The organism is Hydrogenophaga sp. OTU3427, from assembly GCF_038440225.1.
In the GTDB taxonomy this organism is placed as follows: Bacteria; Pseudomonadota; Gammaproteobacteria; order Burkholderiales; family Burkholderiaceae_C; genus Hydrogenophaga.
This window is the reverse complement of sequence record NZ_JASATI010000042.1, coordinates 1-41,028: the sequence shown is the minus strand read 5'-3', so window position 1 is coordinate 41,028 and position 41,028 is coordinate 1. Positions and strand designations below refer to the sequence as shown.

39 protein-coding genes are annotated in these 41,028 nt (G+C 68.2%); 19 read left to right on the top strand and 20 right to left on the bottom strand.

Annotation, left to right across the window (positions count from 1 at the left end; translation table 11 throughout):
* A partial coding sequence (locus AAHB17_RS19540; RefSeq protein WP_342132507.1) for a hypothetical protein occupies positions 1 to 462 on the top strand: 462 nt, incomplete at its 5' end.
* A gap of 12 nt (positions 463 to 474) precedes the next feature.
* On the opposite strand, the gene AAHB17_RS19535 is transcribed toward AAHB17_RS19540, so the two are convergent.
* The 5 genes from AAHB17_RS19535 to AAHB17_RS19515 all read right to left on the bottom strand — a co-directional run bounded on the left by AAHB17_RS19535 (position 475) and on the right by AAHB17_RS19515 (position 4,590).
* Positions 475 to 699, bottom strand: coding sequence for a cysteine-rich CWC family protein (locus AAHB17_RS19535; protein WP_342132505.1), 225 nt, complete (start codon positions 697 to 699; stop codon positions 475 to 477).
* A gap of 37 nt (positions 700 to 736) precedes the next feature.
* A complete protein-coding gene (locus AAHB17_RS19530) occupies positions 737 to 1,036 on the bottom strand; it encodes a hypothetical protein (protein ID WP_342132502.1) in 300 nt (99 codons plus the stop codon).
* Positions 1,033 to 1,560 carry a chorismate--pyruvate lyase family protein gene (locus AAHB17_RS19525; protein ID WP_342132500.1) on the bottom strand — a complete coding sequence of 176 codons (528 nt, stop codon included), beginning with the start codon at positions 1,558 to 1,560 and terminating at the stop codon, positions 1,033 to 1,035. The genes AAHB17_RS19530 and AAHB17_RS19525 overlap by 4 nt, the downstream gene beginning before the upstream one ends.
* A 79-nt stretch (positions 1,561 to 1,639) precedes the next feature.
* Positions 1,640 to 3,856 carry a malate synthase G gene (locus tag AAHB17_RS19520; RefSeq protein WP_342132498.1) on the bottom strand — a complete coding sequence of 739 codons (2,217 nt, stop codon included), beginning with the start codon at positions 3,854 to 3,856 and terminating at the stop codon, positions 1,640 to 1,642.
* A gap of 35 nt (positions 3,857 to 3,891) precedes the next feature.
* Positions 3,892 to 4,590: a haloacid dehalogenase type II gene (locus AAHB17_RS19515; protein ID WP_342132496.1), complete on the bottom strand. Its 699-nt coding sequence runs from the start codon at positions 4,588 to 4,590 to the stop codon at positions 3,892 to 3,894.
* A 177-nt stretch (positions 4,591 to 4,767) separates the two neighbouring features.
* Here AAHB17_RS19515 and AAHB17_RS19510 point away from each other — a divergent pair, with 177 nt between their 5' ends.
* On the top strand, positions 4,768 to 5,067 hold the full coding sequence (locus AAHB17_RS19510) for a flagellar basal body protein (protein WP_342132494.1): 300 nt from the start codon (positions 4,768 to 4,770) through the stop codon (positions 5,065 to 5,067).
* Positions 5,067 to 5,924 carry a DUF6671 family protein gene (locus tag AAHB17_RS19505; protein WP_342132493.1) on the top strand — a complete coding sequence of 286 codons (858 nt, stop codon included), beginning with the start codon at positions 5,067 to 5,069 and terminating at the stop codon, positions 5,922 to 5,924. Before AAHB17_RS19510 ends, AAHB17_RS19505 begins: the two co-directional genes overlap by 1 nt.
* Before the next feature lie 27 nt (positions 5,925 to 5,951).
* Here the strand turns inward: AAHB17_RS19505 and AAHB17_RS19500 are convergent, their stop codons facing one another.
* The 3 genes from AAHB17_RS19500 to AAHB17_RS19490 form a co-directional block, all read right to left on the bottom strand.
* Complete coding sequence (locus AAHB17_RS19500) at positions 5,952 to 8,222, bottom strand: ATP-dependent DNA helicase (protein ID WP_342132491.1); 2,271 nt, start codon at positions 8,220 to 8,222, stop codon at positions 5,952 to 5,954.
* Positions 8,223 to 8,494: 272 nt separating this feature from the next.
* On the bottom strand, positions 8,495 to 10,171 hold the full coding sequence (locus tag AAHB17_RS19495; protein WP_342132489.1) for a GMC family oxidoreductase: 1,677 nt from the start codon (positions 10,169 to 10,171) through the stop codon (positions 8,495 to 8,497).
* A 120-nt stretch (positions 10,172 to 10,291) separates the two neighbouring features.
* Positions 10,292 to 11,803: a CoA-acylating methylmalonate-semialdehyde dehydrogenase gene (locus AAHB17_RS19490; RefSeq protein WP_342132487.1), complete on the bottom strand. Its 1,512-nt coding sequence runs from the start codon at positions 11,801 to 11,803 to the stop codon at positions 10,292 to 10,294.
* Positions 11,804 to 11,919: 116 nt separating this feature from the next.
* Here AAHB17_RS19490 and AAHB17_RS19485 point away from each other — a divergent pair, with 116 nt between their 5' ends.
* The gene (locus AAHB17_RS19485) at positions 11,920 to 12,813 is read left to right on the top strand and encodes a LysR family transcriptional regulator (protein ID WP_342132513.1); all 894 of its coding nucleotides are present in this window, start codon (positions 11,920 to 11,922) and stop codon (positions 12,811 to 12,813) included.
* Between the two features lie 17 nt (positions 12,814 to 12,830).
* Here AAHB17_RS19485 and AAHB17_RS19480 read toward each other — a convergent pair whose 3' ends face one another.
* On the bottom strand, positions 12,831 to 13,712 hold the full coding sequence (locus AAHB17_RS19480) for a LysR family transcriptional regulator (protein WP_342132485.1): 882 nt from the start codon (positions 13,710 to 13,712) through the stop codon (positions 12,831 to 12,833).
* Between the two features lie 95 nt (positions 13,713 to 13,807).
* Here AAHB17_RS19480 and AAHB17_RS19475 point away from each other — a divergent pair, with 95 nt between their 5' ends.
* On the top strand, positions 13,808 to 14,185 hold the full coding sequence (locus tag AAHB17_RS19475) for a hypothetical protein (protein WP_342132482.1): 378 nt from the start codon (positions 13,808 to 13,810) through the stop codon (positions 14,183 to 14,185).
* Positions 14,186 to 14,187: 2 nt separating this feature from the next.
* On the opposite strand, the gene AAHB17_RS19470 is transcribed toward AAHB17_RS19475, so the two are convergent.
* The gene (locus AAHB17_RS19470; RefSeq protein ID WP_446719623.1) at positions 14,188 to 14,940 is read right to left on the bottom strand and encodes a sulfite exporter TauE/SafE family protein; all 753 of its coding nucleotides are present in this window, start codon (positions 14,938 to 14,940) and stop codon (positions 14,188 to 14,190) included.
* A 9-nt stretch (positions 14,941 to 14,949) separates the two neighbouring features.
* Entirely contained in the window at positions 14,950 to 16,233 is a 1,284-nt protein-coding gene (lplT, locus tag AAHB17_RS19465) for a lysophospholipid transporter LplT (RefSeq protein ID WP_342132480.1), read from the bottom strand.
* Positions 16,234 to 16,417: 184 nt separating this feature from the next.
* Here lplT and alr point away from each other — a divergent pair, with 184 nt between their 5' ends.
* Complete coding sequence (gene alr / locus AAHB17_RS19460; protein ID WP_342132479.1) at positions 16,418 to 17,569, top strand: alanine racemase; 1,152 nt, start codon at positions 16,418 to 16,420, stop codon at positions 17,567 to 17,569.
* A gap of 69 nt (positions 17,570 to 17,638) precedes the next feature.
* Complete coding sequence (locus AAHB17_RS19455; RefSeq protein ID WP_342132476.1) at positions 17,639 to 18,124, top strand: glutathione peroxidase; 486 nt, start codon at positions 17,639 to 17,641, stop codon at positions 18,122 to 18,124.
* Between the two features lie 7 nt (positions 18,125 to 18,131).
* Here AAHB17_RS19455 and AAHB17_RS19450 read toward each other — a convergent pair whose 3' ends face one another.
* Positions 18,132 to 19,043 (bottom strand): LysR family transcriptional regulator, encoded by a 912-nt coding sequence (locus tag AAHB17_RS19450; RefSeq protein WP_342132474.1) that lies wholly within the window; start codon positions 19,041 to 19,043, stop codon positions 18,132 to 18,134.
* A 129-nt stretch (positions 19,044 to 19,172) separates the two neighbouring features.
* Between AAHB17_RS19450 and AAHB17_RS19445 the strand changes: the two genes are divergently transcribed.
* Together AAHB17_RS19445 and AAHB17_RS19440 are read left to right on the top strand one after the other, a co-directional pair.
* Positions 19,173 to 20,369, top strand: a complete 1,197-nt coding sequence (locus AAHB17_RS19445) for an acyl-CoA dehydrogenase (RefSeq protein ID WP_342132471.1) — start codon at positions 19,173 to 19,175, stop codon at positions 20,367 to 20,369.
* 80 nt (positions 20,370 to 20,449) lie between these two features.
* The gene (locus tag AAHB17_RS19440) at positions 20,450 to 21,679 is read left to right on the top strand and encodes a CaiB/BaiF CoA transferase family protein (protein WP_342132470.1); all 1,230 of its coding nucleotides are present in this window, start codon (positions 20,450 to 20,452) and stop codon (positions 21,677 to 21,679) included.
* 16 nt (positions 21,680 to 21,695) lie between these two features.
* Here the strand turns inward: AAHB17_RS19440 and AAHB17_RS19435 are convergent, their stop codons facing one another.
* Positions 21,696 to 22,223 (bottom strand): hypothetical protein, encoded by a 528-nt coding sequence (locus AAHB17_RS19435; protein ID WP_342132469.1) that lies wholly within the window; start codon positions 22,221 to 22,223, stop codon positions 21,696 to 21,698.
* 161 nt (positions 22,224 to 22,384) lie between these two features.
* Here AAHB17_RS19435 and AAHB17_RS19430 point away from each other — a divergent pair, with 161 nt between their 5' ends.
* A complete protein-coding gene (locus AAHB17_RS19430; protein WP_342132468.1) occupies positions 22,385 to 23,503 on the top strand; it encodes an S-(hydroxymethyl)glutathione dehydrogenase/class III alcohol dehydrogenase in 1,119 nt (372 codons plus the stop codon).
* A gap of 136 nt (positions 23,504 to 23,639) precedes the next feature.
* Positions 23,640 to 24,500, top strand: a complete 861-nt coding sequence (gene fghA / locus AAHB17_RS19425; RefSeq protein ID WP_342132466.1) for an S-formylglutathione hydrolase — start codon at positions 23,640 to 23,642, stop codon at positions 24,498 to 24,500.
* A gap of 3 nt (positions 24,501 to 24,503) precedes the next feature.
* On the opposite strand, the gene glcF is transcribed toward fghA, so the two are convergent.
* From glcF to AAHB17_RS19390, 7 genes are all read right to left on the bottom strand, one after another.
* Positions 24,504 to 25,721, bottom strand: a complete 1,218-nt coding sequence (glcF, locus tag AAHB17_RS19420) for a glycolate oxidase subunit GlcF (RefSeq protein ID WP_342132465.1) — start codon at positions 25,719 to 25,721, stop codon at positions 24,504 to 24,506.
* A gap of 3 nt (positions 25,722 to 25,724) precedes the next feature.
* A complete protein-coding gene (glcE, locus tag AAHB17_RS19415; RefSeq protein WP_342132464.1) occupies positions 25,725 to 26,858 on the bottom strand; it encodes a glycolate oxidase subunit GlcE in 1,134 nt (377 codons plus the stop codon).
* A gap of 68 nt (positions 26,859 to 26,926) precedes the next feature.
* Entirely contained in the window at positions 26,927 to 27,160 is a 234-nt protein-coding gene (locus tag AAHB17_RS19410) for a hypothetical protein (protein WP_342132463.1), read from the bottom strand.
* Between the two features lie 119 nt (positions 27,161 to 27,279).
* On the bottom strand, positions 27,280 to 27,783 hold the full coding sequence (locus AAHB17_RS19405; RefSeq protein WP_342132462.1) for a hypothetical protein: 504 nt from the start codon (positions 27,781 to 27,783) through the stop codon (positions 27,280 to 27,282).
* A complete protein-coding gene (gene pgaC, locus AAHB17_RS19400; protein ID WP_342132461.1) occupies positions 27,773 to 29,041 on the bottom strand; it encodes a poly-beta-1,6-N-acetyl-D-glucosamine synthase in 1,269 nt (422 codons plus the stop codon). Before pgaC ends, AAHB17_RS19405 begins: the two co-directional genes overlap by 11 nt.
* On the bottom strand, positions 29,038 to 31,059 hold the full coding sequence (pgaB, locus tag AAHB17_RS19395; protein ID WP_342132460.1) for a poly-beta-1,6-N-acetyl-D-glucosamine N-deacetylase PgaB: 2,022 nt from the start codon (positions 31,057 to 31,059) through the stop codon (positions 29,038 to 29,040). Before pgaB ends, pgaC begins: the two co-directional genes overlap by 4 nt.
* Complete coding sequence (locus AAHB17_RS19390) at positions 31,056 to 33,281, bottom strand: tetratricopeptide repeat protein (protein WP_342132459.1); 2,226 nt, start codon at positions 33,279 to 33,281, stop codon at positions 31,056 to 31,058. The genes pgaB and AAHB17_RS19390 overlap by 4 nt, the downstream gene beginning before the upstream one ends.
* A gap of 391 nt (positions 33,282 to 33,672) precedes the next feature.
* Between AAHB17_RS19390 and AAHB17_RS19385 the strand changes: the two genes are divergently transcribed.
* From AAHB17_RS19385 to fusA, 8 genes are all read left to right on the top strand, one after another.
* The gene (locus AAHB17_RS19385; protein ID WP_342132458.1) at positions 33,673 to 34,101 is read left to right on the top strand and encodes a CopD family protein; all 429 of its coding nucleotides are present in this window, start codon (positions 33,673 to 33,675) and stop codon (positions 34,099 to 34,101) included.
* A gap of 4 nt (positions 34,102 to 34,105) precedes the next feature.
* Entirely contained in the window at positions 34,106 to 35,221 is a 1,116-nt protein-coding gene (locus tag AAHB17_RS19380) for a VanZ family protein (RefSeq protein WP_342132456.1), read from the top strand.
* 9 nt (positions 35,222 to 35,230) lie between these two features.
* Positions 35,231 to 35,584, top strand: a complete 354-nt coding sequence (locus AAHB17_RS19375) for a (2Fe-2S) ferredoxin domain-containing protein (RefSeq protein ID WP_342132455.1) — start codon at positions 35,231 to 35,233, stop codon at positions 35,582 to 35,584.
* The gene (locus tag AAHB17_RS19370) at positions 35,581 to 36,201 is read left to right on the top strand and encodes an alpha/beta hydrolase (RefSeq protein ID WP_342132454.1); all 621 of its coding nucleotides are present in this window, start codon (positions 35,581 to 35,583) and stop codon (positions 36,199 to 36,201) included. Before AAHB17_RS19375 ends, AAHB17_RS19370 begins: the two co-directional genes overlap by 4 nt.
* A 95-nt stretch (positions 36,202 to 36,296) precedes the next feature.
* The gene (locus tag AAHB17_RS19365; protein ID WP_446719624.1) at positions 36,297 to 37,463 is read left to right on the top strand and encodes a D-alanyl-D-alanine carboxypeptidase family protein; all 1,167 of its coding nucleotides are present in this window, start codon (positions 36,297 to 36,299) and stop codon (positions 37,461 to 37,463) included.
* A 135-nt stretch (positions 37,464 to 37,598) separates the two neighbouring features.
* A complete protein-coding gene (rpsL, locus tag AAHB17_RS19360) occupies positions 37,599 to 37,976 on the top strand; it encodes a 30S ribosomal protein S12 (RefSeq protein WP_305334118.1) in 378 nt (125 codons plus the stop codon).
* Between the two features lie 156 nt (positions 37,977 to 38,132).
* Entirely contained in the window at positions 38,133 to 38,603 is a 471-nt protein-coding gene (gene rpsG / locus AAHB17_RS19355; protein ID WP_342132453.1) for a 30S ribosomal protein S7, read from the top strand.
* 99 nt (positions 38,604 to 38,702) lie between these two features.
* The gene (fusA, locus tag AAHB17_RS19350) at positions 38,703 to 40,805 is read left to right on the top strand and encodes an elongation factor G (RefSeq protein WP_342132452.1); all 2,103 of its coding nucleotides are present in this window, start codon (positions 38,703 to 38,705) and stop codon (positions 40,803 to 40,805) included.
* Positions 40,806 to 41,028 lie beyond the last annotated feature (223 nt).

Sequence of the window (41,028 nt, the reverse complement as noted above, 5' to 3'; positions counted from 1 at the left end):
CCCGCGGCGGGGCGGGGGCCGCCCCGGGCGGGCGCCCCCCCGCCCCCCCCCCCCCCCGAGCCCGCCGCCGTCGACTCGGTGTTCAAGTCGGTGTCGGGCGCCTATGTGGTGGTGGTGTCGGGCGATGCCACCCTGCGCATGGAGGCGGTGTCCGCGCTCAAGCGCCTGGGCATCACCGTTGATGGCGCGGTGGACGCGGCCCAGGCGCGCGAGGCCTTGCGTGGCCACGTGGCCCAGCTGCTGGTGATCGATACCGCCCACAACGCCGACGCATTGCACCTGCTGCAGGCCGAGCTGCTGTCGCAACAAGCCAGCATGCTGTTCGTCGAGATCACGTCCGCCGAACGCTCGCCCCATGCCTTGCCGCCAGCGCTGGAGGCCGCCACCACGCGCATCGCGCGCGACGAGGTCCACACCGGCCTCGGGTCGACGGTGATGTTCGCGCTGTCGCGGGTGATGTAGGGCAGGGGCCGGTCAGGCGGCCGGGCGGGCCGCCTCCACCGCGCAGCGCGCGCAGATGCAGGCCATGCCGCGCGCTTCCGTGGGCACACGTGCCAGCAGCTCGGGCGTGAACCCGGCCGACACACACCAGCAGGGCCCTTGCGGCACGCCGGTTTCGCGCTCGATCTCCATCGCGCAGCGGTTGGCCTGGCCGCAGAGGGGGCAGCGGGACGGGTCGGGGCGGGCGGGTGTGGTCACGCCGCGATTGTCCCACCGAGCGCGCCGGTGCGCGTTGTCAGGGTGTCGCGCCGAAATGCGCCATCACGGCCTCGCCCCAGGCCCAGGGCCCGGTGAGGGTCAGCGTGACCACGGTCCACTCGCCATCGGGCAACACATGCTGGTCGGCGTCCCACAGGCCACCCTCGTCCAGCGGGCCACGCGGGCCGGGGCGGTGGGCCGTGGCCCAGTCCAGCACGGCCTGCACCTCGGCCATCACCCGCGGCAGCTGCGTGGCACGCACGCTGGCCATGGCTTCCCAGGTGCCGGTGCCCTCGCCATCGTCGCTGGCGTCGAAGATCAGGTAGTCGAGTGTCATGGTGACGTGTGGGGGTCGAGGAAGACCTCGGTCAGCAGCAGTGGCGCCTGCTCGCGCACGAACACGCAGCGCCGGGCGGCGGTCGGGTCCATTGCGTCGGGCCATTGCGAGGCGTGGGGCCAGTCCAGGCCACACTGCCATTCAAAGGGGCTGCGCTGCAGGCCCGGCAGTCGGAACAGCAGCTCGCCCAGCGGCTGGCGGCCCAGGCGCTGCACCTCGGCCCAGGGGTTGTGTGGGTCCCAGTCGGGGATGACGGTGCGCGCATAGACGCGGGGCCGCCCCCGGCACACCAGCACGATGCTGCGCAGCCAAGCCGGCGTGGCGTCGGGCAGCCCGAGCCGCCGCGCCTCGTGCGCCAGCGGCACAACGGTGTCTTCCTGCAGCGGCAGCACCGCCACGTCACCCCAGTGCGCGCGCAGGCGCTGGGTCAGCGAGCCGCGCTCGCGCATCCAGTCGTGCAGCGGTGCGGGCAGGTCCAGTCGGGGCAGGTCGGGCTCGGCGAGCCAGTCGGTCGGGTGGGACATGGCGGCAATGATAGGCAGCGTCGGTCCATGAAAAACGGCGCCCGCAGGCGCCGCTTCCCATCGGGGTGTCTGCCCTGGCTCAGGCCGCGGCCTTCACCTTCAGGCGCCAGGCGTGCAGCAGCGGCTCGGTGTAGCCGCTGGGCTGTGCCTTGCCCTTGAAGACCAGGTCGCAGGCGGCCTGGTAGGCGCGGCTCTTGCCGAAGTTGCCGGCCATGTTCTGGTACAGCGGGTCGCCCGCGTTCTGCTTGTCCACCTTGGCGGCCATGCGCTCGAAGGTTTCCTTCACCTGGGCTTCGGTGACGATGCCGTGGTGCAGCCAGTTGGCCATGTGCTGGCTGCTGATGCGAAGGGTGGCGCGGTCTTCCATCAGGCCGATGTCGTTGATGTCGGGCACCTTGGAGCAGCCCACGCCCTGGTCGACCCAGCGCACCACGTAGCCCAGGATGCCCTGGGCGTTGTTGTCGAGCTCGGCCTGCTTCTCGGCCTCGGTCCAGCTCGGGTTGGCCACCACCGGCACGGTCAGCAGGCCGGTCAGCAGCGCGTCGCGTTGCTTGTCGGCGTTGGTCTTTTCCATCTCTTTCTGGATGTCGGAGACCAGCACCTGGTGGTAGTGCAGGGCGTGCAGGGTGGCGCCGGTGGGGCTGGGCACCCAGGCGGTGTTGGCGCCGGCCTTGGGGTGGCCGATCTTCTGCTCCAGCATGGCTTTCATCAGGTCGGGCATGGCCCACATGCCCTTGCCGATCTGGGCCTTGCCGCGCAGGCCACAGCTCAGGCCGACCAGCACGTTGTTCTTCTCGTAGGCCTGGATCCAGGCGCTGGACTTCATGTCGCCCTTGCGCATCATGGGGCCGGCCAGCATGGCGGTGTGCATCTCGTCGCCGGTGCGGTCGAGGAAGCCGGTGTTGATGAAGGCCACGCGGCTGCCGGCGGCAGCGATGCAGGCCTTGAGGTTGACCGAGGTGCGGCGCTCCTCGTCCATGATGCCCAGCTTGACCGTGCTGTCGGCCAGGCCCAGCAGCTGTTCCACTCGGCCGAACAGCTCGGCGGCAAAACCCACTTCGGCCGGGCCGTGCATCTTGGGCTTGACGATGTAGACCGAGCCCTTGCGCGAGTTGCGGATGGCGTCCTTCTTGCTGCGCTTGAGGTCGTGCAGGGCGATGGTGGTGGTGACCACCGCGTCCATGATGCCCTCGGGGATTTCCTTCACCGAGCCGTCGGCGGCGGTGTAGAGGATGGCCGGGTTGGTCATCAGGTGGCCGACGTTGCGCACGAACATCAGCGAGCGGCCGTGCAGGCGCACGGTTTTGCCGTTGGCGCCGGTGTACTCGCGGTCGGGGTTGAGGCCGCGGGTGAACGTCTTGTCGCCCTTGGTGATGGTTTCGGTCAGCGTGGCCTGCAGGATGCCCAGCCAGTTGCGGTAGCCCAACACCTTGTCCTCGGCGTCCACGGCGGCGACCGAGTCTTCCAGGTCCAGGATGGTGGACAGCGCGGCCTCGACCACCAGGTCGCTCACGCCGGCGGCGTCGCTCTTGCCGATGGCGGTGGCGCGGTTGATCTGGATTTCCAGGTGCAGTCCGTTGTGCTTGAGCAGCACGGCGCTCGGCGCCTTGGCCTCGCCCTGGAAGCCGATGAACTGCGACTTGTCGGCCAGCTTGGACGTGCCGCCCTCGGCCAGGCCCACCACCAGTTCACCGTCCTTGTTGACCTTGTAGCCGGTGGAGCCCACGTGCGAACCCTTTTTCAGCGGCGCGGTGCGGTCCAGCACGTGGCGTGCGTATTCAATGACCTTGGCGCCGCGCTTGGGGTTGTAGCCGCCCTTCTTGCCCACTTTCTCGCCGCCCTTGTCCTCGCTGATGACGTCGGTGCCGTACAGCGCGTCGTACAGGCTGCCCCAGCGCGCGTTGGCGGCGTTGAGGGCGTAGCGGGCGTTCAGGATGGGCACCACCAGCTGCGGGCCGGCCTGCGTCGCCAGCTCGTCGTCGACGTTCTTGGTGGTGGCCTTCACCTTCTTGGGCACCGGCACCAGGTAGCCGATCTGCTCCAGGAAGGCGCGGTAGGCGGCCATGTCCTGGATCGGGCCGGGGTGGGCCGTGTGCCAGGTGTCCAGCTCGGTCTGCAGGCGGTCGCGTTCGGCCAGCAGGGCGATGTTCTTGGGCGCCAGGTCGGCGACGATGCCGTCAAAGCCTTTCCAGAAGGCGGCGCTGTCCACGCCGGTGCCCGGCAAGACCTCGGTTTCGATGAACTGGTGCAGTTCGGTGGCGACTTGCAGGCGGTGGACTGGGGTGCGAGCGGTCATGAAGACTCCGTTGAATCAAGAAAGAAAAGTCGTTATCAGGGGAAAAAGGCCAGCACCTCGCGCAGGTTGCTGCCGGTGCGCGTGGGCTGGGTGCCCAGTTCTTCAAAGGGCAGATTCTGCCGGTTCACCCACAGGGTGCGAAAACCGTACCAGGTGGCGGCCAGCGCGTCCCAGCCGTTGCTGCTGACGAACAGGATCTGCGAGCGTGGCAGGCCGGTGCCCTGTTCACCGAGCGCGTAGGCCTCGGGGTGGGTCTTGTATTTGCGGATGGGGTCGACGCTGATCACGTGGTCCAGCAGGCCGTCCAGCCCGGCGCTGCGCACTGCGATGCCCAGCATCTCGGGGTCGCCGTTGCTCAGGATGCCGGTGGCCACGCCGCGCGCGCGCAGGGCTTGCAGCACCTCGCGGTTCTCGGGGTAGGCCGAGAGGTGGCGGTACTGGTTCAGCAGCTGCGTGGCGCGGCCCTCGAAGGCCGGCCAATCGGTGCGCGCCACCGGCACCAGGGCCTTGATGGCAAAACCCAGCGCTTGGCGGGTCAGGGCCCAGAAGGGCTGGTAGTGCGCGCCGTGGTCGCTGGTGGTCACCAGCCGTGTGTACTCGATCTGCTTGTCGCGCCACAACACCGCGATCGGCTGCCCCTGGCCAGGGAACAGCTGCTCGGCCAGCAGCGCCACGCTGTACACGTCGAACAGCGTGCCGTAGGCGTCGAACAGGACCGCGCGGGGATTTTCCATGCTCGAACTGTATTCGATACATGTGAATCAATTAACAACACAAAATGCGATTTATCTGTGACTGTTTTCTACATAATCCAAGCGCATGTCCACGCACCGGGCCGGCGGGCCTGTCGGCACGACGGGCGGCACTTCAGCACCGGGCGTAAACTGCCGAATTCACAGCAAGGTGATTCCATGAATGTGTTGTCTTCCACGGCCTTGTCCGGACTGAACGCGGCGCAGGCGCGCCTGAACAGTTCGGCCAACAACATCGCCAACCTGAACACGCCCGATTTCAGGCGTGACGAGGTGAGCGCGCAGGCGCGTGCCGAAGGCGGTGTGGACGTGTCGGTGCAAAAGGCGTCCACGCCGGGCAGCGATCTGGTGCGCGACGTGGTGGATCAAAAGCTGGCCGCCTACGAATTCAAGGCCAACCTGCAGGTGCTCAAGACCGCTCGTGAGCTGACGGGCTCGCTGCTCGACACCCTCGCCTGATGAGCGCACTCGGTCCGCGCATCGCCAGCCCCTGGGTTGGCCAGACCATCTACCTGCCCACGCTGCACGGCAAGGGCCCCACGCTGACACGGGTGCTGGCGCCCGCGCTGGGCATCACCGAGGTGCGGGAAGTCCCGGTCGACACCGACAAGCTGGGCACCTTCTGCGGCGCGGTGGACCGACCCAATGGGCCCCTGTTCGCCCTGGCCACCAAGATCGCCGCCGCCAAGGAGATGGTGCCCGAGGGCCGCCTGTTCATGGCCTCCGAGGGCAGCTTCCGCCCGCATCCCACCGTGCCGCTGCAGATGGTCAACCTGGAGTGGCTCAAGTTCGCCGATCTGGACACAGGTTTCGAGTGCACCGTGCAGAGCATGACGACCACCATGGAGAACCACGAACGCCGGGTCTCGCACGTGGACGAGTTGCACCAGGCCATGGCGCCCTACCGGCTGCCCGAACACGCGGTGATGGTGGGCCTGCCTGGCGCGCCCGGCGTGTTCTTCAAGGCGTTGACCACCCGCGAGCAGATCGCCGAGGCGGTGGCCAGCGTGCTGCGCGAACACCCGGTGGCCGAGTTGCGCTCCGAGCTGCGCGCCCACCTCAACCCCACCCGCCTGCGCCACATCCGCCGCCTGGCCATGCGCCTGGCCAACCGCCTGCGCACCGCCTGCGCCCAGTGCGGGGCGCCTGGCTTTGGCGAGCCCCTGCCACGCCCCGGCCTTCCGTGCGCGGCCTGCGGATTCCCCACCTCGGTCTCGTCCGGCCCCGCCTGGCAGTGCCAGGCCTGCCAGCACATCGACCACCGCAAGGTCAAAGGCAAGGCCGATCCGGCGTTTTGCCCGATGTGCAACCGCTGACCTTGTGGGGTGGCGCGGGGCCGTGGGCTACGGGGCCGGATGGCTTCGACGTGCCGCCGGCCACCAGCCAGGCAGCAAGGCCCGCACCTCCGCCTGCCCGAACCGATCGTCCATCAGCACGATCAGCCCCCGGTCCTCGGGCGTGCGTATCACCCGTCCGGCGGCCTGGGCCACTTTCTGCAGGCCGGGGTAGAGGTAGGTGTAACGCCAGCCGTCGCCCAGCAGCGCCTGCAGGCGGGCGCGCATCTGTTCGTTGACCGGGTTGACCTGGGGCAGGCCCAGGGTGGCGATGAAGGCGCCGATCAGGCGGGCGCCGGGCAGGTCGATGCCTTCGCCGAAGGCGCCGCCCAGCACGGCAAAACCGACGCCCTGGCTGTCGGGCGTGAAGCGGTCGACGAAGGTCTGGCGCTCGGCTTCGCTCATGCCGCGCGCCTGTGCAAACTGGGGCACGTGGGGGTGGCGTTCGGCCAGGCGTTCGCTGGCCTGGTGCTGGTAGTCGAAGCTGCTGAAGAAGGCCAGGTAGTTGCCGGGGCGTTCAAGGTAGTGGCGGGCGATCCGGTCCACCAGGCGGTCCAGCGACTGGGCGCGGTCGCTGTAGCGGGTGGAAATGTCGCGCGCGACTTCCACGCGCAGCTGCGTGGCGGCAAAGGGCGAGGGGACGTCGCGCCACGCGCTGTTCTCGGGCAGGCCCAGCAGCTCGCGCGCAAAGTCCGGCGGGCTCAACGTGGCCGAGAACAGGGTGGCGCCCCGGGCCGCCAGCCAGCGCTCGCGCAGGAAGGGCGCCGGCACCACGTTGCGCAGGTTCAGGCTGCCGTGGTGCTCGTGGCTCAGGTCCAGCAGCGAATGGGCGCCGAAGGATTCGGCCAAGCCTTGGAAGTGCAGGGCGTCGAAGTACCAGTGCGTGAGCGGGCCGTCGGGCGCCGCGGCCTGTTCGGCCAGGTGCTCGGCCACGGCCGCCACCGTGCCCTGCAGCGCGCCCATCCAGTCGGGCGGCACCTCGTTCAGCACCTGGTAGGGGCGGTCGTGGCTGTTGAGCAGGCCGCCCCAGGCCTTGTTCAGGCGGTTGAACGCGCGCTTGAGGCCCTTGGGGGCCTGCCGCCGCACGGCGCTGAAGCTGTCGAAGTCCAGCGCCGCGCTGTACATGCCGCGCGCCCGCTCGACCAGGTTGTGGGCTTCGTCCACCAGCAGGGCGGCGCTGCGTTCATCGCCGGCCACCAGTGCGTGCAGCATGGCGTGGGGGTCGAAGAAGTGGTTGTAGTCGCCCACCACCACGTCGCTCCAGCGCACCAGGGCCTGCGTCAGGTAGTAGGGGCAGATCTGGTGGGCCAGCGCGGTGACGCGCACCTGGGCGCGGTCCATCCGGCCGGCCGCCACGGCGGCGGCGCGTGCCGCCGGCAGGCGGTCGTAAAAGCCCCGCGCCAACGGGCACGAATCGCCGTGGCAGGCCTTGTCGGGGTGTTCGCAGGCCTTGTCGCGGGCCACCAGCTCCAACGTGCGCAGCGGCAGCTCGCCCAGGCGCGCCAGGCCATCGAGCATGAGCTGGCGCCCGGGGGTCTTGGCGCTCAGCGCGTAAAGCTGGTCGGTGCCGGCCACCGGCAGGGCGCGCAGCGCCGGGAACAGCGTGCCCAGGGTCTTGCCGATGCCGGTGGGGGCCTGCGCCAGCAGGCAGCGCTGGTGGGTGTGGGCGCGGTAGACGGCCTCGGCCAGCTCGCGCTGGCCGGCGCGGAAATCGCCGAAGGGGAAGGCCAGGGTGCGCAGCGCGGCGTCACGCCGTGTGCGGTGGCCGCGTTCCTGGTCGGCCCAGTGCAGGAAACGCTCGCACAGCGCCTCGAAAAAGGCCTGCAGTTCCAACGCCGTGTGGGTGGCGGCCAGCACGGTTTCGGTCTGCCGGTCGAGGTCGAAATAGACCAGGGCCACCTCCAGCCTGTCGCGGGCCTGCTGCTGGCAGAGCAGCCAGGCATAGACTTTGGCCTGTGCCCAGTGCAGCTGGCGGTGGTTGGGGGGCAAGCGGTCGATGTCGCCGCGGTGGGTCTTGACCTCCTCCAGCCGGCCGGCCTGGGGGTCGAAGCCGTCGGCCCGACCGCGCACCCACAGGTGGCGGTGGCGACCCTCCAGCGGCACCTCGCTCAGGTGGTGCGCCGGGCGGCGCGCGGCCACCAGGCGGTGGCCTTCCTGCCCCTGGTTGGCGGTGGGGCCGGGGGTGAAGCGGGTGTTCAGGTCACCCTGGCGCGCGGTGAACTCGCACAGGGTGCGCACCGCCACGGTGTAGGGAGTGTCGGTCGGGGGATCGGTGGACATGGGCGGCATCGGTGGGGCGCATCATGCCAGTGGCCCCTGGCCTGCCCGCGTGATGGGGGACAGGCAAAAAAAACGCCGGCAGGTGCCGGCGTGCTTGAATCGGTTGCATCTCTTGGGGACGCTGAGAAATTCTTGTTCGACTTCGGTTGTCTCCTCGGTCCCTCGCGGCGAAACGGTGCACTTTTTCAAGTCACGCCGTCTGCGAGTGCGCGAATTGTAAAAAGAACGCACTGTTCCGGGGCATAGGGATTACCCGAGGGGTTGGATTCCGTTCATCGGCCCGCCCGGATCCAGCCGGCGGCCTTCTCCGCCATCATCAGGGTGGGGCTGTTGGTGTTGCCGCTGGTGATGGTGGGCATGGCACCGGCGTCGACCACGCGCAGGCCGGCAACGCGCCCTCCGCGGCCGTCGCGCAGGCGCAGGTGGCTGTCGAGCACGGCCAGGGGGTCGCCATCGCGGCCCATGGCGGTGGTGCCCACCGGGTGGAAGATGGTGGTGGCGATGTCGCCCGCCAGGCGCGCCAGGTCTTCGTCGCTCTGGAACTGCACGCCGGGCTTGATTTCCTGGGGCTGGTATTGGGCCAGGGCCGGCTGGCCCACGATGCGCCGGGTGAGGCGCAGGCTGTCGGCCGCCACCTGGCGGTCCTCGGCGGTGCTCAGGTAGTTGGGCGCGATGGCCGGCGCATCGCCAAAGTGCGCACTCTTGATGTGCACCGTGCCGCGGCTGCTCGGGTTGAGGTTGCAGACGCTGGCGGTGAAGGCTGGAAACGGGTGCAGCGGCTCACCGAAGGCGTCCAGGCTCAGCGGCTGCACGTGGTATTCCACGTTCGGGTGGGGCCGGGCCGGATCGCTGCGGGTGAAGGCGCCCAGCTGGCTCGGTGCCATGCTCATGGGGCCGCTGCGCTTGAAGGCGTATTCAAGTCCTATCTTGGCCTTGCCCCACAGGCTGTTGGCCAGGGTGTTGAGGGTCTGCACACCCTTGACCTGGAACACGGCGCGTATCTGCAGGTGGTCCTGCAGATTGGCGCCGACGCCGGGCAGGTCCACCAGCGGCGTGATGCCGTGGCGCCGCAGCAGGTCGGCCGGGCCGATGCCCGAGAGCTGCAGGATCTGCGGCGAGCCGATGCTGCCGGCGCACAGCAGCACCTCGGAGCTGGCCAGGGCGTTGACCATGGACTTGCCATCCCAGACCTGGGCGCCGGTGCAACGCTGGCTGCCGTCGGGCTGGGTTTCCAGCAGCAGCCGCGCCACCTGGGCGCCGGTCCACATCTCGAAGTTGCCGCGGCCGTAGCAGGTGGGCCGCAGAAAGGCCTTGGCGGTGTTCCATCGCCAGCCGGCCTTCTGGTTGACCTCGAAGTAGCCCACGCCTTCGTTGTTGCCGGTGTTGAAGTCGGCCGTGGCCGGGATGCCGGCCTGTTGGGCGGCCTGGGCGAAGGCGTCCAGCACGTCCCAGCGCAGGCGCTGTTTCTCCACCCGCCATTCGCCGCCGCTGCCGGTGTTCTTGTGGCCGTGCAAGGCCGCGAAGGCCGGGTCCTGCTCGGCGTCGAGCTTGTAGTGCTGCTCATGCGCTTTGAAGTCCGGCAGGCAGGCGTCCCAGCGCCAGGCGTCGTCGCCGGTCAGCTGCGCCCAATGGTCGTAGTCGCGCGCCTGGCCGCGCATGTAGATCATGCCGTTGATGCTGGAGCAGCCGCCCAGCACCTTGCCACGCGGGTAGCGCAGGCTGCGCCCGTTCAGGCCGGCGTCGGGCTCGGTCTGGTAGAGCCAGTCGGTGCGCGGGTTGCCGATGCAGTGGAGGTAGCCCACGGGGATGTGCACCCAGTGGTAATCGTCCTTCTGCCCGGCCTCGATCAGCAGCACCCGTTTGCTGCGGTCGGCGCTGAGGCGGTTGCACAGCAGGCTGCCCGCCGTGCCGCCGCCGATGACCACGTAGTCGAAAGTCACATCACTCATTGAGGCGTCCTGAACCGCATGGGCCGAAGATGAATAGGGGCCCGCCGCCGGGCCGCCCCAAGGCGTGGCCCGCGCCCCCTCGGGGGGCAGCGACCCGCGCAGCGGCGGAGCGTGGGGGTCTTATTTCGCCGTCGGCATCACGAACTCGGCGCCCTTGCCAATGCTCTCCGGCCAGCGCTGCATGATGCTCTTCTGCTTGGTGTAGAAACGCACGCCCTCTTCGCCGTAGGCGTGCATGTCGCCAAACAGGCTCTTTTTCCAGCCGCCGAAACCGTGCCAGGCCATGGGCACGGGGATGGGCACGTTGATGCCCACCATGCCCACCTGGATGCGGCGGGCGAACTCGCGCGCCACGTTGCCGTCGCGCGTGAAACAGCTCACGCCGTTGCCGAACTCGTGGTCGTTGATGATCTGTACCGCCTGGGCGAAGTCGGGCACGCGCACGCAACTCAGCACCGGGCCGAAGATCTCTTCCTTGTAGATCTTCATGTCGGTGGTCACATGGTCGAACAGCGTGCCGCCGAGCCAGAAACCCTTGCCGCAGCCTTCGCCGGCCCGCGCGCCGTCAAATCCGCGGCCGTCCACCAGCAGCTGCGCGCCTTCCTTCTGGCCCGCTTCGATGTAGCCGGTGATGCGCTGGTGCGCGGCGGCGGTCACGATGGGGCCCATCTCGGCCGCGAGGTTGGTGCCGTTGAGCACCTTGAGCGCCTGCGTGCGCTCGATCAGCTTGGGCATGATGCGCTCGCCCACGTCGCCCACCAGCACCGCCACGCTGATGGCCATGCAGCGTTCGCCGGCCGAGCCGTAGGCCGCGCCGATCAGCGCGTCCACCGCCTGGTCGAGGTCGGCGTCGGGCATCACCACCATGTGGTTCTTGGCACCGCCCAGGGCCTGCACGCGCTTGCCGTGGTGGGCGCCGGTCTCGTAGATATAGTTGGCGATGGGCGTAGAGCCGACGAAGCTCACGGCCTTCACGTCCGGGTGCACCAGCAGCGCGTCCACCGCCTCCTTGTCGCCCTGCACCACGTTGAACACGCCGTCGGGCAGGCCGGCCTGCTTGAGCAGTTGGCCCATGAACAGCGCGGGCGAGGGGTCGATGGGGCTGGGCTTGAGGATGAAGCTGTTGCCAGCGGCAATGGCCACCGGGAACATCCACATGGGCACCATGACGGGGAAATTGAAGGGCGTGATGCCGGCCACCACGCCCAGCGGCTGGCGCAGCGTCCAGTTGTCCATGCCGGTGGAGACCTGGTCGGTGAAGTCGCCCTTGAGCAACTGCGGGATGCCACAGGCGAACTCGATGATGTCGATGCCACGCGCCACCTCGCCCTGGGCGTCGGTGAAGACCTTGCCGTGTTCGGCCGTGATCATGTGGGCCAGCTGGTCCTTGTGCTGGTTGACCAGTTCCAGGAACTTGAACATCACGCGGGCGCGGCGGATGGGCGGCGTGTCGGCCCAGGCCGGGAAGGCGGCCTGCGCGGCGGCCACGGCGGTGTTCACGTCCACCGCGTTGGCCAGGCGAACGCGGCCGGTCACGGCGCCGGTGGCGGGGTTGAACACGTCCTGGGCGCGTGCCGAAACGCCCGACTGTTCAGCGCCGTTGATGAAGTGTTCAATATTTGTGATGCTCATGTGCTGATCTCCAGAAGATGGCCGCCAGTGTGCTTTAGCAAAAGCACAAAATCCAATGAAATCGCCAAAAAATCACTATAAGCTTGGCAAATATGAAGACGGTCAAGCTCGCTTCGGTGGAACCCCAGACCCTGCGCGCCTTCGTGGCGGTGGCGCGCGAGGGCAATGTGTCGCGCGCCGCCCAGCGCCTGCACCTGAGCCAGCCGGCCGTGAGCCTGCAGCTCAAGGCCCTGGGCGAGGTCACGGGGCTGCTGCTGTTCACCCGCACGCCCAAGGGCATGGCCCTGACCCGGGACGGCGCGGCCCTGCTGCCCTTGGCCGACAAGGCCTTGTCGGCCCTGAGCGACTTCGGCCAGGCCGCCGCGGCCCTGCACCACACGGTGCGCGGCACCCTGCGCATCGGCACCATCCTCGACCCCGAGTTCACCCGCCTCGGCGCCTTCCTCAAGACCCTGGTCGAGTCGGCGCCGCAGATCGGCACCGAACTGCGCCAGGGCATGAGCGGCCAGGTGCTGTCGCAGATCGCCCGCGGCGAGCTGGACGTGGGCTTTTTCCTCGACCTGCCCGACGACCCGGCCGGACCGCCTTACCAGCTGCGCTCGCTGGCCCGCTTCACCTACCGCGTGCTGGCCCCCGCCGGCTGGGGCCCGCAGGTGCGCGGCAAGGACTGGAAGGCCCTGGCCGCCTTGCCCTGGCTGGCCACGCCCGCGGCCAGCGCCCACCACCGGCTGTTGCGCCGCGTCTTCGGGCCCGGCTCGCTGACCGGCGCCGAACCGCGCCGCGTGGCCCTGGTGGACCAGGAGGCCTCCATGCTGGACCTGGTGAAAAGTGGCGTCGGTCTGAGCCTGGTGCGCGACTCCATCGCCATCCGCGAGGCCCAGGCGCGTGGCCTGGTCATCGCCGACCAGGTGGCGCTGGAGTGCGACCTGAGTTTTGTCTGCCTGGCCGCGCGCGCGGGCGACCCCGTGATCGCAAGCGCCCTTGCCGCGCTGGACAGCGTCTGGGCTTGAGCCGGGGGGCTGTTTCTTCAGCCCAGGCCCAACAAGCGCTTGACCAGCGGGTGCTGCACCTTGCGTTCGGTGCCGATGGCGAAGAAGTGCTCCTGCACGCCGTCGCAGTCGGCGAACCACTCCACGCCGTAGCGCTGCGCCAGCGTGTCGCGCATGCGGTCGGGTGCCGGAAACACGCCCATGCCCGAGGCGCCGAAGGTGCTCAGCAGCGCGCTGTCCTCGAATTCGCCGATCACATGGGGGGTCACGCCCTGGCGCTCGAACCAGTGGTCGATGCGCGGGCGCACGGCGGCGTGGTCGGTCGGCAGCAGCACCGGCAGCTTGGCCAGGTTGTGTGGAAAGCCCTGGCGTGCCTGCGCGATCCACTGCGCGGGCGCGTACCAACCCAGGGGCGAATGGCCCATGGCGTGGCTGTACAGGCGCAGGTTGGGGTTGGGCGGGGCGGCGCGGTCGGACAGCACCACGTCCAGCCGGTGCAAGGCCAGGTCGCCCAGCAGGTCCTCGAATTCGTCCTCGTGGCACAGCAGGTGCAGGCTGGGCTCGGCCAGCACCGGGTGGAGCAGGTCGCGCACCGCCAGCTTGGGCAGGCCGTCCGAGATGCCCACCGCCAGCCGCATGCGGGTATGCGTGGCGGCGTCGCGCACCGTGCTGTGCAGCTGTTCACCGAGCTGGAAGATCTGCTCGGCCAGCGGCAGCGCGGCCTGACCGGCGTCGGTCAGCGCCAGGCCACGCCCGGCCGGCTTGAACAGCGCATGGCCCAGCGACTGCTCCAGCGCCCGCACCTGGGCGCTCACCGTCTGCACCGCCATGCCCAGGCGCGCGGCCGCGTGCGACATGCCGCCCTCCTTGGCCGTGACCCAGAAGTAGTACAGGTGCTTGTAGTTCAGTTCCTGGCTCATGCTTCGAATTTATCTGAAATAGGCTGCTTCTCGTTCTGCTTTGACATGTGGCGGTTCGCACATAGGCTCGGCCCTTCTGTGACAAAGGACCTCAGATGAAGACCCTTGTGTGGACGGTGTGTGCCTTGCTGGCGCTGTTGTGGACGGGCGCCCTGGCGGTGGTCGGCCAACTGGGCGCCTGGCTGGCCGAGGTGGTGGCCAGCGGTCAGGCGACCGATCTGGCCACGGCGGCGGTCATGGGGCCCTTGCCCGAGGCGCTGGCGCGGTGGATCGATCCCCTGTGGCTGCAGGGGTTGCAGGCCGCCCTGGCGCAAGGGCTGGCCGGGCTCACCGAACTGTGGCCCTCGGTGTCGGGCCTGCTGTCCTGGTTGGTGCCGCTGTTGTGGCTGGTGTGGGCGCTGGGCCTGGTCGGCTTGCTGGCGCTGGCGGGTGGCCTGCACTGGCTGCTGCGCGGGCCCGCCACCCGCCGCTGAGCTCAGCCGCGGGCAAAAAACGCCGCGGTCATGGCCAGCCCGATGGCAATGACCCCCGCGCGCACCCAGCGCACGGGCAGCTGCCTGGACCAGCGGGCGCCGGCAAAGCCGCCAGCGGTGGCCGCCACCATCATCAGCAGGCCTTCTTTCCAGGCGATGGCGCCGGCCGCCACGAAGGCCGCCACCGACAGCCAGGACAGCACCAGCGAGTTGAGGTTCTTGAGTGCGTTGACGGTGTTGAGCCGGGTCTCGCCGGCCACCGTGTAGAGCGCCATCAGCAGGATGCCCAGGCCGCCGTTGAAATAGCCACCGTAGATGGCCACCGCCAGCAGGGCCGGGTGGCGCCAGCGGGCATCGCCCGTGGTGGCACCCCCGGCATGGCGGGCGATCCAGGGGCCGGCGGCGAACAGGGCGGTGGCGAACAGCAGCAGCCAGGGCACGATGCCGGTGAACAGGTGGCTGGGCGTGACCAGCAGCAGCAGGGCGCCGGCCACGCCACCAGCGGCCGAAATCAGCATTTCCAGCTTCAGGCGGCGCGCGGGCAGGGCGCGCAGTTCCTCGCGAAAACCCAGGGTGCTGCCCAGGTAGCCCGGGCTCACCGCCAGCGCGCTGGTGGCATTGGCCACGATGGGCGGCACACCGGTGAACACCAGGGCGGGAAAAGTGAGAAAACTGCCACCGCCGGCGATGGCGTTGAGCACACCGGCGGCAAAGGCCGCGACGGCCAGCAGGGCAGATGTCAGCAGCGGGTCCATGGAGGACCTTCAGCCATGAAGGTCGTCGCGCCGGGCGATCTCCAGCAGGCGGGCCAGCTCGTTGGCGTGGGCGACCTGGTTGTGGGCGTGCCAGCGCTTGATCAGCCACATCACCCCGGCGACGATGAGGCCGAAGATGGTGATGGCCGCGAAGGCCGACAGCCCCATGCCGGTGGAGAAGCTGTAGAGGAAACCCAGGCCCAGGATGCAGGCCTGCTCGTTGAAGTTCTGCACCGCGATGGAGCGGCCGGCGCCCATGAGGTTGTGACCGCGGTGCTGCAGCAGCGCATTCATGGGCACGACGAGAAAACCGCCCAGGCCGCCCAGCAGGATCAGGAAGGGCGCGGCCACCCAGACGTTGTCGATGAAGTTCATCAGGATCACCAGCACGCCCATGGCGATGCCCAGCGGCATGACCTTGGTGGCCTGGTCCAGCTTCATGCGCACCGAGGCCACCACCGCGCCGACGGCGGTGCCGATGGCCACCACGCCCACCAGGCCCGAGGCCTGCGTGGTGCTGTAGCCCAGCGCCGCGGCGGCCCAGGCCAGCACGATGTAGCGCAGGTTGCCGCTCACACCCCAGAACAGGGTGGTGGTGGCCAACGAGATCTGGCCCAGGCGGTCGCGCCACAGGCGGGTGTTGCAGAGCCAGAAGTCGGACAGCAGCACCACCGGGTTGCTGGGGAGGTGGCGCGGCGTCACGCCGGTCAGTGGGATGCGGGTGTTGAACCAGGCCGCCAGGGCATAGACCAGGACCAGCGAGGCGATGGCGGCTTCGGCCCGGGAGTCGATACCGGTGTGGATGCCCGGGATGTCGATGGCCAGCAGCCAGCTGGAGAGTACCGGCCCCACCAGCTGCCCACCCACCAGCACGCCCAGGATGATGGAGGCGATGGTCAGGCCCTCGATCCAGCCATTGGCCTTGACCAGCTGGGACGGCGGCAGCAGCTCGGTGAGGATGCCGTATTTGGCCGGCGAGTAGGCCGCCGCGCCCAGGCCCACCACCGCGTACGCCGCCAGCGGGTGCATGCCGACCAGCATCAGCAGGCAGCCCACCACCTTGATGGCGTTGCTGATGAACATCACCTGGCCCTTGGGCTTGGCGTCGGCAAAGGCGCCCACAAACGGCGCCAGCACCACATAGAACAGGGCAAACATGGGCACCAGTGCCGCGCTCTGCCATTCGGCGGCCCCTCGGCTGCGCAGCAGCTCGACGGCGGCAACGAACAGCGCGTTGTCCGCCAGCGAGCTGAAGAACTGCGCCGTCATGATGGTGTAGAAGCCGCGCTTCATGGGGATGATTTTCCGGAGCTGTCAGGCTGTCTTGGCGCGGTGGGGGTCGAAAGTGCGGGTACAAAGTGGCCTGTCTCAAAGCCGCCGATTTGTAAACCGCCTGTCACGGGTGGGCGGGTTATAGCATGCCGTCCGGGCCCCTCCGCCAGCATGCTCACAGCACCTGTGTATTTCTCCGACCGCCATGCCACGTCCCATTCTCGCCACCGTCCACACCGAAGCCCTGCGCCACAACCTGGCCCGCGCCCGCCACGCTGGCGGTGATGCCCGTGTCTGGGCGGTGGTCAAGGCCAATGCCTACGGCCACGGCATCGAGCGCGCTTTCGAGGGCCTGCGGGGTGCCGACGGCTTTGCCCTGCTCGATCTGGCCGAGGCCGAACGCCTGCGCGCGCTCGACTGGCGTGGCCCCATCCTGCTGCTCGAAGGCGTGTTCGAGCCGCGCGATCTGGAGCTGTGTTCGCGCCTGGGCCTGTGGCACGCGGTGCACTGCCAGGAACAGATCGACTGGCTGGCCGCCCACAAGACACAGGTGCCGCACCGGGTTTTCCTCAAGCTCAACTCCGGCATGAACCGGCTCGGCTTCAAGCCCGACGCCTTTCGCTCCGCCTGGGCCCGGCTCAATGCCCTGCCGCAGGTGGACGAGATTTCCTTCATGACCCATTTCAGCGACGCCGATGGCCCGCGTGGCATCGCCCACCAGGTGGCGGCCTTCGAGGCGGTCACGCGCGATCTGCCGGGTGAACGCAGCCTGTGCAACAGCGCGGCCACCTTGCGCCATGCCGGCTCGCCGTTGGCGGCAGGGGGCCAGCCGCAGACCCTGGCGGCCGACTGGGTGCGCGCCGGCATCATGGTCTACGGCGGCGCGCCCGACCACCCGGCGCGCACCGCCGCCGACTGGGACCTGAAGCCCGCCATGACCCTGTCCAGCCGCCTGATCGGCGTGCAGCAACTCGCCGCCGGCGACAGCGTGGGCTACGGCTCCGCCTTCGTGGCCCCGCACCCCATGCAGGTGGGGGTGGTGGCCTGTGGCTACGCCGATGGCTACCCGCGCCATGCCTCGGGCAGCGCGGCCAGCGGTGGCATCGGCGGGCCGGTGCTGGTCGACGGCGTGCGCACCACCTTGCTGGGCCGCGTCAGCATGGACATGCTGGCGGTGGACCTGAGCCCGGTGCTGGCGGCCGGGCGCCACGCCGGCCTGGGTGCCGAGGTCGTGCTGTGGGGCCGCAGTGCCAGCGGCGCCGTGCTGGGGGCCGATGAGGTGGCGCATGCCGCCGGCACCATCGGCTACGAGCTGATGTGCGCGGTGGCGCAGCGGGTGCCGTTCGCGGTCGACTGAGCCGGGGCGCCTGCGGCAGGGTCTTTGGTGCCGGCCTATCATGGCTGGCTGTCACACAGGAGCCCAGCCATGCCGTCCATCTACGACTTCGAAGCCGAATCCATCCACGGCCAGCCCGTTGCCCTGTCCCAGTACCGTGGCAAGGCGCTGCTCATCGTCAACACCGCCAGCGCCTGCGGCTTCACGCCGCAGTTCGCGGGGCTGGAGCAGTTGCACAAGGACCACGGCCCCCAGGGCCTGGTGGTGCTGGGTTTCCCGTGCAACCAGTTCGGCAGCCAGGACCCGGGCAGCAACGACGAGATCGCCAGCTTCTGCCAGGTGAACTACGGCGTCGATTTCCCCATGATGGCCAAGGTCGACGTCAACGGCGCGAACGCCCACCCGCTCTACCAGTGGCTGTGCGCCGAGGCGCCGGGCCTGCTGGGCAGCAAGGCCATCAAATGGAACTTCACCAAGTTCCTGGTGGGCAAGGACGGCCAGGTGATCAAGCGCTACGCACCGCAGGACGCGCCGGCATCGCTGGCCAAGGACATCGCGGCGGCGCTGGCCGCCTGACCCGGCGTCAGGGCGTGGCGGCGGCCTGGGCGGCCGCCACCAGCCAGTCCCGCAACAGCGTCACGGCCACCGGCTCCTCGGCCCGTTCGGGCGTGACGAACCAATACCGCCGCCCGCTGGCCAGGGGGCGGTCGCACGCCACCACCAGGTCGCCGCGCGCCAGTTCGTCCTCCACCAGCAGCCTGGGCACCAGGGCCACGCCCAGCCCGTGGGCGGCGGCGGTGGCCGTGAGCGAGAACAGTTCGTGCCGCGGGCCGGCCAGGGCCAGGGGGGCTTCCACGCCGTTGGCCTCGAACCACTGGCGCCAGGCGTCGGGGCGGGTGCTCTGCTGCAGCAGAGGCAACTGGGCCACGTCGGCGGCCTGCAGCTTGCTGCGGCCCGCCAGCAGCGCCGGGCCACAGACCGGCACCACCACCTCGGGCAGCAGTTCGGCCGCCTGGGTGCCGGCCCAGTTGGCCACCTGCTCGGGCGTGCCGGCGTAGAGCGCGGCGTCGCGTTCGGTGTCGGCGAACAGGAAGGGCCGGGTGCTGGTCTCGATGTGGACCACGATCTCGGGGTGCTGCCGCGCCAGGACCGGCAGGCGCGGCATCAGCCAGCGGGTGGCGAAGGTGGGCACGGCGGCCAGGTGCACGGCCCGGCTCTGGCCGAAACGCGCCATGGCGTCCAGGGTGTCGCGCTCCAGGGCATCGAGCCGGCGCGCCACCTGCTGGGCGTATTCGGCACCGCTGGGCGTGAGCAGCACGCCGTGGCGTGTGCGCTGGAACAACTGCACATTCAGGAATGACTCCAGCTGCGCGATCTGGCGCGACACCGCGCTTTGCGTGAGCGCGAGTTCCTGCGCCGCACGGGTGTAGCTCTGGTGGCGCGCGGCGGATTCGAAGCACTGCAGCGCCTGGGTGGACGGGATCTTGCGTCGCATGGCCTGATTGTGCTTAAAAATGCGTGATGCGCATATCTGGGTGCAAAACAATTGTTTGCCAAACCTGGGGACGGCGCCTAGCATCCCGGCTGTTCAACCGAATTTGTCACACATCTCAAGGAGACCTTCATGGCCCACGCCGCTTTTCAATGGAACGACCCGTTTCTGCTGGACCAACAGCTGACCGAAGACGAACGCATGATCCGCGATGCGGCGTATGAGTACTGCCAGGGCAAGCTCATGCCGCGCGTGCAGGACATGTTCCGCCACGAAAAGACCGACATCAGCATCTTCCGCGAGATGGGCGAGCTGGGCCTGCTGGGCCCCACCATTCCCACCGAATACGGTGGCGCGGGCCTGAACTACGTGAGCTACGGCCTGGTGGCGCGTGAAGTCGAGCGCGTGGACTCGGGCTACCGCTCCATGGCTTCGGTGCAGTCCTCGCTGGTGATGGTGCCGATCAACGAATTCGGTACCGAAGCGCAGAAGCAGAAGTACCTGCCCAAGCTGGCCTCGGGCGAATTCATCGGCTGCTTCGGCCTGACCGAGCCTGACCACGGCTCCGACCCCGGCAGCATGGCCACCCGCGCCTACAAGGTCGACGGCGGCTACAAGCTCAAGGGCAGCAAGATGTGGATCACCAACAGCCCGGTGGCCGATGTCTTCGTGGTCTGGGCCAAGGAAGTGTCCGAGGGCGGCTCCGTCGGTCCCATCCGTGGCTTCGTGCTGGAAAAGGGCATGAAGGGCCTGAGCGCCCCGGCCATCCACGGCAAGGTGGGCCTGCGCGCCTCCATCACCGGCGAGATCGTCATGGACGACGTGTTCTGCCCCGAAGAAAACGCCTTCCCCGAGGTGCAGGGCCTCAAGGGCCCCTTCACCTGCCTGAACAGCGCCCGCTTCGGCATCGCCTGGGGCGCCATGGGTGCGGCCGAGTACTGCTGGCACACCGCCCGCCAATACACCCTGGACCGCAAGCAGTTTGGCCGCCCCCTGGCCGCCAACCAGCTGATCCAGAAGAAGCTGGCCGACATGCAGACCGAAATCACGCTGGGCCTGCAGGCCGCCCTGCGCGTGGGCCGCATGAAGGACGAGCACCAGAACGTGGTGGAGATCACCTCCCTGATCAAGCGCAACAACTGCGGCAAGTCGCTGGACATCGCCCGTCTGGCGCGCGACATGATGGGCGGCAACGGCATCTCCGACGAGTTCGGCGTGGCCCGCCACCTGGTCAACCTGGAAGTCGTGAACACCTACGAAGGCACCCACGACATCCATGCCTTGATTCTCGGCCGCGCGCAAACGGGTATCGCCGCTTTTGCGAACTGATCGCGCACTGAACCGCTGAAACCAGGCGCCCTGCCTCCTCGCCGGAGTCAGGGCGTTGTCCATTTGCAGAGAAGAACCCCATGACCACCACCGCCGGCGCCCTGTCCCACCTCAAAGTGCTCGATCTCTCCCGCGTGCTCGCGGGTCCCTGGTGCACCCAGATCCTGGCCGACCTGGGGGCCGACGTGGTCAAGGTCGAAAAGCCGGGCGAAGGCGACGACACCCGCAAGTGGGGCCCGCCCTTCGTCAAGGATGCGCAGGGCAAGGACACCGAACACGCCAGCTACTACACGGCGGCGAACCGCAACAAACGCTCGGTCACCATCGACATGGCCCAGCCCGAGGGCCAGGCGCTGATCCGCCAGATGGCGGCCCAGGCCGACGTGCTGGTGGAGAACTTCAAGGTCGGTGGGCTGAAGAAATACGGACTGGACTACGCCAGTCTCAAGGCCATCAACCCGCGCCTGATCTACTGCTCGGTCACGGGCTTCGGCCAGGATGGCCCCCACGCCGAGCGCGCCGGCTACGACCTCATGATCCAGGCCACCAGCGGCATGATGAGCATCACCGGCCGGCCCGACGACGTGCCCGGCGGCGGCCCGCAGCGCGTGGGCGTGGCGCTCACCGACATCTTCACGGGGGTCTATGCCTCCAGCGCCATCCTCGCCGCGCTGGAAACCCGCCACCACACCGGCAGCGGCCAGCACATCGACATGGCCCTGCTCGACGTCGGCATGGCCATCCTGGCCAACCAGGCCGCCTCGTTCTTGAACGCCGGCATCGTGCCGCAGCGCCAGGGCAACAGCCACCCCAGCCTGGCGCCTTACCAGGACTTTCCCACGGCCGACGGCTCCATGCTGCTGGCCATTGGCAACGACGGCCAGTTCGCGCGTTTCTGCGCCGCCGCCGGCCACCCCGAGTGGGCACAGGACCCGCGTTACGCCAGCAACACCTTGCGGGTGCAGCACCGCGAGGTGCTGATTCCGGCCATGAGTGAGGCCACCCGCACCCGCAGCACGGCCGAGTGGATTGCGCTGCTGGAAGACAAGGCCGTGCCTTGTGGCCCGATCAACGACATCGGCCAGGCCTTTGCCGACGAGCAGGTGGTGGCGCGGGGCCTGGCGATCGCGCAACAGCGCGAAGACGGCCTGGCCATACGCAGTGTGGCCAACCCCATCCGCCTGGGCGACTACCCGGTGCAGCTGCGCCACGCGCCGCCCACCCTGGGCCAGCACACCGACGAGGTCTTGGCCGAGTTGGGGCTGGACGCGGCGCGCATTGCCGCCCTCAAGCAGGGCGGGGTGGTCTGAGCGGCTGACGACCGCCTCAGGCGCTCGCGTCCGGGCTGTTGTCCAGGGCGTCCAACAGGGCCTGGGTGTTGTCGGCCGGCAGCGCGGCCACCGCGTCTGCGGGCGCCTGCGCTGGCGCCTCAGCGGGTGTCTCGACGGGTCCCTCGGCAGGGCTTTCTGCGGTCTCGGCCGGCGTGTCGGTGACTGGCAGCTCCGCCACCGGGTCGGTCGGCGGGGCCTCCACCGATGCAGGTGCGGGTGCGCTCACGGCCGCCGGGGCCTGGTTCTCCAGGTAGCGGGCGATGTTGCGGCTGATGCGCTCCAGCGCCACGCCCTGGCCGCGTGTGCGGGCCTCGCCCAGGTCCTGCAGCCGCGCTTGGACCTTGAGCAAACCGGCCGGCGCACCGGTGGTGGTGCCGTCCGTGGCACTGGCGTTCTGTGCCGCTTCCGACAAGGTCACGGTGATGCCGCTCGGCGCCACCTCACCGCCGCCCGCCTTGGCGGTTTTGCCCGCGTGCGGTTCGCGCTGCAGGTTGGGCGGCGTGTGACTGTGGCTGATCTTCATGTCGGACTCCTCTGACAGGACGCACTGGGGCTGAGTCTTGAATGTAGGGCCGGGCGCGCGTGGCCAAGCGCGGAAAAGCGGGCCAAAAGCCCCCCTGTTCGCGGACGGTCGCCGTGGCCTCCCTACAATCGCCCGGACGTTTCAACCACAGGTCTCTCGCCATGAAAACACAAGCCGCCGTCGCCTGGAAAGCAGGTGCTCCGCTGACCATTGAAACCGTGGACCTGCAAGGTCCCAAGTTCGGCGAGGTGCTGGTGGAGATCAAGGCCACCGGCATCTGCCACACCGACTACTACACCCTCAGCGGCGCCGACCCTGAGGGCCTGTTTCCGGCCATCCTGGGCCACGAGGGCGCGGGCATCGTGGTCGACGTGGGCCCGGGCGTGACCACGCTGAAGAAGGGCGACCACGTCATCCCGCTCTACACGCCCGAATGCCGCCAGTGCAAGTTCTGCCTGAGCCGCAAGACCAACCTGTGCCAGCTCATCCGTGGCACCCAGGGCAAGGGCCTGATGCCCGACGCCACCTCGCGCTTCTCGATCAACGGCCAGCCCATCCTGCACTACATGGGCACCAGCACCTTCGCCAACCACACCGTGGTGCCCGAGATCGCGCTGGCCAAGATCCGCGAGGACGCCCCGTTCGACAAGGTCTGCTACATCGGCTGCGGCGTCACCACCGGCATCGGCGCGGTGATCTTCACCGCCAAGGTGGAAGCCGGCGCCAACGTGGTGGTGTTCGGCCTCGGCGGCATTGGCCTGAACGTGATCCAGGGCGCCAAGATGGTGGGCGCCGACAAGATCATCGGCGTCGACCTGAACCCGGGCCGCGAAGCCATGGCGCGCAAGTTCGGCATGACGCACTTCATCAACCCCAAGGACGTGCAAGCGGCGGGCGGCACGCTGGTCGATGCCATCGTGCAGCTCACCGACGGCGGCGCCGACTACAGCTTCGAGTGCATCGGCAACACCAAGGTCATGCGTGACGCACTGGAATGCACCCACAAGGGCTGGGGCCGCAGCATCATCATCGGCGTGGCCGAAGCCGGCGCCGAGATCAGCACCCGGCCCTTCCAGTTGGTCACCGGGCGCAAGTGGGAAGGTTCGGCCTTTGGCGGCGCGCGTGGCCGCACCGACGTGCCCAAGATCGTCGACTGGTACATGGACGGCAAGATCAACATCGACGACCTCATCACCCACAAGCTGCCGCTGTCGCGCATCAACGAGGGTTTTGACCTGATGAAGGCCGGCGAATCCATCCGCACCGTCGTTGAGTTCTGATTGAACACCCCCGCGCCGCTTCGCGTCACCCCCTCAAGGGGGCGACACCAGCCGTCCGGCAGGGCCGGCCCGGCGGTGTCCCTGGGCGGGCGCGGGCGGATGACACGCACAGCGCGCCGATAAGAGAGTCACCGCCATGGAATTGAAGTCTCTGGAACTGCTCAGCGAACACGCCTGCTTCGGCGGCGTGCAGCGTTTCTACAAGCACAGCTCGGCCGAGATCGGCCTGCCCATGCGCTTCGGGCTGTTCCTGCCGCCGCAGGCGCTGGCCGGGCAGGCCGTGCCGCTGCTGACCTTCCTCGCCGGGCTGACCTGCAGCGAAGAAACCTTTGCCATCAAGGCCGGCGCGCAACGCGAGGCAGCCCAGCTGGGCCTGGCCCTGCTCACGCCCGACACCAGCCCGCGCGGCGCCGGCATCAGCGGCGAAGACCACCACTGGGAGTTTGGCGTCGGCGCCGGTTTCTACCTCGACGCCACGGTCATGCCCTGGGCTGGCCACTGGTGCATGGAGAGCTACATCGTCCGGGAACTGCTGCCCGGCGTGGTGGCCCAGTTCGGCCTGGCGGGCCAGCGCCTGGGGCTGTTCGGTCACTCCATGGGCGGCCACGGCGCGCTCACCCTGGCGCAGCGGCACCCGGGCCTGTTCAAGAGCCTGTCGGCCTTCGCGCCCATCTGCGCACCCACCCGGTGCCCCTGGGGGCACAACGCCTTCACCGGCTATCTCGGGCAGGACGAAAGCACCTGGGACGCACACGATGCCAGCGTTCTGATGGCGCAACAGACGTCAGCGCCCTATGCCAACGGCATCCTGATCGACCAAGGCCTGGCCGACAAATTTCTGGTCGAACAACTCAAGCCCGAGCTGTTCGAGGCCGCCTGTGCCCAGGTCGGCCAGCCGCTGAACCTGCGCCGCCACGCCGGCTACGACCACGGCTACTACTTCATTCAGAGCTTCGTGGCCGACCACCTGCGGCACCACGCCGAGCGCCTGGCCTGACCCTCAAGCCAGCGCCGCGTCCAGCACCTCCACCCAGTGCCTGACCGGGGTGGAGGTGCCGCTTTGCAGGTGGGTGATGCAGCCGATGTTGGCGCTGACGATGGTCTGGGCCTGCAGTTCGTCCAGGTGCCCGAGTTTGCGATCGCGCAAGGTGTAGGCGATGTCGGGGTTGAGCACCGAGTAGGTGCCTGCCGAGCCGCAGCACAGGTGTGCCTCGTTGCGGGCCACGCTGATGTCGAAGCCCAGGGCGCCCAGGTGCTGCTCGACGCCGCCCTTGAGCTGCTGGCCGTGCTGCAGTGTGCAGGGCGGGTGGAAGGCGAGTTTGGGGCCGCCTTTGACCTGGTTTTTCAACACAGGCACCAGTTCGGGCAGCAACTCGCTCAGGTCCCGTGTCAGTGCGCTGATGCGCGCGGCCTTGGCGCCCCATTCGGGTTCGTCGCGCAGGATGTGGCCGTACTCCTTGACCGTGACGCCGCAGCCCGAGGCGTTCATCACGATGGCCTCCACACCGGCCTCCACGTGGGGCCACCAGGCGGCGATGTTCGCGCGCATCTGGGCTTTGCCGCCGTCCTGGTCGTTGAGGTGGAACCTGACCGCGCCGCAGCAGCCGGCCTGGCCTTCGACCACGGTCTGGATGCCAGCGGCGTCCAGCACGCGCGCGGTGGCGCGGTTGATGTTGGGCATCATGGCGGGCTGCACACAGCCGGCCAGCATCAGCACCTTGCGCGCATGGGTGCGGGTGGGCCAGGCGCCCGCGTTTTGCGGCGCGGGCACCTTGTTCTTGAGCGTGGCCGGCAGCAGCGGGCGCAGCATCTGGCCCAGCTTCATGGCCGGGCCGAACAGCGGCGAGGGCAGGCCTTCCTTGAGCAGCCAGCGCACCGCCTGTTCGCTGGCCGGGCGCGGCACCTTGGCGTCCACGATCTTGCGGCCGATGTCCACCAGGTGGCCGTAGTCCACGCCGCTGGGGCAGGTGGATTCGCAGTTGCGGCAGGTCAGGCAGCGGTCCAGGTGCTGCTGGGTGGAGCGGGTGGGCGTGGCGCCTTCGAGCACCTGCTTCATCAGGTAGATGCGCCCGCGCGGGCCGTCGAGCTCGTCGCCCAGCAGCTGGTAGGTGGGGCAGGTGGCGGTGCAGAAGCCGCAGTGCACACACTTGCGCAGGATGGCCTCGGCCGCCTGGCCATCGGGGGTGCCCTTGAATTCGGGGGCCAGGTTGGTTTGCATGGTTCAGCCCAATCGGCCAGGGTTGAAGATGCCGGCGGGGTCGAAGGCCTCGCGCAGTCGGTTTTCGATGGTGGCCAGCGGCCCGGAAGCGGCAGCGCGGCGCGGGAAGCCGGCGGGCAGGCCGCTGGCCGGCGCGCGGAACAGCGTGGCGTGTCCGCCCGCACCGGCTGCCGCTGTGTGCAGCCGCTCGGCCGCGTTCACCGGTGCCCACAGCCAGCGCTGGCCGCCGTGCCATTCGATGAGCTGTGCCCAGGGCAGGTCCAGCGCGGGCGCGGCCGGCGCCACGCTCAGACGCCACAAGGCCAGTTCGGGCGCGGGGGCGGTGAAGAAGGGCAGGCGCTGGTCGCGGCAAGCGGCCCAGTCGAGGCCGGCCTGGGCATTGTCCATGCGCTGGCCGGGCACGTCTTTCAACATGCGGGTGCAGGCCGACTCGACCGCGGCCACGGCGCCGCGCAGGCGCACAAACAACAGGTCCTTGGTAGGTGAGGCCGTGTCGTCGTGGACCCAGCAGCTGGCGTTGAGCGGCAGCGGCTGGCCGCCCCAGCGCTGCAACTGCGCCATGGCCTGCGATTGCGGCAGTTCAAACACCAGCGTGGCTTCGGCCGGGGCCACCGGCAGCACCTTGAGCGAGACCTCCACGATCAGGCCCAGCGTGCCCCAGGCGCCGGCCATGAGGCGGCTCACGTCGTAGCCGGCCACGTTCTTCATGACCTGGCCGCCGTAGGTGAGCAGTTCGCCGCGGCCGTTGAGCACTTGCACGCCCAGCATGTAGTCGCGCACGGCGCCCACGCTGGCGCGGGCCGGGCCGCTGAGGCCGGCGGCCACCATGCCGCCGACGGTGGCGCCGGGGCCGAAGTGGGGTGGCTCGAAGGGCAGGCACTGGCCGCGTTCGGCGAGCTGGGCCTCGAGTTCGGCCAGGGGCGTGCCGGCCAGGGCCGTGACCACCAGCTCGGTCGGCTCGTAGGACACCACGCCGCTGAGCGCGCGGGTGTCCATCACGTCGCCGGCGCCGGCCTGGGTTTGGCCATGGAAGGCTTTGGTGTCGCCGCCGCGCACCCGCAGGGGCGTGCGGCGTGCCGATGCGGACAGGACCTGCTCGACGAGCGGGCCCAGGGCGGGATGGGTGGCGGCTTGCATGGCCGCAATGGTAGCGACCCACCCCGCGTCCTGGGGTTGATATTTTTTGTGTGCCGCCGCGCCGGATTTCAGCTCGCGAAGCCCAGGCAGGCACCCGCGTTGGGGCGGCCACGGCATTCGCGTTTGAGGCGGCGTTCGCGCTCGGCGGTGCTTTCCTGGGAGCCGCTGGGCACCACCTTGACGCTGCTGCTGCCGCGCGGACGTTTGGTTTGGGCCGCCTGGGTGGCCCCCTGTGCGCTGCCCAGGCCCATGGCCAGGATGACCAGCGCCCCGCAGGCGAAGCGGGCTGGATGTTTCATCATGCTTGCACTCCCTGAACCTGTGCGCCCCGGTGCCGTGGCGCGTTTTCTTGTCGGGCCATCATAGGGAATGGCCCAGGGTTTGGCGACACAGCCTGGCGACGTCCGGAACCCGTTGGTTTTCAGGCGATCGTTGAGGTGCTGTGGGTGGCTGGCGCGTGCCGCAGGGCGGCATCGGTGGCGGCCAGCAGCCCGTCAGCGTCATGTTGGACGATCAAACGGCGGGATGCACGGGCCTGCTCCAGTTGCTCGATGCTGAGGGGGGTGAAGGCGTCTATCCGGGGCGGCGGCGGGGCCTGGTTGGGGCCGCGACCCATGCGCCGGCGGCTTCTCAACAACGCGGCGGCGACCACGGGCAGGAACATGCCAAAACCCAGGAGCAATCCGGTCGGGGGTGGTCGCAAGGGGAGTTGCGGCAAGTGGCGCCACAGCAGGAACAGGAACCCGCACCAGGCGGCGACCAGCAGCAACGGTCTGAGGTATTTCATCCACAGGTACAGGCGCCAGGCCTTGTGTCGGGGCCAGCGCGCCAGGTAGTCGTGGCGGGCGTCGCGCGCGGCATCCAGGATGAGGGGTTCGGGCCTGGGCGCGGGGCCAGGCAGGTTCTTGCGGCGTTCAGTTGTCACGGGTGAATCCTCGATCGGGGCTGGTCCAGGTGGCGCGCATGCCTCGGGCACGTTTGAGCGCCTGGGGCAGGGCCCATGTGGTGGTCAGCAGGTTGATCAGCCAGAAGGCCAGCGGATACCACAGGGTCCATGCGTAGTAGCGCAGCAGGTGTTGGTCGTAGCGCCTGTCGACCAACAGGCTGACCAACAGCTGCAGCAGGCAGGTGAGCGCCAGCAACAGGCCGGCGCTGCTGGTCAGTTGGGGGCCCGGCTGATGGCCAGGCCACAGGGCCAGTGCGATGGAGCCCGCCAGCGTGAACAAGACCCCATAGGCCCAGACAACGCTGGTGAGGTATTCGGCCATCACCGGCCACAGGCGCCAGTGGCGGGGATGCAGGGCCACGGGGCCATAGCGCATCATGGTCTGCATGCCGCCGGTGGCCCAGCGCTGACGCTGCTTGTAGAGTCCGCCCAGCGTCTCGGGCATGAGAATCCAGCACAGCGCGCGCGGTTCGAAGCGAACCCGCCAGCCGCGCAGCTGCAGGCGCCAGGTCATGTCGATGTCTTCTGTCAGCACGTCCGTCGACCACAGGCCGGCCTGCAGCACGGCCGACCGCCGGAACAGCGTGATGACGCCGGAGACGGTGAACAGGCTGCCCAGCAGCTGCTGCGTGCGCTTGATCAGGCCAATGGTGGACGAGAACTCGCCCACCTGCATGCGACCCAGCAGGGTGCTGCGGGTGCGTATGCGCGGGTTGCCGGTGACGGCGCCGGTGAGCGGGTCGTCGAGCAGGTGCCGCAGCAGCCAGCCGATGGCGTCCGGATTGAGCAGGGCGTCTCCGTCGATGCACATCAGGAATTCGCTGCGCGCCAGCAGGGTGCCGGTGTTCAGGGCCACGGCCTTGCCCTGGTTGCGCGCGTGGTGCAGCACGCGCAGTCGGGTGTGGCGGCGGGCCAGGGCGTCCAGCTGGGGGCCGGTGTCGTCGCTGCTGCCATCGTTGATGGCAATGACCTCCACGTGCGGGTATTCGGTCGCCAGCAGCTGGCCGATCACGTGCTGCACATTGCTCGACTCGTTGAAGCAGGGAATGAGCACGCTGACCAGCGGCCGCTCGGCCAAGTCGGCCAGCGGGTCCACGCCGTGTGTGTGTCCGCGTTCGAACCACAATGCGTGGACCAGGCCGCCCGCCATCCAGGCCCAGGCCATCAGCATGGGATAGAAAAAAAGAAACGCGAGGAAGGCGCCTTGTAGGCGCTGCAGTGCGTCGGTCGGCATCATGGCACGGACGGGCGAAGGGGAGCGGGAGGGGGCCACACCGGGTCCCACTGCGTGGACAAGGCCTCGCGCGCCGTGCTCACGCCGGGTTGTTGGTGCACGAAGTCGTCGGGGTAGTAGCCGAGATGGCGCACGCCCAGGTTCTGCAGGTGACGCATTTGCCGGGCCAGCTCGGCGTCGGGCACGGGCTGGTTGGTGCGCCAGTCGCGCGCCTGCAGTTCGAACAGCGTACGCTCCAGGCCATCGGGCCGGCGCGCCACCGCCTGCACCAGTTGTCGCAGCCAGGGCAACGGCCGGTCCTGCTGTTCCATGTAGGGCATGGCCATCAGCACCGTGTGGTCGTAGTGGGCCAGGAAGTCGTCCAGCTTCTGCGAGAACCAGTGCTCTGCCTGGGGCTCCAGCACCGGCTGGGCGTAGATGTTGCGCGCGGTTTTCAGGCCCGGGTTCCAGGCCCGGGACCGCGCGGCCAGCGTCAGGGTGAAATCGGTCAGCCAACGGGCTTTGTGCGCGGTCCACGCCGTGAGCGCCTCTGGGCTGAGTGGCGTCTGCAAAGGATCGCCCAGGCCCCATTGGTCATAGACGAGGCGGGCCGCTGGCGACGCGTCTTCGTCGTCACCCAGCAGGGCATCGTCGTGGAACAGGACGCCGTCGAAGCGGGCGTGGTGCCCCAAGTCTTCGTACAGCTCGCCGATCAGCCCACGCACCGATTCGTCAAAGGGGGTCAGGCGGTGGTATCGCCGGGCTGCCGGGGTGCGGGCCGTGACCACCCGGTCGGCCAGCGGATGGCCCGTGGGCAGCCGCCAGGCCAGCACCGGCATCCAGGCATAGACCTGCACGCCGGCGCGCTTCTTCAGCTGCCAGGCGGCGCGCGCGAACAGGTCGGCGCGCACGGGCAGGTGCCGGTTGGGAAAATAGACAGCGTCGGCGACGCCATCGCCATCGGGGTCGGCAAAGGCCTGCAGGAACACGCTGCGCGGCCGGATGGTGGCGATGCGCTGCACCAGTTGCGACAGGTTGGCCTCCTGCTGCGCTGGGTTGGGGTCGTACACGTAGTCCAGGTCGATGTGCACGAAGCGTTGTGCGGGTGCGCGGGCGCCCGCCGGTTTGGCCTCGCTGCGCAGGTAGTGGATGTAGTTGCTCGCCGGCTGGTCGTAGGTCGGCAGGGCGCGGCGCAGGGTTGTCAACGGTACGCCGGCATGGTTGGGGCCGTCGTCCAGGTTCATCTGGATGTCGAGGCCGGCCTCTTGCGCCACCCGGGTGGACGTGGCGTTGTAGGCCCCATAGGGCCAGGCCAGGGCACGCACCCGCACCCCGGTGTGGGTCTCGATGATGGCCTGGCTGCGGCGCAGGTCTTGCGCGATCCGGGATGTGTAGTCGGCCAGCGATTCATAGCCCTTGTCGCCATGGGCCAGGCTGGCCGCCGCGGGCAGCTGGTTGCCCTGCGGGATGGCGAGGTGGCCACGGTGCATGTCATGTGTGTGGCTGATGAACTCGATCAGACCGGACGCTTGCATCTCGCGCACCTGCTTCCAGCTGAGAAAGTTTTCCCGTGGCAGGCTCGATTCGCCATAGGTGACCTGGCTGCCTGGTGGCTGTTCCATCCAGTGTGTGACCAGTGCGACGGTGGCCGGATAGTTGAACTGTTGCAGCAAGGGGAACACGCGGGTGTAGGTGCTGGCGTAGCCATCGTCGAAGGTCAGCAGCACCGCCCGTGGCGGCAAAGGCGCGCGCCCCGCACGCGCATCCACGATCTGCTGCAGGCTCACAGGCTGGTGGCCGTGCTGGCGCAGCCAGGCGAAAAAGTCCGCGAGCATGCGTTCGTCCACGGCGGTTTCGTCTGGCTGGGTGGCCATGCTGGCGCGCACCTGGGGACGCACGTCGTGGAAGGCGAGCGCGCGAAAGTGTTGTCCGTCGTTCGGATCGGCCGGCGGCGTTTGCGCAGCGCAGACGCTGGCCAGCACCAGGGTGGCGATGGCGAGGGTGGCGTGCCATGCACAGCGGAGCATCAGCGGCGGGTTCATAGGAGGCTCCAGGAAAAACGCAGGTGCAGGGCCTGGCGCCGGGTCGCGGCGCCGTCGTACGGACGGCTCGACGCGGTCCAGCCATAGGCCAAGGCCGCCTGGGGGCCCAGCTGCCATTGGTGCTCATAGCGCAGTTGCCACAGCGGGTGCTGGCCGTAGCCGGCCTGGCGGACGGGGCCGGCTTCGACCGCCAGCACGTGCTGCAAGCGGTGGTCGTTGCGCACCCAGTGCACCCAGGTCAGTTGGGCGCTGGCCAGAAGCGCTTGCTGACGCCGGGGACTGAAATAGGGCCGCTTGTCCAGCCGGTGGCGCTCGTCGCCCCAGGCCAGGCCACCTCGCAGCCGCAGGCTGGATGACAGCTGCAGGACCTCGCTCCAGTTCAGGCGTTGTCCCAGTCGGGTGTTGCCGTCGCTGTAGGCCATGCGCTGGAACTGCCATTCGACACGTCCGGTCGGGCTGTAGACATAGGCCAGGCCAGCCTCGGCGGCGTTGCCATGGATGCCGACCTGCCAGGCCTTCCAGGGCGTGTCCAGGCCGTGGTTGTGCGCGCTGGCGTTCAGGCGCCACGTGTCGCTGGCGCGCCAGTCCACACGCAGGTCCAGTCCGGTGCGCGCCTGTGGGCCACCACGGTCATGGTGCGCACCGGTGGACAGCTGCCAGGGGCCATCCTGGCGTTGCAGGCTGAGGCCCTGGTGGACGCGGCGACCGGACACACCCTCGCCTTTGGCGCGGCCCAGGTTGAGCTGGTAGCCCACGCGCCAACCGGTGGTATCCAGCGGCGCGCTCCATGCGCTGCGCAGCCACGATTCCCGCAGATCGCCGCCGTCGCGTTCCTGGCCGCTGTCGATGGCGACGTCCATGCGCGGTGCCAGCCTGTTCTGCAGGGCCTTGCGGGCCTGTGCCACGGCGGGATGACCGGCATCGAGGGCGTTGAGCTGTTGCCATGCATCTCCCACAAAGCCGGCGTTTTCCAGCGCCAGCGCATGGTCGATGTGGGCCATCTGCATCTCCGGGTGCTGGGTCAGCGTGCGGCGGGCTTCGAGCAGGGCGGCTTCGGGGCGGTCTTGCCAGCGCAGCAGCAACTGTCTGTTGCTGCGCAGCCAAGGGTTGGTGGGCGCCTGCTCCAGCAGCGCGTCCAGCCGCTGGCCGGCGGAGGCTTCATGCCCCGACTGCATGTCCACCCAGACGCGCAGCGATTGCACGGCCGCGGCCTCGGGATTGGCCTGGCCCGGACGCGCGCCCAACCGGACATAGGCCGGCGTGACCGCTTCCAGCCGCTGAACCAGGCGGCGGGCGTCGTCGAAGCGGCCTGCATCGAGGTAGGCGTGCACCAGATCGGACAGGTCGCTGCTGTAGGCCTCGGGCGGTCGGGTATGCAGTTCCAGTGCCGTTTCGTACAGGGCGATGGCACGGTCGGCGCGCCCCAGTCCATGGTGGGCACGTGCCGCTGCCAGGGTCGCATGGCGCGGTGGCGCGGCGCCTTGCAGGGACAGGCGTTCGTGCCACTGCAAGGCTTCGGCATGGCGTTCGAGCGCGACCAGCAACTGCATGTGGTCCCCCACCAGGGCCGACCAGAGGTCGGGCCACGAGCGAACCGCTTCCAGCATGGCCGCCCGTTCCGCCAGCAGGGCGTCCAGTTCGGTCCGTGCCGCGGTGTGGTCTTGCTCGTGCATTCCCAGGGCCCAGCGCTGGCGCTGGGCCAGCGCGTGTTGCGCGAACTCGGCCATTTCCCGGGGGCTGAACAGGTCGGCATCGCGGCCGATCGCCACCCGTGCCTGTTCCAGGGCCAGGGTGGCCGCACCGCTGCGCTGGAGTGCCAGCAGCCGCAAGCGCTGCGCATAGCGATGGCTGGGCCGCAACGCCAGCAGTGCCTGGTAGTGGCGGGACGCGGCGATCCAGTCGCCACGCAACTCCGCCAGCGCGCCACGGGCTTCGTGAAGCCTGGCCAGCTGGGCTGGCGGGGTGCCGTCTTCTAGGTGTTTCAGGGCCTGGGCCGCTGACTCGAGCTGGCTTGTATCCATCAGCCACCAGGCTTGAGCCAGGCGGGCATCCCAACTGGACGGTGTTTGAGCCAGCCAGGCCTGCACCGCTCGCCCTTGTGTGGCGTTGCGGCCCAGTTCACGCGCGGACGCCGCCAGTGCTTGCAGCAGGCTTGGGGGCCAATTTTCCAGCGTCTCGGTCTCGGCCCATTCAAGCGCCTGCAGCTGTTGACCCGTCTGCAAGGCTCGCGCGACGCGGTCGGCCTGTGCAGACAACGCAACCGTGTCTTCGCCGCCCCAGGCTGGCGAGACGGCGCACAGCAATGCCGCCCAGCATGGGCGGGGCCAAAGCCAGCGATCGCCAGCCGGACGCACACGCCCATGTCGAAACAGCATTCGAGTCCTCCCTGACCTGACACCACGCTTCAAGATTTGTTGTTCTGTGAAACCGACCCCACGCGCTGACGCCCATGCTGTCCGGGCAGGTTTCGAGGGAAATGATAGAAGGCGAATCGCCTACAAACCCATGCCCCGTCTAACTTGTTACCGTTCTTATTCTTTGTTGTAACTGATAATTAAAATTTGATAATTGCGGGAAGTGGTTGCGACAAAGCACCGTCGCTACACTTGTTGGATGCTCTGGGTCAAATCCTTTCACATCGTTTTTGTGGCCAGCTGGTTCGCCGGCCTGTTCTACCTGCCGCGCATCTTTGTCAACCTGGCCATGGTGCCGCCCGAGAGCGTGGCCGAGCGCCAGCGGCTGCTGACCATGGCGCACAAGCTCTTGCGCTTCAGCACCCTGCTGGCGGTGCCGGCGCTGGCGCTGGGGCTGTGGCTCTGGCTGGGCTATGGCGTCGGACATGGCCCGGGCAATGGCTGGATGCACGCCAAGCTGCTGGTGGTGGCCCTGGTGATCGGCTACCACCACGCCTGCGGGCGGCTGCTCAAGCGTTTTGTGGCGGGCGAGAACCGCCGCCACCATGTCTGGTTCCGCTGGTTCAACGAGGCCCCGGTGCTGATGCTGGTGGCCGCGGTGGTGCTGGTGGTGGTCAAACCTTTCTGACACCATGGCCAACGACCGCGACGACGGTCAGCTCAGTTTTGCCTTGCCGCTGGCGCTGTGGTACGTGGCGCTGGTGGTCTACGCCAGCCTGTACCCCTTTCACAGCTGGCGCGACCAGGGGGTGTCGCCCTGGGATTACCTGTGGGCGCCCTGGCCCCGCTACTGGACGCTGAACGACGTGCTGGCCAACCTGGCCGGTTACGTTCCACTGGGTTTCCTGTTCGCCTGGGGCGCCTGGCGGCGGGGTGGCCGCGCCTTGGCCGTGGTGGTCGGTGCCGTGCCACCGGCCCTGTTGTCCCTGGTGCTGGAGGCGGCACAAAGCTACCTGCCGCAACGCGTGCCCTCCAACGTCGACTGGCTGCTCAATGCCGCCGGTGCGCTGGCGGGGGCGGTGCTGGTGGTGGTGCTGGGGCGGCTGGGCGCGATCGCGCGCTGGAGCCACATCCGACAGCGCCTGTTCGTGGCGCATTCGCGCGGCGCCCTGGTGCTGCTGGCGCTGTGGCCGCTGGCTTTGCTGTACCCGTCATCCCTGCCGTTTGGCCTGGGCCAGGTGTGGCAGCGGGCCGAACTGTGGCTGGGCGAGGTGCTGGTGGACACGCCTTTTGCGGATTGGCTGCCGACCGACGCACCGGCGCTCAACGACCTGAGCGCCCTCGGCACGGCGGTGTGTGTGGCCTTCAGCCTGTTGGCGCCCTGCCTGATGGGCTATGCGGTGCTGGCCACCCTGCGGCAACGGGCCTGGTACTGGCTGTTTTTCTGCGCTGGCGCCTTTGGCGCCGGGGGGGTGTCGGCCGGCCTCACCTACGGCCCGGACCACGCCTGGGCCTGGCTGGCGCCGCCGGTGGTGGCCGGTGCCGGGGCGGCGGCGCTGCTGGCTCTGTGCTGCCTGGGCCTGCGGCGGCGCACCTGCACGGTGTGGATGCTGCTGGCGCTGGCGTTTTCGCTGGGGCTGCTCAACCAGGCGCCCGACAGTCCCTACCTGGACCAGTCGCTGCAGGTCTGGGAGCAGGGCCGCTACAGCCATTTCCATGGCCTGTCGCAGTGGCTGGGTTGGCTCTGGCCCTACCTGGCCCTGGCCTATGGCGTGCTGCTGGCATCCCGGCGTGAGGGCGATCACTAAAATAGCCCGATGTCCGATGCCGCTTCTTCCGCGCCTGGTTCTTATTACCAGCGCCATATCTTTTTCTGCCTGAACCAGCGCAACAACGGCGAAGCCTGCTGCGCCGACCACAACGCCCAGAAGGCGTTCGACCGCTGCAAGGCCCAGGTCAAGGCCCAGGGCCTGGCCGGCCCGGGCAAGGTGCGGGTCAACAAGGCCGGTTGCCTGGACCGTTGCGCCGGCGGCCCGATCGCCGTCGTCTACCCCGAAGCCGTCTGGTACACCTTCGTCGACGAAAGCGACATCGACGAGATCGTCAGTTCGCACCTGCGCGACGGGGTGGTGGTCGAGCGCCTGCGCACCCCTCACGACGTCGGCCGATGAATGCCCAGACGGAAAAACTGCTGATCGATGGCACGGCCGGCGCCATCGAGGTCGCGCGCGACCTGGCGCCCCAGGCGCGTGGAGTGGCCGTCATCGCCCACCCGCACCCACTGTTTGGCGGCACCATGGACAACAAGGTGGTGCAGACGCTGGCGCGCGCCTTCGTGTCATGTGGCTGGACCACGCTGCGTTTCAACTTCCGAGGTGTGGGCCAGAGCGCCGGCGCCCACGACGATGGCCGGGGCGAGGCCGAGGACCTGCTCCGCGTCATCGGGCAACTGGCGCCTGAGGGACAGTTGTGCCTGGCGGGCTTCTCGTTCGGTGCCTTTGTCACCACCCACGCCCTGGCGCGGCTGCACGGTCAGCGCGACATCGCCAAGCTGGCGCTGGTCGGCACGGCCGCCAGCCGTTTCAATGTGTTGCCCATTCCGGCGGAACTCCACGAGCGCACCCTGGTCGTTCATGGCGAGGCCGACGACACCGTGCCACTGGCGTCGGTGATGGACTGGGCGCGGCCCCAGGTGCTGCCGGTGACGGTGGTGCCCGGGGGCGGCCACTTCTTTCATGGCCAGCTGCCCCTGCTGCGCTCGCTGGTGGTGCGCCACCTGCGAGCCTGAGTGCGGGGCGGTCCGGCTTTTTTATTTTTTCCTGAGGATTGCCTGTGTTCCGTTTTGATGATTCGTCGGCCTGCGTGCCCGCTTCCTGGGCCACCGTGCGCCGCGCCGTGTTGGCCCTGGGCCTGGGTGTGGCTTCGCTGGGCGCCAGCGCCCAGGCCCTGACCCCGCCCGAGGTGGCGGCACGCGCCTACCTCCTGCTCGACGTGACCAGCCAGCAGGTGCTGGCCGCCAAGGACGCCGACGTGCCGGTGGAGCCGGCTTCCTTGACCAAGCTCATGTCCGCCTATCTGGTCTTCGACGCCCTCAAGTCCAAGAAGATCAGTCTGACCCAGACATTCGGCGTCAGCGAGCGGGCCTGGAAGATGCCGGGTTCGCGCATGTTCATCGACCCCAAGATGCAGGTGCCGGTCGAAGACCTGATCAAGGGCATGATCGTGCAGTCGGGCAACGACGCCACCGTGGCCCTGGCCGAAGGCGTGGCCGGTTCGGTCGAGCGTTTCGTTCAGCTCATGAACGAGCAGGCCAAGGTGTTGGGCATGACCAACACGAGCTACAAGAACGTGGAAGGCCTGACCGAGGCCGGCCACACCACCACCGCGCGCGATCTGGCCACCTTGTCCATGCGGCTGATGCGCGATTTTCCGGACTACGTGCCCTATTACGCGATCCAGCGCTACCGCTACGCCGGCACGCCGGCCGCCAACGGCACCAACCGCAACCTGCTGCTGTTCCGCGATCCCAGCGTCGACGGCCTGAAGACTGGCCACACCAACGCCGCCGGTTACTGCCTGGTGGCCACCGCGCGCCGCAGTTTCCCGGCGCTGGGCGAAGGGGCTGCCGGTCAGCGTCGCCTGGTCAGCGTGGTGCTGGGAGCGAGCAGCGAGAACGCCCGCGCCGCCGAAAGCCAGAAACTGTTGAACTGGGGCTTCTCCGCCTATGAGGCTGTGCGCCTGTTCGCGCCCGGCCAGGCGGCCGTGACGCCGGCCATCTGGAAGGGCAAGGCGCCCACCGTGGGCTTGGGTGTGCCTGAAGGCATCGTTGTGAGCGTGCCGGCCGGCGAGGGCGCCAAGCTCAAGACCGAGGTGCTGCGCCCCGACCCGCTGGTGGCGCCGCTGCAAAAAGGCCAGAAGCTGGGCACCCTGAAGGTCAGCACCGGTGGCGGCGTGGCCGTCACCGAGGTGCCGCTGACCGTGCTGGAGACGGTGGAAGAAGCTGGTTTCCTGGGCCGTGCCTGGGACGCGATCCGCCTCTGGATCAAATAAGGATCATCCGCGTAACGGGGTCTCGCCGGGCGTGGCTTGCGCCAGGCGAGACCCCGTGCTACATTAGCGGGCTTTTCGAAAATTTTCGAAGGGCTTTTCGTTTTCGCTTTTTTCAAACGTTTAGGGACGTTTCCAATGCCAACCATCAATCAACTCGTGCGCCACGGCCGGGAGGTCGAAAAGACCAAGTCCAAGAGCCCGGCCATGGAGAACTCTCCTCAGCGTCGTGGCGTGTGCACCCGTGTGTACACCACGACCCCCAAGAAGCCCAACTCCGCTCTGCGCAAGGTCGCCAAGGTGCGCCTGACCAACGGTTTTGAGGTCATTTCCTACATCGGCGGTGAAGGCCACAACCTGCAGGAACACAGCGTCGTGCTGGTTCGCGGCGGTCGTGTGAAGGACTTGCCTGGTGTGCGTTACCACATCGTCCGTGGCTCGCTGGATCTGCAAGGCGTGAAAGACCGCAAGCAGTCGCGCTCCAAGTACGGTGCGAAGCGTCCCAAGGCGAAGTAATTCGACTTGTTGTTCGGTGTTTGGCCGGCCGGCAAGCCGTGTTGAACGTAGTGACCCCAAAACGCCATGTCGGCGTCGGGTCGAGTAAGTGAAAACCGTGCTTGGTTTTCGCGGTGTCTGAAAAGATGCCAACTGAAGCAAATTTGAGGTGTAAACATGCCACGTCGTCGCGAAGTCCCTAAACGTGAAATCCTGCCGGATCCCAAGTTCGGCAACGTCGAGCTCTCCAAGTTCATGAACGTGATCATGGAAGGCGGCAAGAAGGCCGTCGCCGAGCGCATCATCTACGGTGCCCTGGAGCAGATCGAGAAGAAAACCGGCAAAGACCCGCTGGAAGCCTTCACCACCGCCATCAACAACGTCAAGCCCATGGTGGAAGTCAAGTCCCGCCGCGTGGGTGGTGCCAACTACCAGGTGCCCGTTGAGGTGCGCCCCGTCCGCCGCCTGGCCCTGTCCATGCGCTGGATCAAGGAAGCCGCCCGCAAGCGCGGCGAGAAGTCCATGGCCATGCGCCTGGCCAACGAGCTGATCGAGGCCAACGAAGGCCGTGGCGGCGCCATGAAGAAGCGTGACGAAGTGCACCGCATGGCCGAAGCCAACAAGGCGTTCAGCCACTTCCGCTTCTGATTCACGCGGGTTTCATTTTTACCCGCTAGCCTCTCAGAAGCGAGCCCGCAACCCTTTCCGGGGTAGCGGGCTTTAGTACATCATCATTGGAGAATTGTCATGGCACGCACTACGCCCCTGGAGCGGTACCGCAACATCGGTATTTCCGCCCACATCGACGCCGGTAAAACCACCACCACCGAGCGCATCCTGTTCTACACCGGCGTGAACCACAAGATCGGTGAAGTGCACGACGGCGCGGCCACCATGGACTGGATGGAGCAGGAACAAGAGCGCGGCATCACCATCACGTCCGCCGCCACCACCTGCTTCTGGAAGGGCATGGACCGCTCGTTCGAAGAGCACCGCTTCAACATCATCGACACCCCCGGCCACGTGGACTTCACCATCGAGGTGGAGCGTTCCATGCGCGTGCTGGACGGCGCCTGCATGGTGTACTGCGCCGTGGGCGGCGTGCAGCCGCAGTCGGAAACCGTGTGGCGTCAGGCCAACAAGTACAAGGTGCCGCGTCTGGCCTTCGTGAACAAGATGGACCGCACCGGTGCCAACTTCTTCAAGGTCTACGAAGGCATGAAGCTGCGCCTGAAGGCCAACCCCGTGCCCATCGTGATCCCCATCGGCGCCGAAGACAACTTCGTTGGCGTGGTCGATCTGCGCAAGATGAAGGCCATCATCTGGGACGAAGCTTCCCAGGGCATGAAGTTCACCTTCGAAGACATCCCGGCCAACCTGGTGGAACAGGCCAAGGAATGGCGCGAGAAGATGGTCGAGGCGGCTGCCGAAGCGTCCGAAGAGCTGATGAACAAGTACCTGGAAGAGGGTGACTTGTCCGAGGCCGAAATCACGGCCGGTCTGCGCGCCCGCACCCTGGCGTGCGAAATCCAGCCCATGCTGTGCGGCACCGCGTTCAAGAACAAGGGCGTGCAGCGCATGCTCGACGCCGTGATCGAACTGCTGCCCTCGCCCGTGGACATCCCGCCCGTGGGCGGCACGACCGAAGACGAAGAGCCGACCTCGCGCAAGGCCGACGACGAAGAGAAGCTGTCCGCCCTGGCGTTCAAGCTGATGACCGACCCGTTCGTGGGCCAGCTGACCTTCGTGCGTGTGTACTCGGGCGTGCTCAAGAAGGGCGACACCGTCTACAACGCCGTCAAGGGCAAGAAGGAGCGCATCGGCCGTATCGTGCAGATGCACGCGAACAACCGCCAGGAAGTCGAAGAAATTCGCGCCGGCGACATCGCTGCCTGCGTGGGCCTGAAGGACGTCACCACGGGTGAAACCCTGTGCGACCCGTCCGCCATCATCACCCTGGAGCGCATGGTGTTCCCCGAGCCCGTGATCGCACAGGCCGTGGAACCCAAGACCAAGGCCGACCAGGAAAAGATGGGCATCGCGCTGAGCCGCTTGGCTGCCGAAGATCCGTCCTTCCGCGTGCGCACCGACGAAGAATCGGGCCAGACCATCATCGCCGGCATGGGCGAGCTGCACCTGGAAATCATCGTCGACCGCATGAAGCGTGAATTCGGCGTTGAGGCCAACGTCGGCAAGCCGCAGGTGGCCTACCGCGAAACCATCCGTGGCACCGTGGAGGCCGCCGAAGGCAAGTTCGTGCGCCAGTCGGGCGGCAAGGGCCAGTACGGCCACGTCGTGCTGAAGATCGAACCGCAGGAAGCCGGCAAGGGCTTCGAGTTCGTCGACGCCATCAAGGGCGGTGTGGTGCCGCGCGAATTCATCCCCGCGGTGGAAAAGGGCGTGATCGAAGCCCTGACCACCGGCGTGCTGGCCGGCTACCCCGTGGTGGACGTCAAGGTCACGCTGCACTTCGGTTCGTACCACGATGTGGACTCGAACGAACTGGCGTTCAAGATGGCCGCCATCTTCGGCTTCAAGGAAGGTTGCAAGAAGGCCCAGCCGGTCATCCTGGAACCCATGATGGCCGTGGAAGTGGAAACGCCGGAAGACTACGCCGGCACGGTGATGGGTGACCTGTCCAGCCGCCGTGGCATGGTGCAGGGCATGGACGACATGATCGGTGGCGGCAAGGCCATCAAGGCCGAGGTGCCGCTGTCGGAAATGTTCGGTTACTCCACCTCGCTGCGCTCGGCCACGCAAGGCCGCGCCACGTACACGATGGAGTTCAAGCACTACTCGGAAGCGCCGCGCAACGTGTCGGAAGCCATCATGGCTGCCCGCGCGAAGTAAGGCCCACCCCCGCGCCGCGCCTGAGGGCGCGTCACCCCCTCAAGGGGGCGTTGCGTACGGGCCGGCAGAGCCGGGCCCATCGCAACCCCGGTTTTGGAGGGTTGGCACGCGGGACTTTTGTTTGTCTTCGACACCGCTGTTGCGGTCGGCAGATTGCCCGTGATCTGCCAGGGTCGGAGACGTTAAACCCTCACGGGCATTGTTCTTTTTACTGAGGTAATCG

Excerpts from the sequence above, each read along its gene's own strand:
- AAHB17_RS19440 (WP_342132470.1), top strand. The coding sequence starts at position 20,450 with ATGACCACCACCGCCGGCGCCCTGTCCCACCTCAAAGTGCTCGATCTC.
- AAHB17_RS19470 (WP_446719623.1), bottom strand. The coding sequence starts at position 14,940 with ATGGACCCGCTGCTGACATCTGCCCTGCTGGCCGTCGCGGCCTTTGCC.
- AAHB17_RS19380 (WP_342132456.1), top strand. The coding sequence starts at position 34,106 with ATGGCCAACGACCGCGACGACGGTCAGCTCAGTTTTGCCTTGCCGCTG.
- AAHB17_RS19455 (WP_342132476.1), top strand. The coding sequence starts at position 17,639 with ATGCCGTCCATCTACGACTTCGAAGCCGAATCCATCCACGGCCAGCCC.
- rpsL (WP_305334118.1), top strand. The coding sequence starts at position 37,599 with ATGCCAACCATCAATCAACTCGTGCGCCACGGCCGGGAGGTCGAAAAG.
- lplT (WP_342132480.1), bottom strand. The coding sequence starts at position 16,233 with ATGAAGCGCGGCTTCTACACCATCATGACGGCGCAGTTCTTCAGCTCG.
- AAHB17_RS19515 (WP_342132496.1), bottom strand. The coding sequence starts at position 4,590 with ATGGAAAATCCCCGCGCGGTCCTGTTCGACGCCTACGGCACGCTGTTC.
- AAHB17_RS19510 (WP_342132494.1), top strand. The coding sequence starts at position 4,768 with ATGAATGTGTTGTCTTCCACGGCCTTGTCCGGACTGAACGCGGCGCAG.
- fusA (WP_342132452.1), top strand. The coding sequence starts at position 38,703 with ATGGCACGCACTACGCCCCTGGAGCGGTACCGCAACATCGGTATTTCC.
- AAHB17_RS19370 (WP_342132454.1), top strand. The coding sequence starts at position 35,581 with ATGAATGCCCAGACGGAAAAACTGCTGATCGATGGCACGGCCGGCGCC.
- AAHB17_RS19480 (WP_342132485.1), bottom strand. The coding sequence starts at position 13,712 with ATGAGCCAGGAACTGAACTACAAGCACCTGTACTACTTCTGGGTCACG.
- AAHB17_RS19530 (WP_342132502.1), bottom strand. The coding sequence starts at position 1,036 with ATGACACTCGACTACCTGATCTTCGACGCCAGCGACGATGGCGAGGGC.
- AAHB17_RS19410 (WP_342132463.1), bottom strand. The coding sequence starts at position 27,160 with ATGATGAAACATCCAGCCCGCTTCGCCTGCGGGGCGCTGGTCATCCTG.
- AAHB17_RS19385 (WP_342132458.1), top strand. The coding sequence starts at position 33,673 with ATGCTCTGGGTCAAATCCTTTCACATCGTTTTTGTGGCCAGCTGGTTC.
- glcE (WP_342132464.1), bottom strand. The coding sequence starts at position 26,858 with ATGCAAGCCGCCACCCATCCCGCCCTGGGCCCGCTCGTCGAGCAGGTC.
- AAHB17_RS19495 (WP_342132489.1), bottom strand. The coding sequence starts at position 10,171 with ATGAGTGATGTGACTTTCGACTACGTGGTCATCGGCGGCGGCACGGCG.
- AAHB17_RS19500 (WP_342132491.1), bottom strand. The coding sequence starts at position 8,222 with ATGTCCACCGATCCCCCGACCGACACTCCCTACACCGTGGCGGTGCGC.
- AAHB17_RS19445 (WP_342132471.1), top strand. The coding sequence starts at position 19,173 with ATGGCCCACGCCGCTTTTCAATGGAACGACCCGTTTCTGCTGGACCAA.
- rpsG (WP_342132453.1), top strand. The coding sequence starts at position 38,133 with ATGCCACGTCGTCGCGAAGTCCCTAAACGTGAAATCCTGCCGGATCCC.
- AAHB17_RS19525 (WP_342132500.1), bottom strand. The coding sequence starts at position 1,560 with ATGTCCCACCCGACCGACTGGCTCGCCGAGCCCGACCTGCCCCGACTG.
- pgaC (WP_342132461.1), bottom strand. The coding sequence starts at position 29,041 with ATGATGCCGACCGACGCACTGCAGCGCCTACAAGGCGCCTTCCTCGCG.
- pgaB (WP_342132460.1), bottom strand. The coding sequence starts at position 31,059 with ATGAACCCGCCGCTGATGCTCCGCTGTGCATGGCACGCCACCCTCGCC.
- AAHB17_RS19490 (WP_342132487.1), bottom strand. The coding sequence starts at position 11,803 with ATGAGCATCACAAATATTGAACACTTCATCAACGGCGCTGAACAGTCG.
- alr (WP_342132479.1), top strand. The coding sequence starts at position 16,418 with ATGCCACGTCCCATTCTCGCCACCGTCCACACCGAAGCCCTGCGCCAC.
- AAHB17_RS19435 (WP_342132469.1), bottom strand. The coding sequence starts at position 22,223 with ATGAAGATCAGCCACAGTCACACGCCGCCCAACCTGCAGCGCGAACCG.
- AAHB17_RS19375 (WP_342132455.1), top strand. The coding sequence starts at position 35,231 with ATGTCCGATGCCGCTTCTTCCGCGCCTGGTTCTTATTACCAGCGCCAT.
- fghA (WP_342132466.1), top strand. The coding sequence starts at position 23,640 with ATGGAATTGAAGTCTCTGGAACTGCTCAGCGAACACGCCTGCTTCGGC.
- AAHB17_RS19430 (WP_342132468.1), top strand. The coding sequence starts at position 22,385 with ATGAAAACACAAGCCGCCGTCGCCTGGAAAGCAGGTGCTCCGCTGACC.
- glcF (WP_342132465.1), bottom strand. The coding sequence starts at position 25,721 with ATGCAAACCAACCTGGCCCCCGAATTCAAGGGCACCCCCGATGGCCAG.
- AAHB17_RS19475 (WP_342132482.1), top strand. The coding sequence starts at position 13,808 with ATGAAGACCCTTGTGTGGACGGTGTGTGCCTTGCTGGCGCTGTTGTGG.
- AAHB17_RS19520 (WP_342132498.1), bottom strand. The coding sequence starts at position 3,856 with ATGACCGCTCGCACCCCAGTCCACCGCCTGCAAGTCGCCACCGAACTG.
- AAHB17_RS19505 (WP_342132493.1), top strand. The coding sequence starts at position 5,067 with ATGAGCGCACTCGGTCCGCGCATCGCCAGCCCCTGGGTTGGCCAGACC.
- AAHB17_RS19450 (WP_342132474.1), bottom strand. The coding sequence starts at position 19,043 with ATGCGACGCAAGATCCCGTCCACCCAGGCGCTGCAGTGCTTCGAATCC.